Raw genomic sequence first — 57,671 nt, forward strand, 5'->3', positions numbered from 1 at the left:
TCAGACCTGCCCCACTCCAGACGCAGCGACGCCGGACGCATGAAGTCGGCCGTACTGACCACGGCCGCCGCTCGACCACCGGTCTGCAGACCGTCGACGATCTCGCCCGCGAACACGTCGGGCGAACTGGCCGTCGCGCCGTCGACGCCCACCACTGCGATTGCGGGCAGCTCAGCGCAGCGTTGCACACACTCCTGCACCAACAGGCGCGGGGTGATCGGGTCGAATCGCGTCATCGACTCCACTTCTACGCGATGCGTCCGGCACTTCGGTCGGCACCGCCTTCGTGCCGTGTCGGTCCCGCGCTCTGTCGGAGCGAATCGGTAACATCTCGAACAACTGTTCGCTGTGATGGGAGTGTTTGTGCGAGTGATGGGCGTCGACCCCGGGCTGACCCGGTGTGGCATCGCACTGGTCGAGTCGGGTGCTGGCCGTCAGGTGACAGCTCTCGATGTCGACGTGGTGCGCACACCGACCGACATGGAGTTGGCCCAGCGACTGCTCGCGGTCTACACGGCGGCATCGCACTGGCTCGATACGCACAAGCCCGACGTCGTCGCGATCGAGCGGGTCTTCGCGCAGAACCAGGTCTCCACGGCGATGGGCACAGCCCAGGCGGGTGGCGTCATCGCGCTGGCGGCAGGTCAGCGCGAGATCCCGGTGCGTTTCCACACGCCCTCCGAGGTCAAGGCTGCGGTCACCGGTAGCGGGCGAGCCGACAAAGCTCAGGTCACCGCGATGGTCACCCGGATACTCGGTATGCAGACCAAACCACGCCCCGCCGACGCCGCAGACGCGCTGGCTCTGGCCATCTGCCACTGTTGGCGCGGCCCCATGGCCGAACGGATGATGCGGGCGCAACGGCAGGCGGAGGCGGCAGCCGCGCGCCACCGCGAGAAGATCGACGCCGCGCGTGCGCGCACCAGCGCCGACACTGCGCGAACCGGTGTCGACACCGCACGGCAGAGGAGGGGTGCATGATCGCCTCGGTGCGCGGGCCCGTGGTCGATGTCGCGCTCGACCACGTCGTGATCGACTGCGCGGGCGTCGGTTATCGCGTTCTCGCGACACCGTCGACCTTGTCCCTGATGCGTCGCGGCGAGGAGTCGACGCTGCTCACCTCGATGATCGTGCGCGAGGACTCCATGACGCTCTACGGCTTCACCGAGCCGGATGCGCGCGCGTTGTTCTCGTTGCTGCAGACAGTCACCGGCGTCGGGCCACGACTGGCGATGGCGACGCTCGCAGTTCTCGAGCCCGAGTCGTTGCGGCGTGCGCTCGCCGACTCCGACGTGAAGGCGCTCACTACCGTGCCCGGCATCGGCAAGAGGGTGGCCGAGCGGCTCGTCGTCGAACTTCGTGACAAGGTCGAGCGTCCGACGGTCGACGGTCCGGCCGCAGTCGGTGTCGCAGGTGGGGGAGTGCGCGATCAGGTCACCGAGGCGCTCGTCGGTCTCGGCTTCACCGCGGCGCCCGCGGAGAAGGCGGTGATCGCCGTGCTGTCGGAGACGCCTGACGCCGACGCGTCCACCGCTTTGCGGAAATCGCTTGCGCTGCTGGGGAAGTCGTGATGAATTCTGACGAACCGATCGAGCGCGAGGTCAACGCGACCCCGGTGCGCTCCGATGGCGACCTCGACGCAGGTCTGCGCCCGCGGTCGCTGGCCGACTTCATCGGACAGCCGCGCGTGTGCGAACAGCTCGAACTCGTGCTGCACGGTGCCCGGGGCCGTGGCGGCACGCCCGATCACATATTGCTGTCGGGTCCGCCAGGTCTGGGTAAGACGTCGCTGGCCATGATCATCGCCGCCGAGATGGGGGCTGCCATCAGGGTGACCTCGGGTCCGGCGCTCGAGCGCGCCGGCGACCTCGCGGCGATGCTCTCGAATCTTGTCGAGGGCGACGTGTTGTTCATCGACGAGATCCACCGCATCGCGCGACCCGCGGAAGAGATGCTCTATCTGGCCATGGAGGACTTCCGTGTTGACGTCGTCGTAGGCAAGGGGCCGGGCGCGACGTCGATCCCACTCGACGTCGCACCGTTCACACTCGTCGGGGCGACGACGCGCTCGGGCTCGCTGACCGGTCCGCTGCGAGACAGGTTCGGGTTCACCGCGCACATGGAGTTCTACGAGACGGACGAGCTCGTCCGGGTGCTGCGCCGTTCGGCCGGGATTCTCGGCATCGACCTCGGCGGCGACGCCGCGTCCGAGATCGCGAGTCGTTCGCGAGGTACCCCACGTATCGCGAACCGACTGCTGCGGCGTGTACGGGACTACGCGGAGGTGCGGGGCGACGGCGTCGTCACCGTCGACATCGCCCGGGCAGCGCTCGCCGTGTACGACGTCGACGAACTCGGCTTCGACCGACTCGATCGCGCGGTACTCAACGCGCTGATCAAGGCGTTCGGGGGCGGTCCCGTCGGCGTGTCGACGCTGGCCGTCGCCGTGGGAGAGGAACCGGCCACCGTCGAAGAGGTGTGTGAGCCGTTCCTCGTGCGGGCCGGGATGATCGCCAGAACCCCACGCGGGCGCGTTGCGACAGCGGCCGCGTGGCATCACCTCGGACTCACCCCGCCCGCTGGTGCGCTCAACGCCACTTTCGGCGTTCGTCCGCGTGACACAGACGCCGAAACACTGTTCGACGATCTCTAAGTCGTCCGCCCCGTCGTCCGATGCTGTCGGTTCACGGCGCTGCGCCCGAGCACCGCGCGGGCACGGCCGAGCACAGGCCAAAATGTCCGAATTCCCGGCATGGCACACTAGAAGGAGTGCGCGCTGCGACGCGCGACCTCCACATTCGACCAAGGACTGATCGCTTTCTCATGGAATCTCTGCTCTTCCCGCTTCTGCTCGTGCTCCTCGCCGGCTTCATGTTCTTCTCGATGCGCAAGCAGAAGAAGCGTGCGGCCGAGATGCAGGACATGCAGAACTCGATCCAGACCGGCACCCGTATCCAACTGACGTCCGGTCTGTTCGGCACCGTGATCGACTCGTCGTCGTCGGACTACATCGACGTCGAGATCGCGACGGGCGTGGTGACACGCTGGAACCGCCTCGCCATCATGAAGGTGGTGCATACCGAGGATGCCGCAGCGACCTATCCCGGGTACGTGCCGCCGAGCGCACCGCTCACCGCTGATGGAGACGAGTTCACCACCATCGAGGGCTCCGTCGACTACGACGACGACCTCGGCGGCGGCGATTCGGATGCGACGCTGCGCAAGGACCAGGGCGGCAGCACTCCCGACGCGGAGAAGTAGCCCCGAACGCAGGACGAGTCTGCCGGCTGCAATCACTGCGCCCGGTGACGGCACCGCCCGGCTCTCGGCACCGCCCCGCTCACGGCGCTACCTGATACACCGCACTGCACGTGGCCACGACGTTGCCCGATTCACACGACCCCGGGTGGGGCCGTGTGAATGCGTCGGCGCTGATCAGTAGAGTGGCGTGCGGCCGTCTGGCCGATCAGTACAGTGGCCGGCGGCCATCTGACGCGCGCTGAAGGAGATCGAGAACAACGTGACCACCCCTCGCCGGGCGACAGAGTTGTCGACCAAGAATCGAGGGTCGTCGACCACCAAACGAGGGTCGTCGACCACAAAGCCAGCGAAGAAGCGGCGGTCGCCATCGCGTGAGATCCCACCGTGGCGTCCGTTGACGCTGTTCTTCGTCCTGCTTGCGGTGATCTACGCGCTCATCTTCTTCACCGGCGGCGGTTCACCGGAGCCGAAGCTCGGCATCGATCTCCAGGGCGGCACCCGCGTCACCCTGACCGCGCGCACCGAGTCGGGTAACCCACCCACTCGTGAGCAGCTCGACCAGGCCAAGCAGATCATCGAGCAGCGCGTCAACGGTCTCGGCGTGTCCGGTTCCGAGGTGGTCGTCAACGGCAACAACCTGATCATCACGGTTCCCGGTCAGGACGGCGCACAGGCCAAGACGCTGGGACAGACCGCGCGGCTGTTCGTCCGCCCGGTCGTCGAGGTGCAGGCGGCGACTCCGCAGCCGAAGCAGAACACCGCCCAGGAGCCTACCGACGAGCAGCCTGCTGATCAGGCGGCCAGGGCAATCGAGGAGCAGCGCAAGCTCCGGCAGGTTCCCGCAGGTGCCAACACCGACGGCCTGAAGGCCTACATGTCGAAGATGGACTGTTCGACCGGCGCCAATGATCCGCTGCTGGGCAACGACCGTTCCGACGAATACCTCGTCGCGTGTTCCGAGGACGGCAAGCAGGTCTACCTGCTCGCGCCGCAGATCATCGACGGTCGTGACATCAGTTCTGCAAGTTCGGGATCGGACCAGCAGACCGGTGCGTGGACGGTGTATCTCGACTTCAAACCGAATGCCGCGCAGACCTGGAGCGACTTCACCGCCAAGAACATCGGCAACACCACAGCATTCGTTCTCGACAGCCGGGTGGTGTCCGCAGCGACGATCAATTCGCAGATCTCCGGCGGCAAGACGCAGATCACGGGATCGTTCAACGAGTCCGAGGCCAGTGACCTCGCCAACGTCCTGAAGTACGGTTCACTACCGCTCTCGTTCAAGACGTCCGACGCAGAGACCGTGTCGGCCACCCTCGGCCTCCAGTCGCTGCGCGCAGGTCTGATCGCAGGTCTCATCGGTCTGATCGCCGTGTTCATCTACGCGTTGCTGTACTACCGCGCGCTGGGCTTCCTGACGATCCTCTCGCTGATTCTCGCCGGGGCGGCGGTCTACGGAATCATCGTGCTCCTCGGCCGATGGATCGGATTCACCCTCGACCTCGCGGGCATCGCCGGTTTGATCATCGGTATCGGCATGACCGCCGACTCGTTCGTCGTCTACTTCGAACGCATCAAGGACGAGATGCGTGAGGGACGAAGTTTCCGTTCGGCGGTGCCTCGCGGCTGGGCGAGCGCCCGGCGCACCATCTGGTCGGGCAATGCCGTCAGCTTCATCGCAGCCGCCGTCATCTACATCCTCGCGATCGGCGAGGTGCGCGGCTTCGCCTTCACGCTCGGTCTGACCACCATTCTCGACGTCGTCGTCGTGTTTCTGGTCACCCATCCGCTGGTCGTCCTCGCGAGCAGAAACGACTTCCTCTCACGACCGAAGGTCAACGGACTCGGGGCGGTGAGCGAGGTCGCACGTCAGCGACGCCAGCGGGCCGCCCGGACGGACAGAGCCGCTACCGAGAACAAGCAGGCCGTCGGACAAGGATCGTCCGCAGACGGATCGTCTGCAGAAGGATCGTCGAAATGACAACCACCAACGACACGCGCGACGCTTCGGCCCCGACTCCGGCCACCGGCAGCGACGCCGACTTCGTCGCCGACACCAACAGGTCGTTCCTGTCCCGGCTCTACACGGGCACGGGCGCCTTTGAGATCGTCGGACGCAGACGCATGTGGTACCTCGTGAGTCTGGTGATCGTCATCATCTGCGTTGCGTCGATCGCGATCCGCGGATTCTCCTTCGGCATCGAGTTCGAGGGCGGAACACAGATCTCCATCCCAGTGACGCAGGGCGTGACCAGTCAGTCCGTCGAAGACGTCACCACCAAGGCGCTCGGCAGCGCTCCGGAAGCGGTGCAAACCGCGGGCTCGGGAGCCAGCCAGACCGTTCAGGTGCGGACTGACACGTTGACGCCGCAGCAGGCATCGGCAGTCACCGCGGCACTCACCGATCGTTTCGGCCCTGAACTCACCAACCAGGATGTGAGCATCTCGGAGGTGAGCTCGACCTGGGGCAAAGAGATCACCGAGAAGATGCTGATCGCCTTGGCGGTGTTCCTGGTGATCGTGTTCGTCTACATCGCCATCCGCTTCGACAGGGAGATGTCTGTCGCGGCACTCGCGTCGCTGCTGTTCGACATCGTCTGCACCGCGGGTATCTACTCCCTTGTCGGCTTCGAGGTCACCCCCGCAACCGTCATCGGCTTGCTCACCATCCTGGGCTTCTCCCTGTATGACACGGTCGTGGTGTTCGACAAGGTCGGCGAGAACACGCGGTCGGTGCTGCAGACGACGCGCCGCACGTACGCCGAGCAGGCCAATCTCGCGATCAACCAGACCCTGATGCGTTCGATCAACACCACTGTCATCTCGGTACTGCCGATCATCGCCCTCATGGTCATCGCCGTGTGGCTCCTCGGCGTCGGCACGCTGAAGGACCTCGGTCTCATCCAGCTGGTCGGCGTCGTCGTCGGTACCTACTCGTCGATCTTCCTCGCTGCTCCGCTTCTGGTGACGCTCAAGGAGCGCCGCTCGGAGATCAAGCGGCACACTGCGCGCGTGCTGCAGCGTCGCGAGGCGGTCGACTCCGGTGAGGACGTCGCGTCGACCGAGCGTTCTGTCCGCGGACGGCCGAGCGCGCGTCACGGCCGAAGCGAGTTGGAGGCGGGGGAGCAGCCGCAGACTCCCACCGGCAAGCGCCGACGTTCCCGATAGGCGCGGGAGTGATTTCCCGACGCGGCACGCGAGTGCTCGCGATAGTGCTGGCGGGACTCGCCATGGTCGGCGTGGTGAGCGCCTGTGGCGACGACCCGCCACCGACCCTCGACTACCTCACCGATGCGCGTCTGAGCACTGCCAACGCGAACACCGCAGACGGCAACGCCGATGGTGCGCTGATGCTGACCAGCAGGGTGTTACCGGGCTTCAGCTTTCTCGGCGCGTCGGGCCAGGTGACGCCCGATCGCGACATCGGCACCGTCACCGCCCAGCCGGGAGCCGTGCAGACGCTGACGTATCAATTCACACCCGACGCCGCGTTCTCCGACGGGACCCCGCTCGATTGTGACGACCTCGTACTGGCATGGACCGCGATGAACGGGCGCTATCCCGAATTCGGAGCGGCCACCACTGCCGGCTACCGCGACATCGACAAGATCGATTGCGACGCCGGGAGCAAGCGGGCGACCGTCTCCTTCGAACGTGGCCGTGACTATCGTGACTGGCGATCGCTGTTCGGGGCGGGCACCCTGATGCCTGCTCAGGTCGTTGCCCGCAGCGCGGGCGTCGGCGATGTGCTGGCACCGATCCGGTCGGGAAATCGCCCGACGATCAGAAGGATCGCGAAGGCGTGGAGGTCGGCATTCGAGCTTCGTGTCGGAGCCGTCGACGTCGACGCGATGCCGTCGTCGGGACCGTACGAGATCTCCGACGTCACCGACTCCGGCGTGCTCCTCGTGCCCAACTCCAAGTGGTGGGGCGACGCGCCGAAGGTCTCGCGCATCCTGGTGCACGGCAGATCGGACTCGGCTCGGCTCATCACCGGCAACTCCTACGACGTCGCCGATGTCACAGCCGGCCTCACCGACGGCGACGCCGCGCGTAGCGACCAGAACTCCGCAGGCCAGGTGCAGGCACGCGATGCCCCCGGGCGTGCGCTCGGCGTTGAAGAGCTGGTGCTGTCGCGGCGTGGTGTCTTCGCCGACGCCGCTGTCCGACAGGCGTTCGCCAGCTGCGTGCCACGCGATGTGCTGACGCGGAAGTTCGGTCAGGGCGCCCAGTTGTGGAATCTGCGTACGCTCGCGCCCGCTGATCGACTGGCCTCGAGCATCAACAGTGAATTCGGGCAGGGTTATCTGCGCGCCAACGCCGCCAAGTCGCGGGAGCTTCTCGCCGGTGCCGGTAAGAACTCGGGGATTCGTGTGCGGATCGGGTACCTCGCGCCGGGCGACCGGCAGCGGCAGATGGTCTCGGCCGTCGCCGACTCGTGCGGTGCTGCCGGGATCTCGGTCACCGATGTGTCGTCCCCGCAGTTCGGGATCGGCGACCTCGGCAAGACGGCCGATGCGGCGATCGTCGTCGGCGGAACGTCGTTCGCAGCGGCAGGAGCGGCAGATCCCAGCAGGGACGCCTATCAGTTGTTCGGTGGAGATCCGTTGGACATCAACGGATTCGACGATCAGCAGGTGTCGGATGCAATCGCCGCACGCAGCGTCGGCAGCCTCGGCAGCGACCAGTTGGGGCTCGTCAGGACGATCGAGGCCGCGGCCTGGGCGGACGTACCGTCGATCCCGCTGTTCGCTGCCCCACGCGTGCGGCGATGGAATGATCGAGTCCACAATGTCGTGGCCGGACTGGGCCGCAACGGGACGGGATGGAACATGGATCGGTGGGTCAGCGGTGAGTGAGCTGTGAGTAGCGGGCACGCGAACGCGGCATCAGACGACATCACGCGCGATGCGATTCGACGGGCACGCGCTGCCATCGCGGAGCATGAACGTACGGTCCCGGATTTCCCGAAGCCGGGCATTCTGTTCCGTGATCTGACGCCCGTGCTCGCCGACACCGTGGGGTTCTCGTCGATCGTGACCGCGCTGACCCACGGGTGCTCCGGCATCGACCTCGTCGCGGGGATCGACGCCCGCGGGTTTCTCGTCGGCGGCGCTGTCGCCCAGGAACTGGGTGTGGGAATCCTTGCGGTCCGCAAGGGCGGCAAGCTGCCCCCGCCGGTCTACGGCGTCGACTACGACCTCGAGTACGGGCAGGGGCGGCTGGAGATTCCTGCCAGCGGGATCGACATCAGTGGCAGCCGAATCCTCGTCGTCGACGACGTGCTGGCGACCGGCGGCACCGCGGTCGCGGCGTCGAAGCTCATGGATCTGGCGGGAGCGTCCGTCGTCGGGGTTGCCGTCATCATGGAACTCGCCGATCTCGGCGGACGTGCGAAGATCGCCGGCGAACTCGGGCCGGACGTGAGCCTGCACGCGATCACCGACGATCGCTGACGGTTCCACCATGCGTACAGCTCGTGCGGCCGTCCCCGGTGCCGGGCGTCGAGCGCGGATTAGACTCGGTGACTACGGTGTTGTTTCCCAGCGATGGACAACGGTATCGACATTCCAGATGTCCGTGAGAATCACGCGCCGCGACAAGGAGGCAGCATGGCGAACGAGACCGAGGCAGCCATCGCTCGTGAGCGGGTAGCGCCGACCGGCCCCGTCGAACAGACGCCCGCCGACTCCGGCCCCGCGGCGTCGAACCGGGTGCCGGCCGACACCCCTGCTCGCCCCTCCAACGCGGGATCGCCCGCCGACGCCGCCACCACCGCCGACACCACCCACGCCTCGGCGTCGCGACGGGTGCGCGCTCGGCTCGCACGACGAATGACCGCGACCCGTAGCTCGGTACGTCCGGTCCTGGAGCCGCTGGTCACGCTCCATCGTGAGATCTATCCCAAAGCCGACATCGCGCTGTTGCAGCACGCCTACGACGTGGCCGACGAACGTCATCGTGGCCAGAAGCGGAAGTCGGGGGACCCGTACATCACCCATCCGCTCGCGGTCGCGACGATTCTCGCCGATCTCGGGATGGACACCACGACACTCGTCGCCGCGCTGCTGCACGACACCGTCGAGGACACCGGCTACACGCTCGAGGCGCTCGAGAGCGAGTTCGGGGCCGAGGTAGCCCACCTCGTCGACGGGGTGACGAAACTCGACAAGGTCGCCCTCGGGAGCGCTGCCGAGGCCGAGACGATTCGCAAGATGATCATCGCGATGGCGCGCGATCCGCGGGTGCTGGTCATCAAGGTCGCCGACCGCTTGCACAACATGCGCACCATGCGCTTCCTGCCTCCGGAGAAGCAGGCGCGCAAGGCGCGCGAGACGCTCGAAGTGATTGCGCCACTTGCCCATCGACTCGGCATGGCGACGGTGAAGTGGGAGCTCGAGGACCTCTCGTTCGCGATTCTGCACCCCAAACGCTACGAGGAGATCGTCCGGCTCGTCGCCGACCGCGCACCGTCACGCGACACCTATCTCGCACGCGTGCGCGCCGATATCAACAATGCGCTGTCGTCGGCGAAGATCACCGCGACGGTCGAGGGCCGACCCAAGCACTACTGGTCCATCTACCAGAAGATGATCGTCAAGGGCCGCGACTTCGACGACATCCACGACCTCGTCGGCATGCGCATCCTGTGCGACGACGTGCGCGACTGCTACGCGGCGGTCGGCGTGGTGCACTCGCTGTGGCAGCCCATGGCCGGACGGTTCAAGGACTACATCGCGCAGCCGCGGTTCGGTGTGTACCAGTCGTTGCACACCACCGTCATCGGGCCGGAGGGCAAGCCTCTCGAGGTGCAGATCCGCACCAACGACATGCACCGCACCGCCGAGTTCGGAATCGCGGCGCACTGGCGCTACAAGGAGAGCGGTTATCGAGATCGCAAGGGACGCAAGTCCGATGCGGCCGAGATCGACGACATGGCGTGGATGCGTCAGCTTCTCGACTGGCAGCGGGAGGCTGCAGACCCGGGAGAATTCCTCGAGTCGCTGCGCTATGACCTCGCGGTCAAGGAGATCTTCGTCTTCACCCCGAAGGGCGACGTCATCACGCTTCCGGCGGGATCGACGCCGGTCGACTTCGCCTACGCCGTGCACACCGAGGTCGGACATCGATGTATCGGCGCACGCGTCAACGGACGCCTCGTCGCGCTCGAACGCCAGCTCGAGAACGGCGAGGTCGTCGAGGTGTTCACCTCCAAGGCGCCCAACGCAGGCCCGAGCAAGGACTGGCAGAACTTCGTGGTCTCGCCACGCGCGAAGGCCAAGATCCGCCAGTGGTTCGCGAAGGAACGTCGAGAAGAGGCTCTCGAGACAGGTAAGGACGCGATTGCGAAGGAGGTCCGCCGAGGCGGATTGCCGCTGCAACGGCTCATGAGTGCTGAGTCGATGGCTGCGATCGCCAAGGAACTCCGGTACGCAGACGTCACCGCGCTGTACACCGCGGTCGGCGAGAATCACGTGTCCGCGCGGCACGTCGTCAATCGGCTCGTCTCGTCACTGGGCGGAATCGACGACGCCGCCGAGGAGATCGCCGAGCGGTCGACGCTGTCGACGATGCCGTCGCGGACGCGTGCGGGCGGGGATGCCGGTGTCGTCGTCGAGGGGATCGACAACATCCTCATCAAGCTCGCCAAGTGCTGCACGCCCGTGCCCGGCGACGACATCCTCGGCTTCATCACCCGAGGCGGGGGAGTCAGCGTACACCGCACCGACTGCACCAACGCCGGTGAGCTGCGTCGACAGGACGAGCGCATCATCCCGGTGACCTGGGCGCCCTCACCGGAGTCTGTGTTCCTCGTCGCGATCCAGGTGGAGGCCCTCGACCGTCATCGACTGCTGTCCGACGTCACCAAGGTGCTCGCCGACGAGAAGGTGAACATCCTCTCGGCGTCGGTGACGACCAGCCGAGACCGCGTCGCAGTCAGCAAGTTCACCTTCGAGATGGGTGATCCGAAACACCTTGGCCACGTGCTCAACGTGGTGCGCAACGTCGAGGGCGTTTACGACGTCTACCGGGTGACGTCTGCCGCTTAGCCGCGCCCGTTCGGGGGCGTCCCGGGCGCACAGTCGACCGCAGGAGGCGCCCGCTCGACCGCAGGAGGCGCACACTCGGCTGCAGGAGGTGCCCGCTTGGCTGCAGGAGGTGCCCGCTTGGCTGCAGGAGGTGCCCGCTCGACCGCAGGAGGTGCCCGCTCGGCTGCAGGCGGTGCCCGCTCGACCGCAGGAGGCGCACAGTCGCGGGGTGTCCCGCCGACTGTGCGCCTCCTGTCGTCGACTGTGCGCTGAGCCGGGCCTAGCCCAGGTCTCCGCCGGTGATCTTCGCGGTGTTGATCTGCACCGGGAGCTTGGGTTTGCCGTCGCTGGCCTCGCCGGACGGTCCCGGGGTGACCCCACCCGCGGCGACCTTGTCGAGGACTTTCAGGCCCTCGGGGTCGACCTTGCCGACGACCGAGTAGTCGGCTGGGAGCTGGCTGTCGGAGATGACCAGGAAGAACTGGCTCGAACCGGTATTGCTGCTCTGACCACCCTGATTGCTGTTGGCGATCGCGATCGTGCCACGCGGATAGGTCACCGACTGCTGGCCGCTCATCGGATTCGGCTGACCGGCCGGCTTGAGGTTGGTCGGCGGCTCGTCGGGGCTGCTCCAACCGGGCCCGCCGGCGCCGGTGCCCGTCGGATCGCCGCACTGCAGCACCTTCAGTGCGTCGCTCGTTGTCATCCGGTGGCACGGGGTGTCGTTGTAGTAGTCGTGCCGGATGAGCGAGATCACGGCACCGGTGTTGCACGGAGCCGAGTCACGGGTCAGCGTGATCGGGATGGCTCCCTGCGAGGTGTCGAATGTTGCAGAGACGTCGCCGGACTTGAGCTGACGATCGCCGGGCTTGGGGGCGGTCCGCTTCTTGGGGATGCCCTCGTTGATCATCTTGTTCATCTCCGCCGCGTACTTGCGGTACTCGTCGTGCTGCTCCGCGGGCACGCCCTGCGGCGGATCCGTGGGGATCGGCTTCAGGCGGTCCGGCTGATCCTGATACTCGCAGGACGTCCACCGTGCGGCTTCGCGATCGTCGAGCACCTTCTTGACGATCAACGTGGTCGCCGTTGCGACGACAGCCACCACCAGCACCGTCGAGACCGATGCGATGATGATCCGCCGACGCTTGCGATCCTGACGCTCGCGTTCGAGCCTCTCCTCGAGCTTCCGCTTGGCGGCTTCGCGGCGTTCCTCGTTGGTGGTCACGCTGGTGAACCCTCCTGAGACGTCTGTCGGTGCGTATGAGGCGACACGGCTGTATCGACACGCAAGTGTGCCAGGACACCCTGAGAGTTCCCCAGGCAGGTGTGCCGGACGGGCGTCGGGCACCACGGCCGGATAGTCCAGAATGGAGGGTCAGGAGTGGTGCGTCGCCGCGCCACACCCGCCGTCCAGCCCAGGAGCGCACATGCTGATCACCGGATTCCCCGCGGGGATGTTCCAGACCAACTGCTACATCGTCGCGCCCGAGCCCGGCGCGGAGGCGATCGTCATCGACCCGGGGCAGGAGGCGGCCGACAAGGTCACCGAACTCCTCCGCGAGAACGATCTCACGCCGGTCGCCGTGCTGCTCACCCATGGACACCTCGACCACACCTGGAACGCCGCCGACGTCTGCGATGCCTACGGCATCCCGGCCTACATCCACCCCGCCGACCGACCGATGCTCGCCGACCCCGCGGTGGGTCTCGGCAGCGCACTCGGCGCCATGATCGGCCCGCTGACCTTCCGTGAGCCTGAGAAGGTCGTCGACTTCGTCGACGGCGAGCCGATCGAGGTCGCAGGCATCAGATTCAGTGTCGATCTGGCGCCGGGGCACACCCAGGGGTCGGTGCTACTCGGCACCGACGTCGAGATCGCCGACGATGCGGGACAGACGGCCAGCGTGCCGGTCTGCTTCTCCGGTGACGTACTGTTTGCGGGGTCGATCGGACGCACCGACCTGCCCGGCGGCAATCATCAGCAGTTGCTCGACTCGATCGCGTCGAAGCTCCTCCCGCTGTCGGACGACACCCAGGTGCTGCCCGGTCACGGACCGCAGACATCGATCGGGCAGGAGCGTGCGACCAACCCGTTTCTCACGGATCTGGGCACGTCGAGCCGACAGAAGGGAAGCAGGAGACTGTGAGCGCCGACTTCGTCGCACCGAAGGGCATCCCCGACTACTACCCGCCGGCGTCGGCTGACTTCCGTCGTGTGCGCGACACCTTCACCGACGCCGCTCGTCGCGCCGGTTACGGTCACATCGAGTTGCCGATCTTCGAGGACACCGGGCTCTTCGCACGCGGCGTCGGCGAGTCCACCGACGTGGTCAGCAAAGAGATGTACACCTTCGAAGACCGCGGCGGACGCTCGGTCACACTTCGCCCCGAAGGAACTGCGGGTGTGGTTCGTGCCGTCATCGAGCACGGGCTCGACAGAGGGCAGCTTCCGGTCAAGCTCTGCTACGCCGGACCGTTCTTCCGCTACGAACGCCCGCAGGCCGGGCGCTATCGCCAACTCCAGCAGGTCGGCGTCGAGGCGATCGGGGTCGACGACCCCGCGCTCGACGCCGAGGTCATCGCGATCGCCGACGAGGGATACCGCAGACTCGGCCTCTCCGGTTTCCGGCTCGAGATCACCTCGCTCGGCGACGATTCGTGCCGTCCCGCGTACCGGGCTGCGCTGCAGGAGTTCCTCGGCGGGCTCGATCTCGACGAGGCGACTCGCCAACGCGCACAGCTCAATCCGCTCCGCGTGCTCGACGACAAGCGGCCCGACATCCGGGAGGCGACCGCCGACGCGCCGTTGATGCTCGACTACCTGTCCGACGACGCGCGCGGTCACTTCGAAAGCGTGCTCTCGCACCTGCGTCAACTCGGCGTGCCCTACGTGATCAACCCCCGCCTGGTGCGCGGACTCGACTACTACACGAAGACCACGTTCGAATTCGTCCACGACGGTCTCGGTGCGCAGTCGGGCATCGGCGGTGGCGGTCGCTACGACGGTCTGATGCGGCAGCTCGGCAGCAAGCAGGATCTGTCCGGGATCGGATACGGACTTGGCGTCGACCGCACCATGCTCGCGCTCGAGGCCGAGGGCATCGCGCACGTCGACGCCGCGCGCTGCCAGGTCTTCGGTGTTCCGCTGGGAACCGACGCCAAGGCCGAATTGGTCAGCGTCGCAGGACAATTGCGTGCCGCAGGCGTCAGTGTCGACCTCGCCTACGGCGACCGTGGTCTGAAAGGCGCGATGAAGGCTGCGGATCGGTCCGGCGCCGCGCTCGCGCTGGTACTCGGCGACCGTGAGCTGGCCGAGGGGACGATCGAGATCAAGAACCTGGGCAACGGCGAACAACACAAGACGTCGCTGGAGGGCGTCGTCGACGAGGTCCGCGGGCTGCTGACCTGACCGGACCGAGGTGGGGTGCAACCGGAACAACCGGGCAATGCTCGGGTATCGGACACGAAATCTCTTGTGCGCGTTGACTATCCGTTCGGACAGTGCGGCCCGTCCAGACGACGGGTTTTGATCTGAGCAGGTGTTCAGATGGCCGCGCCACGGCCTATCGTCGCCCCATGAGTTCGTCTGTCACACAGGGTTCGCCCGCGCGATTGTCGTCGAGGCTGTCGAGGCCCGAATGGGCCAGCGTCGGCGGTATGGTCGCCGTCGTCGCGGCGCTGCATCTCATCGGCTGGGGGACGCTCGTCTTCCTCGTCGCGCCCGAGCACTTCACCGTCGGGCAGAAGACGCTCGGTGTGGGCATCGGACTGACCGCGTACACCCTCGGCATGCGACACGCGTTCGACGCCGACCACATCTCGGCCATCGACAACACCACACGCAAGCTCATGGGCGAGGGCAAACGGCCGATGACGGTGGGATTCTGGTTCTCACTCGGCCACTCGACCGTCGTCTTCGGCCTCGCGGTGCTGCTGTCGTTCGGGATCAAGGCACTCGCCGGATCGGTGGAGGACGACTCCTCGACACTGCACCAGGTCACCGGGCTGATCGGCACCAGCGTCTCCGGCGGCTTCCTCTATCTGATCGCGGCGATCAACATCGTGATCCTCCTCGGCATCGTCCGCGTGTTCCGGGACATGCGTCGCGGGATCTACGACGAGGCACAACTCGAGGAACACCTCGCCAACCGCGGCTTCATGAACCGCATCCTCGGGCGCGTCATGCGGCTGGTCACCAAGCCGTGGCAGATGTACCCGATCGGCGTGCTGTTCGGACTCGGCTTCGACACCGCGACCGAGGTCGCGCTACTCGTGCTCGCAGGCTCGACGGCTGCCGCGGGACTACCCTGGTACGCGATCCTGTGTCTTCCCGTGATCTTCGCCGCGGGTATGAGTCTGTTCGACAGCATCGACGGGTCGTTCATGAACTTCGCCTACGGGTGGGCGTTGGCCAATCCGGTGCGCAAGGTCTACTACAACCTGATCATCACCGGACTGTCGATCGCGGTCGCACTCGTCATCGGCACCATCGAACTACTCGGCCTGCTTGCCGATCAGTTCGGCTGGACGGGTCGCTTCTGGGACGACGTGTCGGGAATCGACCTGAACATGCTCGGATTCGTGATCGTCGGACTGTTCGTGGCGACGTGGGTCATCTCGCTGGCGGTGTGGCGCTTCGCCGACATCGAGAAGCGTTGGGGTGCAACGCTTGCGCCGCAGGAAGTGGCAGACCTGCCGAAGTGACCCCGGCGCGTCCGACACGACTGGTCAACGGGTCATCTCGTCGCGCAGGACGTCAAGGCTGACCCCGCCGAGCGCGAGCGCGTTCGTGTGGAAGTCCTTGAGCGTCCACTCCCGGTGATGTGCCAGCGCCTGACCCCGGCACTGCTCCCACACCCGTTGTCCGAGCGCGTAACTCGGTGCCTGGCCTGCCCAGCCGAGATAGCGGTCGAGTTCGAAGCGGAGCACCGCCCGGTCCATTGCCACCGAGTCGGTCAGGAACTGCCACGCCTTCTCGGCATTCCAGATGCCGCCGCCCACGGACGGGGGAGCGGACTTGCGGCAGTGGACCCCGATGTCGACGACGACGCGCGCGGCGCGCAGTCGCTGTGAATCGAGCATGCCCATCCGGTCGCCCGGGTCGTCGAGCCACCCCAGCTCGCCCATCAACCGCTCGGCATACAGCGCCCAGCCCTCACCGTGACCTGACGTGAAAGACGCGAGCTTGCGCCAGGAGTTGAGGTCCGGGTCGACGATGGCGGCGCCGAGTTGCAGATGATGGCCGGGCACGCCCTCGTGATAGACGGTGGTCTTCTCCTGCCACGTGTGGAAGACCGTCTGCGACGGCGGTACCGCCCACCACATGCGGCCCGGGCGCGAGAGGTCGGCGCTGGGTTGTGTGTAGTAGATGATCCCGGTCGACGACGGCGCCAGTCGGCATTCGAGTCGGGTGAGACGCCCGGGAATGTCGAAGTGGGTGCCGGCGAGTCCGTCGACCGCCTCGTCGGAGGTCTGCTGCATCCACGCGAGGAACGACGCGCGATCGTGGAGCTGATACTGCGGCGCGGCGTCGAGCAATTCGAGTGTCTCCGTCACGCTCGCGCCCGGCGCGATCTCGGCGGCGATCGCTTGCTGTTCGGCCGTGATCGCGGCGAGGCGCTCGAGCGCCCAGTCATAGGCCTCGTCGGGATCGACATCGGTGCCGAGATAGTAGGGAAGCCGGAGCAGGTACCGATCGCGGCCGATCGCGTCATCCGCGTCGGCGCCCTCGAGTACCTCGGTCCGCAGGTGGGCGGCGAGCCGGTCGAACGCGGCGCCCGCACCGTCGAGCGCCGTGGCCAGATCGGTGGCGAGCGCGTCGTCGGACGCGATGGCCGTGGTGTTCTGTGCGATTGCCGCGCGCGCCCCATCGGCCTGCGCCGCAACGAGGTCGACCTGCCGACGCGCGAGAGCGGGCCCGACATCCCGGCGGTGCCCGAGGCCGACGATCACGCTGTCTATCGCCGTCGGGATCGCAGCGATCCGCGCCACCATGTCGGCCCGCTGTTCGGTCGTGTCGGTGGGCATGAGGTCGAAGACATCGCGGATCGCCTGTAACGGTGAGGCGATCACATTGCACTCGCCGGTCAGTTCGCCGGCGTCGGCAAGTGCACGTTCCCGGTTGAGAGCTGCGCGCATCGTGGCGATCGTGACCCGGTCGACGTGATCGACCGGCGTCGCGGCGTCGAGTCGCAGCAGCGTCGAACGTGCCTGCGCCGCACGCTCGTCGACAGCGTCGGGGGAGAAGTCGGTGAGCAGGCGGTCGTGACCGCCGATGCCGTATTCGGTGGCGAGGATCGGATCGAGTTCGACGCTGCGGGCGAGATGATCGTCGGCGATCGCGTCGACCGCACTGGCGACGTGATCGCGATCCTCAGAGGTCATTCGTGGAGAAGGTGTCGCACTGGCGCGGGTCGCCGTTCTTGTAGCCCGTCGAGAACCAACGCACCCGCTGATCCGCCGAACCGTGTGTCCAGCCCTCGGGATTGGAGTTCGATCCCTGGATGGTGTCGTCGCCGATCGCCTTCGCGGTCTGGATGACCGAGTTGATCTGATCGGTCGTGAGCGGTTCGAGCATGGCGTCGCTGCCCTTGTCTGCGTGATACGCCCAGACGCCCGCGTAACAATCGGCCTGCAACTCGACGCGAACCGAACCCGACTTGGGGCCGTGGGAGCCGAGCTGCTGGCCCTTCTGCAGCGCGCCGGTCAGGTTCTGTACGTGGTGGCCGTACTCGTGAGCGACGACGTACTCCTGGGCGAGCGGACCGTCGCTGCCGCCCATGTTCTTCAGCTCGGCGAAGAACGAGGGGTCGAAGTAGGCGGTCTTGTCGACCGGGCAGTAGAACGGGCCGGTCGCTGATGTCGCCGCGCCGCAACCGGTGTCGACGGAATTGCTGAAGATGACGGTCTTCGGCGGCGTGTAGCCCTTCATCAGGTCCGACCACACCCGGTTGACGCTGATGGTCGTCGCCTTGATACGGCAGATGTCGTCGGTGTTGGCCATCTCCACCGTGCACTGGGCAAGGTGTTCGTCGATCTGGTTCGCCGAACTGCTCGCCGAACCCTGGCCCGTCGACGACGATCCGAGGATCTGCCCCGGATTGATGCCGAGGAAGAGCGCGACCAGCGTGACGATCAGGCCGGCACCACCGCCCAGCGCGATCCGTCCACCGCCGCCACCGAAGCCGCCGCCACCCCCGCCGCCGGACACGTTGCTGTTGTCCAGCGACCCGCTGCCTTGGAACGTCATGCAGGTCAGGCTACCGGCGAGGAGGTCGCGATACGGGTGAACCACGCCCAACCGACACGAGCTGCGACGTCGCCGGGACACCCGCGGCGGTCGGCGGCCGCCCCCTCCGTAGGATTGAGCCCGAGATTCGCAAGACCCGTACGTCCACCAGGGAAGGACTCCAGTGCTCCGCACGCATTTCGCCGGTTCGCTGCGGCGCGCCGATGCATCGCAGACCGTCACCGTCGCCGGCTGGGTTGCGCGTCGCCGCGATCATGGCGGCGTCGTGTTCATCGACCTGCGTGACAGCTCCGGGCTGGTACAGGTCGTGTTCCGCGACGAGTCGGTCGCCGAGAAGGCTCACCGTCTGCGCGCCGAGTACGTCGTCAAGGTCACCGGCGTCGTCGAGGAGCGGCCCGAGGGCAGCGAGAACCTCAACCTGCTGTCGGGTGATATCGAGATCAATGCGACCGACCTGGAGGTCCTCAACGAGTCGGCGCCGCTGCCGTTCCAGCTCGACGAGAGCCCCGGTGAGGAAGCGCGCCTGCGTTACCGCTACATCGACCTGCGACGCGAGGGTCCCGCCGCGGCGATCCGACTGCGCTCCAAGGCGAACGCGGCTGCACGTGGTGTGCTGGCCGCTCACGACTTCGTCGAGATCGAGACGCCGACGCTGACCAGGTCGACGCCCGAGGGCGCCCGCGACTTCCTCGTCCCGGCGCGTCTGCAACCGGGAACGTTCTACGCCCTCCCGCAGAGCCCGCAGCTGTTCAAACAGCTCCTCATGGTGGCCGGCATGGAGCGCTACTACCAGATCGCACGGGCCTACCGCGACGAGGACTTCCGCGCCGACCGCCAGCCCGAGTTCACCCAGCTCGACATCGAGATGAGCTTCGTCGACGAGGACGACGTCATCGCGCTCTCCGAGGAGATCCTCGTGGCGCTGTGGCGTCTGATCGGCGTCGAGATCTCCACGCCGATCCCGCGGATGACCTACGCCGACGCGATGCGGCGCTTCGGTTCCGACAAGCCGGACCTGCGGTTCGGGATCGAACTCGTCGAATGCACCGAGTTCTTCGCCGACACGCCCTTCCGCGTCTTCCAGGCGCCGTACGTGGGCGCAGTGGTCATGGAGGGCGGTGCGTCGCAGCCGCGCCGCACACTCGACGCCTGGCAGGAATGGGCCAAACAGCGCGGAGCCAAGGGCCTTGCCTACGTGCTCGTCGGCGAGGACGGCACCCTCGGCGGTCCGGTCGCCAAGAACCTCTCCGACGCCGAGCGTGAGGGCCTCGCCGCGCATGTCGGCGCGAAGCCCGGCGACTGTGTGTTCTTCGCCGCGGGTCCCGCCAAGGCACAGCGCGCGCTTCTGGGAGCCGCGCGCAGCGAGATCGCGGTGCGACTCGGGCTCATCCCCGCACCGGGCGAGCCGGTCGATCCGGCGACCGCCGACTGGGCGTTCACGTGGATCGTCGACGCCCCACTGTTCGAGCCTGCGGACGACGCCACCGCGTCAGGAGACGTCGCCGTGGGCTCGGGAGCCTGGACCGCGGTGCACCATGCGTTCACCTCGCCCAAGCCCGAGTCGGTCGAGACCCTCGAGTCCGATCCGGGAGCAGCACTGGCCTACGCCTACGACATCGTGTGCAACGGCAACGAGATCGGGGGCGGATCGATCCGCATCCACCGTCGCGACATCCAGGAACGCGTCTTCGCGATCATGGGCATCGATCACGACGAGGCGCAGGAGAAGTTCGGCTTCCTGCTCGATGCCTTCGCGTACGGCGCACCGCCACACGGCGGCATCGCGTTCGGCTGGGACCGGATCACGGCACTGCTGGCGGGGGAGAGTTCCATCCGTGAGGTCATCGCGTTCCCCAAGTCGGGCGGTGGCGTCGACCCGCTCACCGACGCGCCCGCCCCGATCACCGCGGCGCAGCGCAAGGAGTCGGGCATCGACGCCAAGCCCAAGCCGAAGGGGGAACCCGTCCAGGGATCGGCGAAGCCCGCAAGCTGACCGCATAAGTGTCGGCCGGTGCGTGAGACGCGTCGCAGGCAGTGGCGTCGGTGACCTCACACCGGGCACACGGGCGTCATCTGTGCTGAGATTTCTACCCATGGGGACGTATCTGCTCGACGACCTCCGGGAGGACGACCGGTGACAATCAAAGTGGCGCTCGAACATCGCACGGCATACGCGTTCGATCGACCGGTCAAGATCTACCCGCACGTGGTGCGCTTGCGTCCGGCCCCGCATTCGCGCACTCCGATCGAGGCGTATTCGCTCAAGGTAGAGCCCGAGGGACACTTCCTGAACTGGCAGCAGGACGCGTTCAGCAATTATCAGGCGCGCCTTGTGTTTCCGGAGCCGTCGTCGTCGCTGTCGATCACCGTGAGTCTCGTCGCCGACCTCACGGCGATCAACCCGTTCGACTTCTTCATCGAGGACTGGGCCGAGGACTACGGATTCACCTATCCCGACGAACTCCGCGAGGATCTCGAGGTCTACCTGCGGCCTGTCGGGGTCACCGAGGGTGAATTCTCGGGCGCTCCGGTGCATCCCGCTGTCGCGGAGTTCGCCGCAGCCAACAAGCCCACGTCGACCACGCGCATCATCGACTTTCTCGTGTCGCTGAACCAGGCCGTGCGCGACGCCGTCGGCTACACGGTCCGGCTCGAACAGGGCGTGCAGACGCCGGAGTTCACGCTCTCGAGCGCCATCGGCTCGTGCCGCGACTCGGCGTGGCTGCTGGTGGCCCTGCTGCGTGAACTCGGTCTCGCCGCGCGTTTCGTGTCCGGCTACCTGGTGCAGCTGACCTCCGACGTGAAGTCACTCGACGGCCCATCGGGCCCCGCCGCCGACTTCACCGATCTGCACGCGTGGACCGAGGTCTATCTTCCCGGCGCGGGTTGGGTCGGCATGGACCCGACGTCAGGTCTGTTCGCGGGCGAGGGGCACATCCCGCTCGCCGCGACGCCGACGCCCGGCGGCGCCGCTCCGATCACCGGTGCCACGGGACCGTGCCACGCGACGCTCGACTTCTCCAACACCGTCACCCGTTTCCACGAGGACCCTCGGGTTACGTTGCCCTACACCGAATCCCAGTGGGATCGGGTCGTCGAACTCGGTGCGGCGGTCGACGCGAAGATGGCCGAGAACGACGTCCGGCTCACGATGGGTGGTGAGCCGACGTTCGTCTCACTCGACAACCAGAGCGACCCGGAGTGGACCACCGCCGCCGACGGGCCGCACAAGCGGGAGCTGGCGTCGAAGCTTGCCGGCCGCCTCGCCGACGACTACGCGCCCACGGGCCTGGTGCAGCGCAGTCAGGGCAAGTGGTATCCGGGAGAACCGTTGCCGCGCTGGCAGATCGCTGTCATGTGGCGGACCGACGGTCAGCCGATCTGGCGTCGACGTGACCTACTCGCCGACCCGTGGCAGACCAGGGCCAAGGCAGCCGAGGCGATGTCGCTCGAAGCGTCTGGACCGAAACCGGGTTCCGGTGCCGACCCGTCGGCCGAGAAACTGCTGTCGGCGTTCGCCTCCGCGCTGGGGCTGCCCGGCTCGCAGGTGATGCCCGCATTCGAGGATCCGTTGGTGCGGATGCGCGAGTTGTCGGCACTCCCGCCGGGCGACCCGGGTTCGGACCCCACACTCCCCGCGGCGCGTGCGGCGGCGTGGGCGAGTGCCGCGGCAGCGGCGGTCGACGCCGATTCCGACATCGAGCCGGCCGACGATTCCACCGAGGCGCGTCGTGAACTGCTCGCCTCGCTGGATGCGTCGGTCACCGACCCCACGGCATTCGTCCTGCCGCTGAGCCGTTCCGAGGACGGCACGGCGTGGCAGAGCGCACGCTGGACGACGCGGCGCGGACGCCTGGTGCTCACGCCCGGCACCTCGCCCGCTGGGCTGCGACTCCCGCTCAACTCGTTGTCGTGGGGTCCGGCGCCCGTCCTCTACGAAGCCGACCCCTCCGTACGCGCGGATCCGCTGCCCGACGATGTGGTAGAAGCACTGGGCCGCACCGTCACCGACGTCAGTCCCGCCGCCTTCGTGCCGCGCACCGCGCTGGTCGCCGAGAAGCGTGGAGACGTGTTGTACGTGTTCCTGCCGCCGACCGCCGAACTCGAGGAGTATCTGGCGATCGTCGAGATGATCGAGAATGCGGCTGCAGCGATCGACACCCCGGTCGTCGTCGAGGGCTACGGCCCGCCGGCCGACGCCCGGCTCACGACGCTGACGGTGACCCCTGACCCGGGCGTCATCGAGGTCAACGTCCAGCCGACGAGCAGTTTCGCCGAGCAGGCCGAGCTGCTCGATTCGCTGTACGACCACGCGCGGCACGCCCGTCTGGGCACCGAGACGTTCGATCTCGATGGTAGCCACGGGGGCACCGGCGGCGGAAACCACATCACGCTCGGCGGTTCGACCCCCGCGGATTCGCCGCTGCTGCGCCGCCCGGACCTGTTGGTCTCGATGCTGACGTACTGGCAGCGCCACCCGTCGTTGTCCTACCTGTTCAGTGGCAAGTTCATCGGGACGACGTCGCAGGCGCCGCGCGCGGACGAGGGGCGCGAGTCGTCGCTCTACGAGATGGAGATCGCGTTCGCCGAGATCGACCGGCTCGCAGTGAAGGGAGAGCCTGCGCGCGGAGCTGACGCCCCGCCCAACCCGTGGGTCACCGACCGCGCGTTGCGGCATCTGCTCACCGACATCACCGGCAACACCCACCGGGCCGAGTTCTGCATCGACAAGCTCTACAGTCCCGACTCGGCACGCGGCAGGCTCGGGCTGCTCGAACTGCGCGGATTCGAGATGCCCCCGCATCACCGCATGGCGATGGTGCAGTCGCTGCTCGTCCGTTCGCTGGTCTCGTGGTTCTGGGAGAAGCCCTACCGCAGCAGGCTCATCCGCCACGGCGCAGACCTGCACGGCAAGCATCTGCTGCCGCACTACGTCATCGCCGACATCGCACAGGTGGCAGAGGAACTCCGCGAGGCCGGCTATCCGTTCGACACCGCTTGGCTCGACCCCTTCACGGAATTCCGCTTCCCACGGCTCGGCACGGTCGCGATCCGCGAGTACGAGGTCGAGCTGCGCGGCGCCATCGAACCGTGGAACACGCTCGGTGAGGAGTCGACCGGCACCGGTACGGCGCGGTACGTCGACTCGTCGATCGAGCGCGTGCAGGTGCGTGTGCAGGGCGCCGAGGACGAGCGTTTCGTGTTGACGTGCAACGGCTATCCCATCCCGCTGACCAGCACGGGCAGACCGGGCGAACGGGTCGCGGGAATCCGCTTCCGTGCCTGACAGCCGCCGAGTGCCCTGCACCCGACCATCAGCATCGACACACCACTGACCTTCGATCTGGTCGACACCCTGGCGGGTCGGTCCGTCGGTGGTGCGACCTACCACGTCGTGCATCCGGGTGGGCGCGCCTACGACCGCCCGCCGGTCAACGCCGTGGAGGCCGAGTCCCGGCGAAACGGCCGATTCGAGGCCGCCGGGCACACCAGCGGCTCCGTCGACGTCGGTCTCCTGCGTGAGCGGGTCGCCCGCATGGCCACCGACAGTGGGGTCCCGACGATCCTGGATCTGCGCCGGGCACGTACAGTTCTTCGGTGACTGTTTCAGCGGGTGGCGGTGTGCCCGCGGTGTTCGACAGATACCGGTCCGACGGTTACACGCTGTTCGATCTCGGGCAGCTGCGGGACGGTGTCGCACCGGCTGCCGCGCGCAATCATTACGACGAGGTACTCGACGCCACGGGCGTGACCCGGCCGGCATGGGAAGACCTCGTCGCGGGCTATGAGCTGCGGGGCGACGCCCGACTGCGCGCCTCGGCCGCCCGCCTGGCGTCGGCGGTCTCCGACGAGGGCGTGGTCTACAACCAGGTCGAGGGCACCACGACCGTCCCGCGTCCGTGGCTGCTCGACGCCGTGCCGCTGATCGTCGACGGCGTCGAATGGGCAGAACTGGAAAAGGCGATCACCCAGCGTTCGACGCTGCTCGATCTGATCCTGCGCGACATCTACCGCGACCAGAAGACCATCAACGCTGGCCTGATCCCGCCCGAGATGGTCTTCGGCCACCCGGGCTACATTCGCAAGGCCGCTCGGCTGGAGGTCGCGGGCCCGCATGCACTGTTCCTGCACGCCCTCGACCTCGGACGGCTCTCGGATGGGACCTTCGCCGTCTACGGCGACCGCACGCAGGCGCCGTCGGGAGTCGGGTTCGCCATCGCCGACAGGCGACTGATCTCACGCACGTTCCCGCAACTGTTCCAACGCTGCGCACCCCGCCCGATGTCCACCTTCGCGGGCACGCTGCGGCTCGCGCTGACCGACTACGCCCCGCCTGGCGTCGACGACCCGACAGTCGCGGTGTTCAGTCCCGGCAGCATGTCCGAGACCTTCTTCGACCAGGCGTATCTGGCGTCGGTCCTCGGTTTCCCGCTGGTCGAGGGCGCCGACCTCACCGTCCGCGACGGTGCGCTCTACATGCGGTCTCTCGGCAAGTACAAGCGGGTCGACGTCCTGCTGCGCCGCGTCGACGCCGCCTACTGCGATCCACTCGATCTACGAACCAACTCACGGCTCGGCGTCGCCGGCCTCGTCGAGGCCATCTCGCGCGGAAACGTCACCGTCGTCAACACACTTGGCAGCGGGGTGCTCGAGAATCCGGCTTTGAACACCGTGCTGGCCAAGGTCGCACCGATGCTCATCGACGAGGAACTCGCACTCGGGGCCGTACCCACGTACTGGGCGGGGGATGCGTCCGACCGTTCGAAGATGCTTGCGTCTCTCGACTCGCTCGTCCTGACGAACTTCCGCACGGGAGAGGAATTCGTGGGTCCTGCGACCGATTCGGCCACCAAGGACACGCTGCGCGCGCGGATCAGCGCGGACACGTGGCAGTGGGTGGGCCGGGAGGTCGAGGCCTACTCGGTCGCGCCGAGTCTGACCGAGGCTGCGCTGCCGACACAGGGCCGTGGGACCCTTCGCGCCGCGCCGGTGTCGGTGCGTGCGTTCTCGGTCACGCAGGGTCCCACCTACGCGGTGATGCCCGGCGGGTTGGGATCGGTTCTCGCCGACGGCGTGATAGGCGCATCGCTGGCCTCCATCGCAGCCAAGGACATCTGGGTCACCAATCCGGATGTGGGAGGCCATGTCTCGCGGCGCACGGAACTACGCGGAGGCGAACCCGACGACGTGGTCACCATCGCCGCACGGCCCACCTCGACCAGCTACTCAGACATCGCCGCGGCGGCGAGCCCCCGTGTGCTAGCCGACATGTTCTGGTTCGGCCGATACGGGGAGCGCACCGAGTCGGTCACCCGGTTGGCCAAGGTCGCGCGCGAGCGCTACCAGGACTTCCAGTACCGACCGTGGATGTCGGGGACCGCCGCCGTGCCGTTGTTCCTGCACGCGGTCGCCGAAGTGACCGGTACCGCAGGTCTCCTCGGTACCCGCGAGTCGCTGCTCGACGACGACTCGGCCCTGTCGTCGCTCGAACAGGTCAACGAGGCGATAGTCAAGATCGCCGAACTGACCGTCAACCGCTACACGCCCGGCACCATCGCACATTCGACGGAACGACTCGTCGCCACCGCTCGAGCCGTCCGCGATCAGATGTCGACGAGCACCTGGATGGTGCTCACACCCATGGAGCGGGCACTCGAGTCGATGACCCGCCAGATCGAACGTGCGCGCGACGACGTCGGAGCGGGCACAGGGGTCTTCGGCGACGCAGCACTCGATCTCGGACCCGACCTCGCCCGCACCCACGAGAACATCCTGCACGGCGCTCTCGCGCTGTCGGGCCTGCAGGCCGAGTCGATGGTCCACGACGCCGCATGGCTGCTCATGGACCTCGGCAGGCGCATCGAGCGGGTCATCACCCTCGCGGACCTCACCAGATCGCTGTTCGCCCAGGAACATCCCCTCGACATGGAGCAGACCCTGCTGGAATCGTTCCTCAGTGCCACTGAATCGTCGGTGATCTACCGACGACGCAACCGTGGTCTCTACCGCGCGGAAGCCGTCGCAGAACTGCTCATGTTCGACGAGACGAACCCGCGCGCGATGATCTACCAGCTCAGCAGGATGCGCGATGATCTCACCGCGCTACCCGAAGCGATACGCTCGGCGGCGGCCGAACGTGCCGTCGAGGAGATGGCAGCAGAGCTACGACGGTGTGATCCCGCCGATCTCAGCCACGTCGGCGCGGACGGAACGCGCGCCGACCTCGTCGAACTGACGCGTGCGCTCCGCGACCACGCCCGCGAGCTCTCCGATCTGCTCAACCGCACACGATTCGCGCCACCCCGTACCGCGCAACCGATCTGGGGAGGGGGCGGTCCGCTGTGACCACACCATCGAATGCGCCGCAGACCGACGGTTCTGCCGCGCCTGTGGCAAATGGGGCGCCCGGTACCAGGAGGTACCGCGTCTTCCACCGCACGTGTTACACCTACGACGACGAGGTGTCGTCGTCGTACGGCCGTTGCTACCTGACGCCCCGCGACCTTCCGTACCAGCGTGTCCACGAGACGGAGACGGTGATCGACCCGGAGCCCGCGGACCGATCGGTCGGCGTCGACGTGTACGGCAACATCGACGCATACTTCCATGTGCGCGCCGCTCACCGCGTTCTCGAGGTCACCGCGACGTCGATCGTCGAGGTCGACCCGATCGACCAGGGACTGGTGCACAGCGTCGCGGCCCGCGCGCCGTGGGAGGACGCACGACCAGCCGCGGTCGGTGCGGTGCTCGTCGACGAGTTCGTACTCGACCTCGACCCTCCGGAGATCACCCAGGCCGTGCGCGACTACGCCGCGGCGGTGTTCACACCGGGACGACCGCTCATCGACGCGATCACCGATCTGACCTCGCGGATCTTCTCGGACTTCACCTACCGGTCGGGGTCGACGGCCATCAGCACCCGCGTCGACACGGTTCTCGAACGCCGCATGGGCGTGTGTCAGGACTTCGCGCGCGTCGCGATCGCCTGCCTGCGCTCGGTCGGGCTGGCGGCGAGGTACGAATCCGGTTACCTCGCGACAGATCCACCACCGGGTACCGAGCGCATCTTCGGGGCCGACGCCAGCCATGCGTGGGCGGCGGTCTGGCTCCCGGGGGACCGATGGCTCGCGTTTGATCCGACCAACAACAAGCTCGTCGACGAACGTCACGTCACGGTCGCGTGGGGCCGCGACTACGACGACGTCCCACCCCTTCGCGGCGTGATCTACACCGATGCGAGCAAGAGCGAGATCGAGGTCTCCGTCGATGTCAGCCCACTGTCCGAGACCGGATGGTGACACCACGCCACCACCGTCGATCACGCACGGTCCGCGACCGATGTCGGTCGAATACACGTCGTCGAACCGAGTCGTCGTCGTTTGCGCCTAAAAAGAAAGTGTTATGACAAAGCTGCAGGTCAAGCGCGTGTTAGTCGTGAGAGGGCGCGTATGTGTGGAGAAAGTCGATGACGCGTGTCGGCGCCTGCGAGTAAGTTGGTGGCTGCCATGACGGTCATCACAGAGAGCCGCGTCACCAGCGTGGTGCGTGCCGCAGAAGCAATGCTGTCCCGCCGCGCGGGAGCCCCCGTGGTTCTCGCGGATCCCGAAGACCTCGGAGGGAGCGGCCGAACCACGGTCGTGCGGGTACGTGTGGCGCAGAATCCGCTGTCGATGGATCGCACCCTGGTCATCAAGGCACTCCCGAGCCATGAGGATCCCCAGGCGTTTCACCGCGAGATCGCCTCGTACAAATACGCGACTGCACTGCCGACCGAGTCACGTCCCGGCCCCCAACTGATCGCATCCGACCCCGACAACAGGCTGATGGTGCTCTCCGACCTCGGCCGGGGACATCCGCTGACCGCCCTGCTCGCCGATGCCGACGTCGTCGAGATGACCCGCGCGGTCAGCGCCTGGGGCCAGGCGCTTGGCCGGATGCATGCGGCCACAGTCGGCGGCGAGAGCGATTTCGATGCGCTCGTGCGTCACGGAGCCGCGGGTACGGCGGGCAGGGACATCCTCCGGGACGAAGCCATCCGTGCTGTGTCGGCGGCCCCGGCACGTGTCGCCGACCTCGGCCTGACGCTCCCCGACGCCGTGGCAGAGGCACTGACCTCGGCATGCTCGCTCTTCGACGACGGAGAGCACCGCGCGTTCAGCCCGTCGGACGTGGGGCCGGAGAACATCCTGCTCAACGACGACGGCGTGCAGTTCATGGATTACGAGTGGGGCGGGTTCCGTGACGCCACTCTCGACATCGCGTACGCGCTGGTCACCTTCGCACCCCAACTCGGGCCGACAGGTGTCGCACATCGACTCGACCTCGAGGTCTCGATGGTCGACGCATGGCGCTCGGAGGTTGTGCCGATCTGGCCGGCGCTCGAGCGCGACCGCGTGATGCAGCGTCAGCTGCTGACCGCCCGGCTGCTGTGGGTCTGGCTGTCGACGGTGTGGATGCTTCCGGACTCGGCGACCGACATCGCTCCGATGACCCATTACGCCCACGACTGGGCGCTGCACACCAACGACCCCCGCGCGCTCGTCGCTCGGTGGTCCGATCTCGCCGCAGCGGCGACGAGCAATGCCGAGGTCTCCGAATTCGCCACCGACGTGGGTCTCGCGCTGCAGCGTTCGTGGCTGGATTGACCGCGGTGGGGGGATTGTTCGACCCGCCGCCACCAGCGAGCGCGTCGAGCGGCGCCACGTCGCTCAACTCGTCGCCGTCGCCGAACGCGCCGCTGCCGGTGCGGATGCGACCACAAACTCTCGACGACATCGTCGGTCAGCAGCATCTGCTCGGCGCGGGGTCGCCGCTACGGCGCCTGATCAACGGTTCCGGGGCGGCGTCCGTCCTGCTGTACGGACCGCCGGGGACCGGCAAGACCACGATGGCCTCGTTGATATCGAGCGCGGCGGGTGGTCGCTTCGAAGCGCTCTCCGCCTTGTCCGCTGGCGTCAAGGAGGTCCGCGCGGTCATCGAGGTCGCGCGCAGGCGACTCGCAGCGGGCGAACAGACCGTCTTGTTCATCGATGAGGTCCACCGGTTCTCCAAGACCCAGCAGGATGCGCTGCTCGACGCCGTCGAGAACAGGATCGTTCTGCTCGTCGCCGCGACGACCGAGAACCCGTCGTTCTCGGTGGTGTCGCCGCTTCTGTCCAGATCACTTGTCCTGCAGTTGCGTTCACTCACCGACGACGACATCCGCACGGTGCTGCAGCGTGCTGTCGCCGACGACCGCGGGCTGGCCGGCGCGGTCACCGTGACCGAACGGGCCTACGACCACCTCGTGGCAGTTGCGGGCGGTGACGCGCGCAGGGCACTGACCGCCCTCGAGGCGAGCGCCGACGCCGTGCTCCGCGACCCGGTGCCCGACTCCGACGGCGACGACCCGACCCCCGACGAAACCCGGCCCCCGAGTATCGACGTGGCCGACGTGGAGGCGGCCATCGACCGTGCCGCGGTGCGCTACGACCGCGACGGCGACCAGCACTACGACGTGACCAGCGCGTTCATCAAGTCCATCCGCGGATCCGACGTCGACGCCGCGCTGCACTACCTCGCCCGGATGATCGCCGCCGGTGAAGATCCCCGGTTCATCGCCCGACGCCTGATGATCCATGCAAGCGAGGACATCGGGATGGCCGATCCGATGGCTCTGCAGACCGCGGTCGCCGCCGCGCAGGTCGTGGCGCTCGTCGGGATGCCCGAGGCGAAACTGGCGCTCGCGCAGGCGACGATCCACCTCGCCACCGCCCCGAAATCGGCGGGTGTCGTCAGCGCCATCGGGGCTGCGCTCGCCGACGTCGAGGCGGGTAAGGCAGGAGCAGTACCTCCGGGGCTGCGCGATGCTCACTACAGCGGGGCCAAGAAGCTCGGCAGTGGGGTCGGATACCAGTACCCACACAACGATCCCGACGGTGTTGTGCCGCAACAGTATCCGCCGGACGAACTCGTCGGCGTCGACTACTACGAGCCCACCGACCACGGTTTCGAACGCGAGATCGGCCCGCGCGTCGCCAAGTTGCGGTCCATCGTGCGGCGCGCCACGCGGCGATCGCGACAAGGGTGACGCGGCCCGATCCGAAGTCCGGACGAGACGTCGGCAGGCTCACCCGCCATGCCGGCTACTTCACGACGAAGACGTCGGAGCAACTCGGCGCAGGCAGGGTCAGCAGTGGACCGCGGTTCACCGGACGCAGCTCGATGCGGACGCGTCCTGCGCCGGTGCGGACGTCGCGGAAGTCGTACATCGACCCGCCGGTCGCCGCGGTGGTGTGCTGGATACCCCGCAGCGTGCCCGAACGATGCGTGTTCAGGTTCGTCCAGACGACGGTCATGATGTTGTCATAACCCCAGATACTGAGGCTCGCCGAGATCGAGACGTCGACGGCTCCGCGCTGTCCGTTACGCAACCACTGCATCGTGCTGATCGCGCCGGAGTAGGTGTTGTCGACGATGTTGGGGCTGAGTGCATTGCACCGGTGTAGAGACGTCTGGTTGATCACGCCGTCGTATTCGTTGTAGTCGGCGGCGGATGCGACGCCGACTCCCACCGCACTGAGGGTGAGGGCGATGAACAGGGCGAGCGCGGAGCGTGCTGCTGTGATTCGGGTCATGTCGCTGTGATCGGGCGTCGCCTTGTGATCGTTAGCCATGTGACCGTTTCGTGCTGCTGACGACGCCGTTCGGGTGTCTCCGTCGGGCGGCGGTAGGCTGGTATGTCGCAGATCGTCGGATTGGTGCACGCCCGATTCACCCCGACGCCGACCACAGACGCACCACGACCACCGAGGACGAGAACCCAGTGCAGACGCATGAGATCCGGCAGCGATTCCTGGATCACTTCATCAAGGCCGGACACACCGAGGTGCCGAGTGCCTCGCTGATCCTCGACGATCCCAACCTGCTGTTCGTCAACGCGGGCATGGTGCCGTTCAAGCCGTACTTCCTCGGTGAGCAGACACCCCCGTTCGACCGGGCGACCAGCGTGCAGAAGTGTGTGCGCACCCTCGACATCGAGGAGGTGGGTATCACGACCCGCCACAACACCTTCTTCCAGATGGCGGGCAACTTCTCCTTCGGCGACTACTTCAAGCGTGAGGCCATCAGATTCGCGTGGGATCTGCTCACCTCGTCGGTCGAAGACGGCGGATACGGTATCGATCCGCAGAAGCTGTGGCCCACTGTCTACCTCGACGACGACGAGGCGTTCGGCATCTGGCGCGACGAGATCGGCGTCCCCGCCGAGCGCATCCAACGACGGGGGATGAAAGACAACTACTGGTCGATGGGCGTGCCGGGTCCCTGCGGCCCGTGCTCGGAGATCTTCTACGACCGTGGTCCGGACTACGGGGTCGAGGGCGGACCCGAAGCCGACGAGGACCGCTACATCGAGATCTGGAATCTCGTGTTCATGCAGAACGAGCGCGGTCCCGGCGGCGCGAAGGAGGGCTACGAGATCCTCGGGCCCCTCCCGAAGAAGAACATCGACACCGGAATGGGAGTCGAACGGGTCGCCTGCCTGCTGCAGGGCGTCGACAATGTCTACGAGACGGATCTGCTCAAGCCGCTCATCGACCTGGCATCGCAGCTGACCGGGCGTGGCTACGGAGTGGGCAATCACGACGACGACGTGAAGTTCCGCGTCATCGCCGACCACTCGCGCACCGCGGTGATGCTCATCGGCGACGGCGTGCTGCCCGGTAACGACGGTCGCGGTTACGTGCTGCGGCGACTGCTGCGTCGAGTGGTCCGCTCGATGCGACTGCTCGGCGCAACGGAGCCGACGATGGAGGTCATCGCCAACACGGTGATCGACGTGATGTCGCCGTCGTATCCCGAGCTCGCCGAGCAGCGCGATCACGTCGTTTCCGTCGCGGTCGGGGAGGAGACGTCGTTCTCCAAGACTCTGGAGGCCGGATCGAAGCTCTTCGCCGACGCCGCCCAGGCGACGAAGTCCGCGAACAAGACGACCATCAGCGGCAACGATGCGTTCACCCTGCACGACACCTATGGCTTTCCGATCGACCTGACCCTCGAGATGGCTGCCGAGGCCGGCCTCGACGTCGACCAGCAGGGCTTCACCGAACTGATGGCGGAGCAGAAGCAGCGTGCGAAGGACGACGCCGTCGCCCGCAAGACCGGACACACCGACGCCGCTGTCTACCGCGAGTTCCTCGATCGCGGCCCCACCGAGTTCACCGGCTTCGACGAATTGGTGTCCGAGGCGCGGGTACTCGGTCTCATCACCGATGGTGCACGCGTACGTTCTGCCGGTCCGGGGGAACAGACCACGGTCATCCTCGACCGAACGCCGTTGTACGCCGAGGCCGGCGGTCAGATGGCCGACGTGGGTTCCATCACCACCAGCGACGGGACGCGATTGACCGTCAGCGACGTGCAGAAGGTCGGCAAGTCGGTGTGGCTGCACAAGGCGACCGTCGACGCGGGCGAGATCCACGACGGCGACGAGGTGATCGCCGCGGTCGACAAATCGTGGAGACACGGTGCGACACAGGGACATTCGGGTACCCACATGGTGCACGCGGCCCTGCGCGAGGTGCTCGGCCCGAGCGCCACCCAGGCGGGCTCGCTGAACCGACCCGGATACCTGCGTTTCGACTTCCACTCCGGCTCGGCGCTGACCGAGGACCAGCGGCAGCAGATCGAGGAGATCTCGAACGGCGCGGTCGAGGCGAACTACCCGGTGCACACCTTCGAGACCGGTCTGACCGAGGCCAAGGCGATGGGCGCGATGGCGCTGTTCGGCGAGAACTATGGCGACGTGGTGCGCGTCGTCGAGATCGGCGGACCCTTCTCGATGGAGCTGTGTGGCGGAACCCACGTGGCGTCGTCGGCACAGATCGGCCCGGTCACCCTCATCGGTGAATCCTCCGTCGGGTCAGGGGTGCGACGCGTCGAGGCATACGTCGGCATGGACTCGTTCCGGTACCTGTCCAAGGAGCGCGCGCTGCTCGCGGGGCTCGCCTCGTCGCTCAAGGTGCCCTCCGAAGAGGTTCCGGGACGTGTGGAGCAGCTCGTCACCCGCCTGCGCGACGCGGAGAAGCAACTCGAGAAGGTTCGCGCCGACGCCGCTCGCTCGGCTGCCGCAGGCCTGCTCGATTCCGCCGACACCGTCGGTTCGACGCTGGTGGTCGGCGGACTGGTGCCGGGAGTCGGTGCCAATGACCTCCGTGGTATCGCCACAGATCTGCGCGGACGTGTCGGTGACCGACAGGCGGTGATAGCGCTGTTCTCGACGACGGGTGAGGCCGACGACACCAAGGTCCCGTTCGTCATCGCGACGACCGAGTCGGCGCGCGGGGCGGGGATCAAGGCGGGCGACCTGGTCAAGGAGATCGCACCGCTCGTGGGCGGACGTGGGGGTGGAAAGCCCGACCTCGCACAGGGATCGGGCACCGATCCGTCAGGTATCGACGCCGCACGAACGCGCATCCGGGAGCTCGTCGCCCGATGAGTGTGACGCGTGGGCGTCGTCTCGGAGTGGATGTCGGCAGCGTCCGCATCGGGGTCGCGGTGAGCGACCCCGACAGCATCTTGGCGACGCCGGTCGAGACGGTCCCCGGACGCGACATCGATGGTGCGGTGAGGCGGCTGTGCGCCTTGGTCGAGGAGTACGAGGCGGTCGGGGTGATCGTCGGTTTGCCCAAGACTCTTCGCAACACCGACGGCCCGGCGGTTGAGAAAGCCCGTGACTTCGGCACCCGACTCGCCGACAAACTGGAGGGGATTCCTGTGCTCTATTCCGACGAGCGACTGACCACCGTAGCTGCGCAGCAAGCGCTGCACGCGAGCGGTCGTAACACCAAAACGTCGCGTGGGGTGATTGATCAGGCTGCAGCGGTCGCTATTCTGCAGGGGTGGCTGGATTCGCGACGATGAGTGGATCCGTGCTGTCCACCAACAGTTCTGATGAGGGAGGCGACGCGCGGTGACCGACGAACGGCATCGGAATCGTCATCGCGAACCTTCTGATCACGATACCGAAGGGCTCGATCTCGAGCGACTCCGGTACTTCACTCAGCCGGCAGAGGGCAAACCGCACAACCGGCACCGGCGTCGGCGCACCGGAACCACGGGGCAGATCCCGATCGTTCGAGGCGACGACGGCCAGAACGGTGTGACCCCGTCGGCCTACAACCGCACCGACGCCAACCGCACCGACGGAGTCCGTGACGACACCGCAGGCGCGGGCCGCACACAGGGTCCGTCCTCTGCGAGGCGAGCCGCGCAGCGGCCCGGCCCGCGCTCGGCGACGACACCACAGTCGGCGCCCCCGACTCGACCACAACCGGCGCCGCGACCGCATACCCAGGAACCAACCACCATGCGAGGCCGGGTCGAGGGTGCGGCGAGCACCGATTCCGGGGATGCCGACGCGTTCCACATGGCGACGCCGCGCCGGGCGCGACCGCAACGCATATCGCCCGCCGCCCGCCCGCCCGCATCCCGATCGCGATCAGACAGTGCTCCGTCGGTCGGGGCGCCATCGGCCGGGGCGCCATCGGGTGGGGCGCCATCGGGTGGGGCGCACGGGGACGCGGCCGACGCGCACGGTGGTATCGGAGCAAAGGGGCCCGACACCGGACCGGTCGATACCGTGGCCGCTTCGTCGCCGGCGCCGGTGGCGCGCGCGACGGCGACAGTGACCAAAGAACCACACGACGTCGACCGCGAGCCGAACCAATACGACGCCGCCTACGACTCGATCGATCACGACGAGCCGATCGTCCCGACCCGTCGGGGGAGGGGCCGTCCACGTACCGCGGAGGCACAGCGCAGGCGGCGCAAGCGACGAGGAGTGCTTGCTGCGGTCATCGTCATCATGTTGGTGGCGGTGGGCGGTGTCGGCTACTACGGGCTGCGCGCCGCGGGGCTGCTCGACTCGCGCAAGGACTACACGAACGCCGCCGGAACCGGCGATGTGATCGTCGACATCCCGCAGAACTCGACCCTCAAGGACTTCGGTCGGATCCTCGCCGACGACAACGTCGTCGGCAGCCAGCGAGCGTTCATCAATGCGGCTGACGGACAAGCGATCTCGGGTGGCTTCTACAAGATGCGTACCGAGATACCCGCGTCGACGGCGGTGCAGATGCTCACCGACGGAACCACGCACCGGGTTGGTCGGGTCGTTGTCCCCGAGGGGCTGCAGATCGACACGAAGAAGGGTGTCGACGGAAAGACGACGCCCGGTATCTTCCAGATGATCTCCGACGCCACGGCTGTCACCGTCAACGGACGCACCATCGGCGTCACGGTCGACGATCTGCAGAAGGCGGCCGCCACCACGTCGGCACAGCAACTCGGGGTACCCGACTGGGCTGTGGCCGATGTCGAGAAACTCAACGGCGATCACCGGAGGATCGAGGGTCTGATAGCGCCGGGAACCTGGGAGACCATCGATCCGCACATGTCCGCCACGCAGATCCTGCATGAGCTGATCTCGCAGAGTGCCCAGCGTTTCGCCCAGTGGGGACTGGGCGGGCAGAATGCCAACGAGTCGGGGCTGACGCCGTACCAGACGCTCGTGGCGGCCTCCGTCGTCGAACGCGAGGTCGCCAAGCCGGATGATTACGCGAAGGTCGCGCGAGTGATCCTGAATCGTCTGGACAAGGACCAGCGACTCGAGATGGACTCGACGGCGAACTACACCGCCACGGTGACCAACATCGACCTCGACGGCGAGGCGTACAAGTCCGACAACGCGTGGAACACGTATCAGATGAAGGGCCTGCCCGCGACACCGATCGGTGCCGTCGGTGAACGCGCGCTCGAGGCGACCGAGCACCCCGAGAGCGGGAACTGGCTCTACTTCGTCACGGTCGACCGCAACGGAACGACGCTGTTCGCCGACACCTTCGACGAGCACAAGCGCAACCGCGAGCAGGCGTGCGAGAACAAGCTCCTGACGACCGGGTGCAGTTGACCCGATGGATCTGACACCTCCGCCACGAGGTACGCCGACCGGCGGCACTGTTGGCCGTAAAGCCGCTGTCCTCGGGTCGCCGGTATCGCACTCGCGTTCGCCCGATCTGCACCTCGCGGCCTACCGGGCACTGGGACTCGACGACTGGAGCTACGAGCGCATCGAGTGTGACGAGCGTCGGCTGCCGACGCTGGTGCGGGAACTCACGGACGAGTGGGTGGGACTGTCGGTGACGATGCCCGGCAAGCGGGTTGCACTGGAGGTCGCCGACGAGCGCACCGACCGCGCAGTCCTCGTGGGCTCTGCGAACACCCTGGTCCGCACCGAGAGCGGCTGGCGTGCCGATTGCACCGACATCGACGGCATGACCGGGGCGTTGCGCGAGATCGGAGTGTCCACGTCCGAGCGACCGCGCGCGGTGGTCATCGGTGCGGGCGGGACGGCCCTGCCGAGTGTGGCCGCCCTCGCAGACGCCGGAATCACCGATCTGACCGTCGTCGCCCGCGACGAAACACGCGCGCGCGACGTAGTCGACCTCGCACAGCGACTCGATCTCGGCGTGAGTCTCCTTCCGTTCGCGTCCTCTGGGCAACTCGCGGACACCTGCGCCGAGGCAGGGGTCGTGGTGTCGACCGTGCCCGCGGCCGCCGCCGCTCCGATCGTCGACGCGGTCGCCGAGGCGTCGGCGCTCGTCGACGTCATCTACGACCCGTGGCCCACCCCCCTTGCCGAGGCGGTGTCCGCACGCGGGGGACGCGTGGTCGGCGGTCTGGTGATGTTGCTCAACCAGGCCTACAGCCAGGTGGAGCAGTTCACGGGCCTTCCCACGCCGCGCGACGCGATGGCCCGCGCGCTGAGCTGAGTCACCGCGCCACGGCTGTCCCCAGGCACCCGTCCGTCAACATCTCGAACCCGAACGACACGACGCCGACGTCTGGCCGGCGCGGCAGCGCCCAGACTGTCCCACATGGGAGTGGTGGGCTGTGTGGTCGCGCTCTGGCTGGCCGCGCTCGCCGAGATCGACCGGCAGACGTACCGCCTGCCCACCGCGCTTTTGTGGCCGGGGTGCGTGGCGGTGGGGCTGTCGGCGAGTACACACGCGTCGGTGGGGCTCGCCGCGGTGGCCGCCACGGGTCCGTACCTCGTGGGCTGGTTGTGTGGACTGTGCGGTGGTGGAGACGTCAAACTGGCCTTCGTGCTGGGCGGCATGCTCGCCGATCCGGCGGCAGCGCTCGTGATGGTGGTCGCCGCGCAGGCGCTCGGCCTGCTGACTCGCGGACGGCGTCGGCGCTGGCCGCACGGGCCCGCGATGATCGTGTCGGGTGCGCTGCTGCTCGTCGTCGTGGCCGGGGGTTGACGTGCTTGGGGTGTCGTCGCCGTCACATGGAACAATTGATCATTGTGTTGCGCTGGATAACCGCCGGAGAGTCCCATGGCCCGGCTCTTGTTGCCATTGTCGAGGGCATGGTCGCCGGGGTGGAGATCACCTCGACCGACATCGCCGAACAACTCGCACGTCGCCGCCTCGGCTACGGCCGCGGCGCGCGCATGAAGTTCGAGGCCGACAAGGTCAGCGTGCTCGGCGGTGTCCGACACGGCCGGACGTTGGGCGGGCCGGTCGCCATCGAGATCGCCAACAGCGAGTGGCCCAAGTGGGAAACCGTGATGGCCGCGGATCCCGTCGACCCTGCCGAACTCGAGGGCAGCGCACGCAACGCCCCGCTGACGCGTCCCCGACCGGGCCACGCCGACTACTCCGGCATGCTCAAGTACGGCTTCGACGATGCGCGCCCCGTCCTCGAACGCGCGAGCGCACGGGAGACCGCCGCACGCGTCGCGGCGGGCACCGTTGCGCGGAACTTCCTGCGTCAGGTGTTCGGGATCGAGGTGGTCTCCCACGTGATCTCGATCGGCGGCAGCGCACCCTATGTCGGTGTGACCCCGACCATCTCCGACATCGAGGCGATCGACGCGAGTCCTGTGCGCGCTTTCGACAAGGCGGCCGAGGAGTCGATGATCGCCGAGATCGAGACCGCGAAGAAGGAGGGCGACACCCTAGGAGGCGTCGTCGAGATCGTGGCGACGGGTGTACCCGTCGGCCTCGGCTCACACGTCAGCGGTGAGACTCGTCTCGATGCACGCCTCGCCGGCGCGCTGATGGGTATCCAGGCGATCAAGGGTGTCGAGGTCGGCGACGGGTTCGAGACCGCACGTCGCCGTGGCAGCGCCGCGCACGACGAGATGGTTCCCGGACCCGACGGCGCACTCCGTTCCACCAATCGTGCGGGCGGTCTCGAAGGCGGCATGACCAACGGTGAGGACATCAGGGTCCGCGTCGCCATGAAGCCGATCTCCACCGTCCCGCGTGCGTTGTCGACCATCGACATGGCGACCGGTGAGCAGGCGCAGGCCATCCACCAGCGCTCCGACGTCGTCGCCGTACCGGCTGCCGGTGTCGTGGCCGAGTCCATGGTCGCGCTCGTCGTCGCGCAAGCCGCACTCGAGAAGTTCGGTGGCGACTCGGCGACCGAGACCGCCGACAATCTCGCCGGTTATCTCAAGCGGACCGCCGCGCGCGGGGCACGGTCATGAGCAGCACGGGAGTAGACGTCGACACGCCTGCGGGTCGCTCGGTCGAGCCGACCGCCAGCAGGCCCGCCGCGGTGCTCGTCGGGTTCATGGGGGCAGGCAAGTCGACCGTCGGTCGGCTGCTGGCCGACAGACTCGGCGTCGACTTCATCGACACCGACCACGAGATCGTCCGCCGCACCGGACGGAGCATCCCCGACATCTTCGTCACCGACGGCGCCGACAGGTTCCGCGAACTCGAGGCCGAGGTGGTCGCCGACGTGCTGTCGACACACACCGGCATCGTGGCGCTCGGAGGGGGCGCGGTGACCACACGCACGGTGCGCGACGCCCTCGACTCCCACCGCGTCTTCTATCTGAAGGTCAGTGCGGAGTCGGGGTTCGAGCGCGTACGCGAATCCGATCGTCCGCTGCTCGCCTCCGACGATCCGGCACAGCGCTACCGAGCGCTGCTCGCCGAACGCGAAGAGACCTATTCTGCGGTCGCAGGCGTCGACATCGATGCGCACGGCGATCCCGACGCCGTGGCCGATCTCGTCATCCTGGCACTGGCCGAGGAACTCACCGCCGGGAGGCCCTCATGACCGAGCCGATCTCGATTCGCGTCGACGGAGCGTCGCCGTACGACGTCACCATCGGTCGTGGTCTTCTGAACGAGGTCGCCGAGGCCGCGACCGGCGCCGACCGCGTCGCCGTGCTCTATCAGCCGACTCTCGCGCAGACGGCCGAGCAGGTTCGGGAGTTCTTGGCGGACAAGGGATTCGATGCGCACCGCGTGGAGATCCCGGACGCAGAAGCCGGTAAGGACCTTTCGGTTGCTGCGTTCTGTTGGGACGTGTTCGGCCGCATCGGCCTCAAGCGCAACGACAAGGTGATCGCGCTCGGCGGGGGAGCGGCTACTGATCTCGCAGGCTTCGTCGCTGCGACCTGGATGCGCGGCATCGGCGTCATCCACATCCCGACCACGCTGCTCGCGATGGTCGACGCCGCTGTCGGCGGAAAGACCGGCATCAACACCGATGCGGGTAAGAACCTCGTCGGGTCGTTCCACGAACCCGATGCGGTGCTCATCGACATCGCCACTCTCGAGACCGTCCCCCGTAACGAGATCATCGCGGGCCTCGCCGAGGTCATCAAGACGGGGTTCATCGCCGATCCGGCGATCCTCGACAGCATCGAGGCCGATCCCGCCGCGGCCACCGACCCGACCGGTCCTGTGCTCCCGGAGTTGATCCGACGTTCGGTGCAGGTCAAGGCCAACGTCGTGTCGGCCGACCTCAAGGAGTCGTCGCTGCGCGAGATCCTCAACTACGGACACACGATGGGGCACGCGATCGAGCGCCGGGAGCGGTATCGGTGGCGTCACGGCGCCGCCGTCGCCGTCGGACTGGTTTACGCTGCCGAACTGGCGCGGCTTGCCGGCCGCCTCGACGACGAGACCGCCGAGCGTCATCGCAGCATCCTGGAACTCGTCGGACTTCCGACGACCTACGACGCCGACGCATTTCCCGAGCTGCTGGAAGGCATGTCGGGCGACAAGAAGAACCGATCAGGTCTGTTGCGGTTCGTCGTGCTCGACGGACTCGCCAAGCCGGATCGCCTCGAAGGACCCGACCCGGGACTGCTCGTCGCCGCCTACTCGGCCATCGCGTCGGACACTCCGACAGCGGGCACCACACTGCTCTGACCCGATGCAGCGGGGCGACCTTCGCCCCGCCCCGCTCCGGGCGTCAGCTCAGGACGACTCAGCGCCGGATTGCGCGACGGGGCGGTCGTCGATGCGCTCGAAAGCCGTCGTGTCGTCGTCGGCGTTGCGACTGTTGCCCTCGTCGGCGCGACGCTGCTCCTTACGCTGGTCACGTCGCGTGAGCCAGCGGCCGACAGCCGCACCGAAGAATGCGGGGAAGTAGGTGAGCAGCGCGATGAACGAACCACCCGCGATGATCTCGATGAAGAAGCTCGATTCGCTGATGCCCTGCACGCCTACGCGGCCGAGGATCCAGCAGATCAGGCAGGACACCAGGCCCGCGAAGATCCCGGCCTTGAGCCATCGGATGGTCAGGTCGTCGTAGTCGTCGGGATCCGGATGGGCGCGGGCATCGCGGATGCCGTCGAAACCGCCCCAGACCAGCGCGATGAACACGACCGCCGCAACGGCGATGGTCTTCCACGTCGTCGAGTGCAATGGCGACTGCACGACGGCGATGCCGAGCAGGACACGAGCGACGACGTGGACCGCGGTCATGACGACACCGCGCAGCAACCAGGACACCATGGCCGACAGCTTACCCATGGGCGACGTGATCTCGAACACGCGGGAGTGGGGTGGCGTTTCCCGCCACCCCACTCCGGGCTTCGTCGAGCATCAGACCCCGCGGGCCGCCACGTGGGTCAGGCAGCCAACGCCGCCGTGCGGTTCGGCGACACATGCACCGGCGCAGTGCCGAGGTCGTCGGTCGCGACCTCCTTGGTTTCTCTGGCCGTGAGCGCCGCCGCGGTCGCGATCAGGCAGATCGTCGCGGTGAACACGCTGATCACCACCCAACCGCCGTCTCCGACGCCCCCGAGTGCGGTCACGATCGACGGAGCGAAGCCCGCCATGAGGAAGCCGAGTTGGGTACCGATGGCCAGACCGGAGAAACGGACGCGGGTGGAGAACATCTCGCCGTAGAAGGCGGGCCAGACGGCGTTGGCCGCCGCGTAACCGAACGAGAACGTGAGTACCGCGAGCACGAAGGTCAGCAGGTGATTGCTCTGGCCCATCGACAACATGTAGAAGGGCATCAGGATCGCTGACGAGAGCGCACCGTAGATGAAGACCGGCTTGCGGCCGATCCTGTCGGCGAGGGCACCGAACAGCGGTTGCGTGATGAGCGCGCCGATGTTGGCCACGACGACGAGCCACAGGGTCAGGCCGGCGTCGAGTCCCACGTGCTTGCCGTAGGCGAGTGCGAGGTTGGCGAACACGGTCGACACCGCGGCGATGAACGCGCACAGCACTACTCGGACGACCGAACGCCACTGGTCGCGCATCAGAGGAACGAGGGGCATCCGTGCGATCTCGCCGGATTCGCGGGCCTCGGTGAACTGGGGCGTCTCGTGCAGGCGACGGCGGATGAAGTACGCGACGAGGACCACGACGGCCGAGAGCCAGAACGGAACCCGCCAACCCCATGAGTACTTCGCGTCGTCGGGGAGGGCCATGAACGGGATCAGCACCAGCGAGGCCAGGATCAATCCGCCCTGCGTTCCGGTCAACGTCCACGAGGTGAAGAACGCACGCCGGTGGTCCGGAGCGTGTTCGAGAGCCAACGAACTCGCGCCCGCCTGTTCACCGGCGGCCGAAAAGCCCTGCAGCAGACGGCAGATCACGAGCAGGATGGGAGCAAGCCAGCCGATCTGACTGAACGTCGGTAGGCAGCCGATGACGAACGTCGACACTCCCATCAGCACGAGCGTGAACATCAACACCCTCTGGCGGCCGATGCGATCGCCGAAGTGGGCCGAGGATGAGCGCTCCGATCGGGCGCGCGATGTAGGCGACACCGAACGTCGCGAACGACATCACCAGCGCCGCATTGTCGTCGGACGGGAAGAAGATGTGCGGGAAGATCAGGGCTGCGGCGGAGCCGAACAGGAAGAAGTCGTAGTACTCGACGGCGCTGCCCATGAACCCCGCGAGTGCGGCATGTCGTGGTGTGCGTTTCCCGACGGCTCCGGTGCCGTCGGCCTGGGTGGTGGTCATGGGGTACTCCTCTGGTGCGATTGTGCCTGGTGGCGCGGCGGTCAGGACGGGTTTGCGACGAGTTGGCGGAAGTGGCGGGTCATCCGATCGGCGTCTGGGCGCAGCCCGGTGATCAGCGCGAAGGCGTCGACGGCCTGATAGACGGCCATGTGGCCTCCGTCGAGGGTTGCTGCACCCGCCGCGCGTGCGGCCTGCAACAGTGCGGTGTCGAGGGGCCGGTAGACGATGTCGGCCACCCACAGGTCGGGACGTAGCAGCGACGCGTCGAAGGCGATGCCGGGGTGCTCGGCCATGCCGGTCGGCGTCGCGTGCACCACGCCGGTGCTCTCGGGTAGGAGCGCGGGCAATTTGTCGAACGACGCGGCGTCGACCCGTGGGATCGGGTGTCGGGACGTGAGGTCACGTGCGAGGTCACCCGCCCGGTCGACGTCGAGGTCGACGACGGTGAGGTGGGCGGTGCCCAGTCGCAGCAGCGCGTCGGCGACAGCGGTGCCCGCGCCCCCGGCACCGACCAGCACGACGTCGGCGAGGTCGGCGTCGGGGAGACCCTCGACAAACCCGTGGGCGAAACCTGTTGTGTCGGTGTTGTATCCGACATCGCCGTCGGCGGTGAACAGCACGGTGTTGACCGCCCCGAGTGTGGCGGCGACAGGATCGACACGATCGAGGTGCTCGATGACCGACTGCTTGCACGGGTGGGTGACGTTGACAGCGTCGAATCCGAGGGCGCGTGCCCAGGTGAGCACTTCTCCGATCCTGTCGGGGGAGATGCCTGCCGCGGTCAGGTCGATCGGCCGGTACAGGTAGTCGACGCCGAGCGCGCGGCCTTCGGCCATGTGCATGGCGGGGGTCAGCGAGGGGCCGACCCCGGTGCCGACGAGCCCAACCAAATGGCTGGTTGCGGAATGTCCCATGTGCGTCTCCGTAATGTACGAACTAGTACGTTCGCAATTGAGTACAGCATTGTGCGCGGCGTCTCGTCAACAGTTTCGTGTGATCGACATCGCAGCAGTCGGGCGACAGTGGGTATCGAGCGGGGGCGCAAAGGATCTGTCGATTGCGGCGTGCCGCGAGGTCACCGGGTGGAGATCAGGGGGTGGAGGTCAGCCATCCGACAACGACGTCGCCGATCATTCTGCGCAGGTGGGCGCGGTTGGACGTCTCGGCCAGATCGAGATCGAAGAGGTAGCCGAAGGTGTACTGGTTGGCCACCTGGAACACGCAGTACGAGCTGATCACGAGATGGACGTCGAGGGCGCTGACGTCGGGACGGAACAGCCCGGCGGCCCGACCGTCGTCGAGGATCTCGTCGAGCAGTGACGTCGCCGGCCTGCTCAGTTGCGGGAGGTCGGTCAGTCGCCGGATGAAGTCGCCCCGATGAATGTTCTCGATGGACACCAGGCGGATGAAGTCGTCGTGCTCGATGTGATGGTCGAAAGTCACTTCCGCGAGTCGTCGGATCGCCTCGATGGGATCGGCGTGGTCGACTCGCAGCTTTTGTTCGGCCTGACGGATCCCGCGGTAGGCCCTGTCGAGAACGGCAAGGTAGAGACCTTCTTTGCCGCCGAAGTAGTAGTAGATCATCCGCTTGGTGGTGCGGGTGCGCTCGGCGATCTCGTCCACTCGCGCACCCGAATAGCCGGATTCGGCGAAGACCTCGGTGGCGACGGCGAGCAGTTCGGCTCGGGTGCGCTCCGGGTCGCGCTGGAGTTCGGCTTTCGGCTTTGCGGCCACGGTGGGAGCTTACTTGTGGCCGCTCGGGACGGCGGTGAACCGTTGCCTTCGCTTTGTACCGGTTGGTACATTGGTGTGATGAAGACCTCGATCGCAACAGTCTCCGTGTCTGGCTCACTCGTCGAGAAGCTCCACGCGTGTGCCGACGCCGGGTTCGACGGTGTCGAGATCTTCGAACCCGACCTCATCGCCGCGGTGGAGTCGCCGGAAGAGATTCGGGCGCTCGCGCACCGACTGGGTCTCGAGTTGTGCCTGTATCAGCCTCTTCGCGACATCGAGGGCGTGAGCGAAGCCCTGTTCGCCGACAACCTGCGGCGTGCCGACGCCACGTTCGCGACGGCTGCGCGCCTGGGGATCGACACGGTGCTGGTGTGCAGCAACGTTGCGACGGCGACCGTCGACGACGACGAGGTCTCCGCCGACCAGCTCCGCCGCCTCGGTGAGCTCGCGACGGGGTATGGGCTGCGCATCGCGTTCGAGGCGCTGGCGTGGGGGAAGTTCGTCGACGACTACCGACGCTCGTGGCGGATCGTCGAAATCGCCGACCACCCGGCTGTCGGACTGTGTCTGGACAGCTTCCACGTCCTCTCCCGCGGTCATGACCCGTCGGCGATCAGAGCCATACCGGGGGAGAAGATCTTCTTCCTCCAACTCGCGGACGCGCCTGCGCTGTCGATGGACGTGTTGTCGTGGAGTCGACACCACCGATTGTTCCCGGGCGAGGGGACATTCGACCTGGAGGGCTTCGTCGAGCACGTTCTCGCGGCCGGATACACCGGGCCGCTGTCCCTCGAGGTGTTCAACGACACGTTCCGTCAGACGGACCCGGTGCCGACGGCCGTGCACGCCGAGCGTTCGTTGCTGTGGTTGCAGGACCGGCTCGACCTCATCGACATCCCGGATCCCACGCCCCCGAGCGGTTTCGACTTCGTCGAGATCAAAGCGGAGGACACCCGCGACGTCGAGGCCATGCTCGGCCAGCTGGGATTCACCGCGGCAGGCAGGCACCGCAGCAAACCCGTCACCTTGTGGACGGCAGGTGACGCGCGCGTCGTCCTCAACGAGCAGCAGGCGCGCGATCAGTCGCCGCATATCGCCGCCATCGGTCTGCAGGAATCCGATCCGCAGGCGTTGAGCGCACGCGCGTCCATCCTGAAGGCGCCCGCGGTGAACAGGCGGACCCATGCCTCGGAGCACGCCTTCGGTACGGCATTGGTGCCCGGCGGCACCGAGATCTTCTGGACGCTCGACGCGCCCGGTGCGCCCGCCTGGGTCGATGAGTTCGACGACGCGCTTCCCGGGGCGAGCACCTCGATCCGCGCGATCGACCACGTCAACCTCACGCAGCAATGGGAGACCGCCGATGACGCGCGGCTGTTCATGGCGAGTGTCTTCGGTCTCGACGCCGACGACCCGGTCGAGGTGCCCGGTCCGCGTGGCCTGATCCGCAGCCAGGTTCTCCGTACATCCGACGGAGCCGTGCGGATTCCCCTGAACGTCGCCCCGCATGCCCTCGACTCCGAGGAGGTAGCGCAGCACGTCGCGTTCGCGTGCGATGACGTCCTGCGCCTCGCGCGCAGCGCACGGGAGGCGGGTCTGGAGTTCCTACGGATCCCGGACAACTACTACGACTACGTGCGCGGGCGGTTCGGCGTCGACGAGGAACTGCTCACCGTGCTGCGCGACCTCGGCGTGCTCTACGACCGCAGCACCGATCCGGCGGGCGGGTACCTGCTGCACTTCTATACCCGGACACTGGGCCGGGTGTTCTTCGAGTTCGTCCAGCGATTCGACGGCTACGACGGCTACGGCGTCGACAACGCGCCGGTCAGGCTGGCCGCGCAGCGCTGAGGCGTCCGACGTTCCGAGTAGCGTGGCAGTCATGCTCTCTGCTCCGCTGTCCGATGAATTCGCGCGTCGCCGTGAGCGACTGCGCACCCTGATCTCGACGGGGCCCGAGCCCCTCGACGTATTCGTGGTCTCCGACCTGACCAACGTCCGGTACCTGAGCGGTTTCACCGGATCGAATGCAGCACTGTCGATCGCCGCCGAGGGCTCTGAGGGCGACCGCATCTGTACCGACGGTCGGTATCTGACCCAGGTCGCCGAGCAGTCAGGCGACCTCGTCGCCGTCATCGCGCGTAACTGCACCGACGAACTCGTCGGCGCGGCCGCGGCGTCCGGCGCGACGCGGATCGGCTTCGAAGCCGACGTGACGACGGTCGCCACCCATGCACGCCTCGTCGACGCGCTCGAGGGTCGGGGTCAGCTCATCGGGCGAACGGGGCTCGTCGCCGAGCTGCGCGAGGTGAAGGACGACGCCGAGATCGAATTGCTGCGCCGCGCATGCGCCATCGGCGATGCCGCGCTGGCCGAGATCATCGCCGACGGTGTCATCCGCGCGGGTGCGACCGAGCGAGAAGTGGCGCGCGCCCTCGAGTCCGCGATGTTCCGACACGGGGCCGACGAGATCTCCTTCGAGACGATCGTCGCCGCGGGCGCCAACTCCGCCATCCCACATCACCGTCCGACACCGACTGCACTGTCGGACGGTGACTTCGTGAAGATCGACTTCGGTGCCGTCGCCGGCGGCTACCACTCGGACATGACGCGCACCTACGTGCTCAGCAGGGCCGCGGACTGGCAGCGCGAGATCTACGATCTCGTCTCGACCGCACAGGCGGCAGGTCGCGCGGCGCTGAAGGCCGGTGCCGACCTCCGCGGCATCGACGCTGCCGCGCGGTCGGTGATCGAGGATGCGGGTTACGGCGACCAGTACGTGCACGGGCTCGGGCACGGCGTCGGCCTCGAAATCCACGAAGCGCCGGGAATCGGCAAACTGGCGACGGGTACACTACCTTCCGGCGCAGCGGTGACCGTGGAGCCCGGTGTCTACCTCCCCGGACGAGGTGGAGTCCGGATCGAGGACACGCTCGTCGTCACCGACGGCGAACCCGAGCTGCTGACCGCCACCGACAAGACCTTCACCGTCATCTGACGGCCCGCGCACTCGATGCGCAGGCAATGCACACACCGACCTGGAAGATTGAGGGACGATTTATGGCGACCACCGCCGATTTCAAGAACGGTCTCGTTCTCCGTATGGACGACCAGCTCTGGCAGATCCTGGAGTTCCAGCACGTCAAGCCCGGCAAGGGGCCGGCGTTCGTGCGCACCAAGATCAAGAACGTGCTCAGTGGCAAGACGGTCGACAAGACGTTCAACGCGGGCGTGAAGGTCGAGACCGCGACGGTCGACCGTCGTGACATGCAGTTCCTCTACAACGACGGCACCGACTACGTCTTCATGGACGCGCAGGACTACGAGCAGTACCCGATCGCGCCGGAAACCGTCGGCGACGGGGCACGCTTCCTGCTCGAGAACATGACCGTGCAGGTTTCGCTGAACGAGGGCCAGCCGTTGTTCGTCGAGCTGCCCGTCACCGTCGAGCTCGAGGTCACCCACACCGACCCGGGTCTGCAGGGTGATCGCTCGACCGGTGGCACCAAGCCGGCGACGCTCGAGACCGGCGCGGAGATCGCGGTCCCGCTGTTCATCAACACCGGCGACAAGCTGAAGGTCGATTCGCGCGACGGTAGCTACCTCGGCCGCGTCAACAGCTGATCTGCAGGCACGGTCAGTGAGGTTGAGTCAGTGAAGCAATCCGGAACGCGGCACAAGGCCCGTCGGCGTGCGGTGGATCTGCTGTTCGAAGCGGAGGCCAAGCAGGTCAGTCCCGCGCAGCTCGTTGCCGAACGTCGTCAGTTCGTGCGCGACGACGAGAGCGTGGGCGAGATCCACGAGTACACCGCGACGGTCATCGAAGGCCTTGCCGACGACCAGTCGCAGATCGACGCCGTGGTGTCGTCGCATCTGCGCGGCTGGACACTCGAGCGGCTGCCCGCCGTCGACCGTGCGATCCTGCGTCTGGCGACGTGGGAGCTGTTCAACTCGACCGACGTCGACCCGATAGTCATCGTCGACGAGGCCGTCGAACTCGCGAAGGAACTCTCGACCGACGATTCACCCGCCTTCGTCAACGGCGTGCTGGCGAAGATCGCCGAACTGGCGCCGCAGGTACGGGCTGCGCAGGCCGCAGGCTCCGATTCGGGTGGCAAAGCTACCGACGTGTAAAGTGTCGCGGTGACAGACATCCTTTAACGATCCGTCCCGTGAGGCGGAGAAGGAGGTCCATACATGGGCGAACGTGTACTGCTCGACGCCGCGGATGTGTCCCGCACCATCGCGCGCGTCGCGCACCAGGTCATCGAGAAGACAGCTCTCGACGCACCGGACGCACCCCGCGTTGTGATCATCGGAATACCAACGCGCGGAACAACTCTCGCAGATCGACTGGCAGTCAAGATCAGGGAGTTCTCCGGCGTCGACGTTCCTGTCGGCTATCTCGACATCACGCTTTACCGCGACGATCTGCGCGCGAAGCCCCACCGTCCCCTGGAGCGGACGATGGTGCCCGCGGGAGGCGTCGACAACGCGATCGTCGTACTCGTCGACGACGTCCTCTACTCGGGACGCACGGTGCGCGCCGCGCTCGACGCCCTCCGGGATCTCGGTCGTCCGGCTGCGGTGCAACTGGCGGTCCTCGTCGACCGCGGACACCGTGAGCTGCCGCTGCGCGCCGATTACGTCGGCAAGAACATCCCGACCTCACGCGAGGAAACCGTGTCGGTCCACCTGACCGAACACGACGGCGTCGACGAGGTCGTCCTCGGCTCGCCGGAGCCTGCCCACAAGGAGGCCGGCCCGCAGGATTCGGCTGCGAAGCAGGCGGATCAGTGATGCGTCATCTGCTCTCGACCGCCGATCTGTCCCGCGACGACGCCACGGAGATCCTCGACGAGGCCGAGCGTTTCGAGCAGGCGCTCACCGGACGTGAGATCCGTAAGCTGCCGACGCTGCGCGGCCGCACCGTCATGACCGTCTTCTACGAGAACTCGACCCGCACCAGGGTTTCGTTCGAGGTCGCGGGCAAATGGATGAGCGCAGACGTCATCAACGTCAGCGCCTCGAGTTCGTCGGTCAACAAGGGGGAGTCGCTGCGCGACACCGCGAAGACATTGCGTGCTGCGGGTGCCGACGCACTGATCGTGCGCCACCCCGCCTCGGGTGCCGCCCATCAGATCGCGGCATGGACGTCCGGTGGCTATGGCCCGGACGGACCCGACGCTGCGGGAGTCGGACCGGCGGTGATCAATGCGGGTGACGGCACCCACGAACACCCCACTCAGGCGCTACTCGACGCGCTGACACTGCGCCAGCGACTCGGTGACATCGAGGGCCGTCGCATCGCCATCGTGGGCGACGTCCTGCACTCGCGGGTGGCCAGATCCAACGCACATCTGCTCTCGACACTCGGCGCGGACGTCGTGCTGGTGGCTCCGCCGACGTTGCTGCCGGTGGGCGTCGAGCAGTGGCCGGTGCAGACATCCGGCAACCTCGACGCAGAACTCCCCGCGGCCGACGCCGTGATGATGCTGCGGGTGCAGGCCGAGCGCATGAACGGCGGCTTCTTCCCCTCCGCCCGGGAGTACTCGGTGCGGTACGGCCTCAACGAGCGGCGGATGGGCTTGCTCTCCGACGACGCCGTCGTCCTGCATCCGGGTCCCATGCTGCGCGGTATGGAGATCGGCTACTCGGTGGCCGACTCTCCGCGCGCGACCATTCTCGAGCAAGTCCGCAACGGTGTGCACGTCCGCATGGCGGTGCTGTTCCGCCTCCTCGCGGGCACGGAATCAGGAGGTGCGCTGTGACCGGCGCCAGCCAATCAGTCGGATCGGTGGCGCACGGGTCCGTGCTGATTCGTTCGGTCCGGCCGTACGGTGAGGGCGATCCGGTCGACGTCCTCGTCACCGATGGTGAGATCGCCGCACTCGGTGCCGACGTCGATGCTCCCGACGGGATCGATGTGATCGACGGCGATGGTGCGGTGTTGTTGCCCGGCCTCGTCGACCTCCACACCCACCTGCGCGAGCCGGGTCGCGAAGACACCGAGACGATCCGAAGTGGTTCTGCGGCAGCGGCTCTCGGGGGCTACACCGCAGTGTTCGCAATGGCCAACACCGCGCCCGTCGCCGACAACTCGACCGTCACCGACAACGTGTGGCGCACGGGCAGGGAAGTCGGGCTCGTCGACGTCTATCCGGTCGGTGCCGTCACGGTCGGGCTCGAGGGCAAACAACTCGCCGAGATGGGCATGATGGCGGCGGGCGCCGCCGGTGTCCGCATGTTCAGCGACGACGGCAAATGCGTCTCCGACCCGCTACTCATGCGTCGCGCGCTCGAATACGCGAAGGGCCTCGGTGTACTCATCGCGCAGCACGCGGAGGAACCTCGCCTGACCGTCGGTGCCGTCGCGCACGAGGGGCCGACGGCTGCGCGACTCGGACTCGCCGGCTGGCCGCGCGCGGCCGAGGAGTCGATCGTGGTGCGTGACGCCCTGCTGGCGCGGGACGCCGGGGCACGCGTCCACATCTGCCACGCCTCCACCGAGGGCACCGTGTCACTGCTGCGGTGGGCCAAGGAGCAGGGAATCAACGTGACCGCGGAGGTCACCCCGCACCACCTGCTGCTCGACGATTCTCGGCTACAGACCTACGACGCGATCAACAAGGTCAATCCGCCGTTGCGCGAGGAGCGCGACAAGATCGCGCTGCGCCAGGCGTTGGCCGACGGAATCGTCGACTGCGTGGCGACCGACCATGCGCCGCACGCGGCGCAGGAGAAGTGCTGTGAGTTCTCGCAGGCCAAACCGGGGATGCTCGGACTGCAGACCGCGCTGCCCATCGTCGCCGACACGATGGTCGCCCCCGGCCTGCTCGACTGGCGCGGCGTGGCCCGTGTGATGAGTGAACGCCCGGCGGAGATCGTCGGGCTCACCGATCAGGGGCGTCCGATCGCCGTCGGCGAGCCGGCGAACCTGACGCTGATCGACCCCGAGACGTCGTGGGTGGTCCGGGGCCGCGACCTGGCGAGCCTGTCCGCCAACACCCCGTATGAGGCGATGTCGATGCCGGCGACCGTGGTCGCGACCGTGCTGCGTGGCGTCGTCACAGCACGCGACGGCCAGGTGACCCGATGAGCGTCACCGAGATCATCATCGTGGTCGTCGTCGTGTTGGTATGGCTCGGCCTGGTGTCCCTCGTCCTACGCGGATGGCGCAATCGAGGGCGTCGGCAGGCCGACATGATCGGTGAGATGCCCGTCGCGCCAGACGATCTCGGCGACGCGATACTCGGTCCCGACAGCGGGCTCTACGTCGGTTCGACGATCGCACCCAGCTGGCAGGACCGCGTGGCCGTCGGCGACGTGGGCGACCGCGCGTCCGCGACGATGACGGCGTATCCCGACGGCGTCCTGCTCGAGCGGCGGGGAGCCAGTGAGATCTGGATTCCGGGTTCGTCGATCACCGCGGTCCGTACCGAACGTGGCCTGGCGGGCAAGGTGATGACCGCCGACGGCCTGCTGGTGATCCGCTGGATACTGCCGAGCGGCACGGAGATCGATTCCGGAGTGCGCGCCGACGACAAGTCCGTGTACCCACGGTGGGTTGCCGCATTCGACACACAGACCGATACAGAACAGAGGAATGATCAATGACCGCAGCGGTTCTGGTGCTCGAGAACGGCCAGGTGTTCCGCGGCCGTGAATACGGCGCCGTCGGGGAGACGCTCGGCGAAGCGGTGTTCTGCACTGCGATGACCGGTTACCAGGAAACCCTGACCGACCCCAGTTACCACCGACAGATCGTCGTCGCCACGGCCCCACAGATCGGCAACACCGGGTGGAATCCCGAGGACGGCGAATCGACGGGCAGTGCAGGCAGTGAGGGCGAGGTCGGAGACTCGGGCAAGATCTGGGTCGCCGGTTACGCGGTGCGCAATCCCACTCGCCGGGTGTCCAATTGGCGGGCGACCACGTCGCTGGAGGACGAGCTCGAACGCCAGGGCATCGTCGGCATCGCGGGAATCGACACGAGGACCGTCGTGCGTGTCCTCCGTGACCACGGGTCGATGCGGGCGGGTGTCTTCTCCGGCACCGCACTCGCGAGCGACGACGAACTGCTCGCCCGGGTGCGCAGCCAACCATCGATGAAGGGTGCGAACCTCGCGGGGGAGGTGAGCACCGACCGCGGCTACCTCGTCGAACCGAGCGGTGATCCGCGCTTCACCGTGGTCGCGATCGATCTCGGCATCAAGACCAACACCCCACGCATGTTCGCCGAGCGCGGCGTGGCCGTGCACGTGCTGCCCGCCGACGCCGGTTTCGACGCCATCGCCGAACTGAAACCCGACGGCGTGTTCTTGTCGAACGGTCCGGGCGACCCGGCGACCGCCGACGACGCCGTAGCGCTGACCCGCGAGGTGCTCGCCGCCGACATACCGCTGTTCGGCATCTGCTTCGGCAATCAGATCCTTGGCCGCGCGTTCGGGCGCGGAACCTACAAGATGAAGTTCGGCCACCGGGGGATCAACATCCCGGTGATCGACGTCGCCACAGGCAAGGTGTCGATCACGGCGCAAAATCACGGATTCGCGCTCGAGGGCGAAGCGGGCGAGGAGTTCGACACCGACTTCGGGCGCGCCCGGGTGAGTCACGTCTGTGCCAACGACGGCACCGTCGAAGGCGTCGAATTGCTTTCCGGCCGAGCGTTTTCGGTCCAGTACCACCCAGAAGCCGCGGCCGGTCCGCACGACGCGGCGTATCTCTTCGACAGGTTCGTCTCCGTGCTGGAGGCAGATCGCGCACACGGAACGAGGTCCTAATGCCGCGCCGCGACGACATCAATCACGTCCTGGTGATCGGCTCCGGCCCGATCGTCATCGGACAGGCCTGCGAGTTCGACTACTCGGGTACACAGGCATGCCGGGTACTCAAGGCCGAGGGCCTGCGGGTGAGCCTGGTCAACTCCAACCCGGCGACCATCATGACCGACCCGGAGTTCGCCGACGCCACGTACATCGAGCCGATCACCGCCGAGTATGTCGAGAAGGTGATCGAGGCCGAGCGTGACGCCGGGCACCCGATCGACGCCGTGCTGGCCACCCTCGGAGGTCAGACCGCACTGAACACCGCTGTGGCACTGCATGATCGGGGATCGCTCGAGAAGTACGACATCGAGCTCATCGGCGCCGACTTCGACGCCATCCAGCGCGGTGAGGACCGCCAGATGTTCAAGGACATCGTTGCCAAGGTCGGTGGCGAGAGCGCGCGTTCGCGCGTGTGTCACACGATGGAGGAGGTGCGCGAGACCGTCGCCGAACTCGGTTATCCGGTCGTCGTTCGACCGTCCTTCACCATGGGTGGCCTCGGCTCGGGTATGGCCTACGACTCCGACGATCTCGACCGCATCGCCGGTGGGGGACTCGCGGCGTCACCGACGGCCAACGTGCTCATCGAGGAGTCGATCCTCGGGTGGAAGGAGTACGAGCTCGAGCTCATGCGCGACAACCGCGACAACGTGGTCGTCGTGTGTTCGATCGAGAACCTCGACCCGGTGGGTGTGCACACCGGTGACTCCATCACCGTCGCGCCGGCCATGACACTGACCGACCGCGAGTACCAGAAGATGCGCGACCTCTCTATCGCGATCCTGCGGGAGGTCGGCGTCGACACGGGTGGCTGCAACATCCAGTTCGCCCAGGACCCGCGCGATGGCCGTCTGATCGTGATCGAGATGAACCCGCGTGTCTCCCGTTCGTCGGCGTTGGCATCGAAGGCGACAGGTTTCCCGATCGCCAAGATGGCAGCCAAGTTGGCCATCGGCTACAGCCTCGACGAGATCACCAACGACATCACCAAGGAGACCCCAGCCTGTTTCGAGCCGACGCTCGACTACGTGGTGGTGAAGGCTCCGCGCTTCGCGTTCGAGAAGTTCCCCGGCGCCGATGACACGTTGACCACGACGATGAAGTCGGTGGGCGAGGCGATGAGCCTCGGCAGGAGTTTTGCCGAGGCGCTCGGCAAGGTGATGCGGTCGCTGGAGACCAAGGCGGCGGGCTTCTGGACCGAACCGAACCGTCCCGACCCCGCGACCGTGGATCTCGACGCGTTGCTCCACGAGATCGCAACGCCGAAGGACGGCCGCATCTACAAGGTGATGCTGGCCTTCGACGCGGGCGCCACCATCGAGCAGGTCTACGAGGCCACTGCGATCGACCCGTGGTTCCTCGCGGAGATCGCGGCGATCGGTGCGCTCGGCGCCGAGATCCGCGACGCGGACGCGCTCGACGAGGATCTGTTGCGCGAGGCGAAGTCGTCCGGCTTCTCCGACCGCCAGATCGCCGCACTCCGCGACGATTTCGCCGACCAGGATGCCGTACGCGCGTATCGTCACGGGCTCGGCGTGCGACCTGTCTTCAAGACCGTCGACACATGTGCCGCCGAGTTCGAGGCGAAGACGCCGTACCACTACTCGTCCTACGAACTCGATCCGGCAGCGACGAGTGAGATCGCGCCGCAGACCGAACGGCCCAAGGTGCTCATCCTCGGTTCCGGGCCCAACCGCATCGGTCAGGGCATCGAGTTCGATTACTCGTGCGTGCATGCGGCACTGACCCTGTCCGAAGCCGGGTACGAGACCGTGATGGTCAACTGCAACCCGGAGACGGTGTCGACCGACTATGACACCGCAGATCGCCTGTACTTCGAACCGCTCACCTTCGAGGACGTGCTCGAGGTCTACCACGCCGAATCGCAGTCGGGGACCGTGGCGGGGGTGATCGTGCAACTCGGTGGACAGACTCCGCTCGGCCTGGCCCACAAGCTGGAATCGGCCGGTGTGCCGATCGTCGGAACGTCACCGGCCGCGATCGATCTCGCCGAGGACCGCGGTGAGTTCGGCAAGGTGCTCACCGCTGCCGGGTTGCCCGCGCCGGCGTTCGGTACCGCGACGTCGTTCGACGAAGCGCGCGACACGGCTGCGCGCATCGGCTATCCGGTGCTCGTGCGCCCGTCGTACGTGCTCGGTGGGCGCGGGATGGAGATCGTCTACGACGAAGCGTCGCTGGCCGACTACATCTCGCGCGCGACCGAACTGACCCCTGATCACCCGGTCCTCGTCGACCGCTTTCTCGAGGACGCTGTCGAGATCGACGTGGACGCGCTCTGCGACGGCACCGAGGTCTACATCGGTGGGGTCATGGAACACATCGAGGAGGCCGGAATCCACTCCGGCGATTCCGCCTGCGCGCTCCCTCCCGTGACGCTCGGCCGGTCGGACCTCGAGATGGTGCGGCGCTCGACCGAGGCCCTGGCGAAGGGCATCGGGGTACGTGGACTGATGAACGTCCAGTACGCACTCAAGGACGACATCCTCTACGTGCTGGAGGCCAACCCGCGCGCGAGCCGGACCGTGCCGTTCGTGTCGAAGGCGACGTCGGTGCCGCTCGCCAAGGCCTGCGCCCGCGTGATGATGGGGGAGACGATCGCCGAACTGCGGGAGCAGGAACTGCTGCCCGCAACCGGCGACGGCGGGATCGCGCCGATCGACGCCCCGATCGCCGTGAAGGAAGCGGTGCTGCCGTTCAACCGGTTCCGCCGCTTCGACGGCACCGGCGTCGACGCGCTGTTGAGCCCGGAGATGAAGTCGACCGGTGAGGTCATGGGGATCGACGCCGACTTCGGTCGCGCCTTCGCGAAGTCGCAGACCGCGGCCTACGGGTCACTTCCGACCTCGGGTGCGGTCTTCGTGTCGGTGGCCAACAAGGACAAGCGCGCCCTGCTGTTCCCGGTGAAACACCTCGCCGACCTGGGGTTCACGATCCTCGCCACCGAGGGCACGGCAGAGGTGCTGCGGCGCAACGGGATCGTGGCGACCACGGTGCCCAAGCACTTCGAGGCGCAGCCCGGCGAACGCACGATCGTCGACGCGATCGTCGCGGGCGAGGTGGCGATGGTCATCAACACGCCCTACGGACAGTCGGGCCCGCGCGTCGACGGTTACGAGATCCGCAGTGCCGCCGTCACCGCTGGTATTCCGTGCATCACGACGGTCCAGGGCGCGAGCGCGGCAGTGCAGGGTATCGAGGCCGCATTGCACGAACAGATGGACGTCGAGTCTCTGCAGCGTCGACACGCGACGTTGGTCAACGAAGGGTGAGAAGCGTGACGCGTTCGGAGACAGCAGGTTTCGCGAGTCGGTATCGATCTGCTGTTGCCGATCGCGGACGGCTGTGTGCCGGAATCGACCCACACGTGGGGTTGCTCGAACAGTGGGGGCTTCCCGTCGACGCCGGCGGACTGCGGCAATTCGCCGACATCTGCGTCGAGGCGCTCGGTCCGGTGGCAGCCGTGATCAAACCGCAGGTCGCCTTCTTCGAGGCCTTCGGAGCGGCGGGTTTCGCTGTCCTCGAGGACGTGATCTCGGGCTGTCGCGCCGCGGGTGCGGTGGTGCTCGCCGACGCCAAGCGCGGCGACATCGGCTCGACGATGGAGGCCTACGCACACGCCTGGCTCGACGAGCGGTCACCGCTGTGCTCCGATGCGGTCACGGTGTCGCCCTACCTCGGGTTCGGGTCGTTGTCGCCCGCGATCACGTCGGCACGCGCCGGGGGACGGGGTGTCTTCGTGCTGGCGCGGACGTCGAACCCGGAAGGCGCAGGCGTCCAGCTGGCCTCGACGGCCGACCGGACCGTCGGACAGTCGATCGTCGACGCTGCCGCGGAACAGAACGCAGACGGGGCGGCGACGGTCGGGCTGGTCGTCGGGGCGACTCGCGCTCACGGGCTCGATCTGAGCGGTCTGAACGGCCCGATCCTGGCTCCAGGGCTCGGAGCACAGGGGGCCACGGCCGCGGATCTGCCGGAGGTCTTCGACGGCGCCGACCCCGCCTGGGTGCTTCCGGCTAGTTCCCGCGGGGTGTTGCGCGCGGGTCCCGACGTTGCGGCGCTGCAGGCGGCGTTCACAGTTGCTCGGGACGAGGTAGAGGCCGCCCTGTCCTGATCGTCGGGTTCTCGACGATCAGGACGCCCGCCCGACACATTCGTCCCGGACGGGCCTCCTGCTGGTTCGTGTCACCGCTGAGGTCTCACCACAGGTCATACACGGCGTTCGCGTTGGGGAATCCACTCGCAACCGAGGCATTGACGAAGT

The 57,671-nt window shown here is 67.2% G+C and carries 44 protein-coding genes and 3 pseudogenes (1 of these 47 running past the window's edge); 37 read left to right on the plus strand and 10 right to left on the minus strand.

The genetic code is table 11. The features are described from left to right. Positions 1 to 236, minus strand: a pseudogene (locus GOOTI_RS14485) (hypothetical protein); the annotation flags it as partial. A 127-nt stretch (positions 237 to 363) separates the two neighbouring features. Between GOOTI_RS14485 and ruvC the strand changes: the two are divergent. From ruvC to GOOTI_RS14530, 9 genes are all read left to right on the plus strand, one after another. Continuing rightward, positions 364 to 981, plus strand: a complete 618-nt coding sequence (gene ruvC, locus GOOTI_RS14490) for a crossover junction endodeoxyribonuclease RuvC (protein WP_039994153.1) — start codon at positions 364 to 366, stop codon at positions 979 to 981. Further along, positions 978 to 1,571, plus strand: a complete 594-nt coding sequence (ruvA, locus tag GOOTI_RS14495; RefSeq protein ID WP_007239355.1) for a Holliday junction branch migration protein RuvA — start codon at positions 978 to 980, stop codon at positions 1,569 to 1,571. Before ruvC ends, ruvA begins: the two co-directional genes overlap by 4 nt. After that, positions 1,571 to 2,653, plus strand: coding sequence for a Holliday junction branch migration DNA helicase RuvB (ruvB, locus tag GOOTI_RS14500; RefSeq protein WP_007239356.1), 1,083 nt, complete (start codon positions 1,571 to 1,573; stop codon positions 2,651 to 2,653). Before ruvA ends, ruvB begins: the two co-directional genes overlap by 1 nt. Before the next feature lie 170 nt (positions 2,654 to 2,823). Then, positions 2,824 to 3,261 carry a preprotein translocase subunit YajC gene (gene yajC, locus GOOTI_RS14505; RefSeq protein ID WP_007239357.1) on the plus strand — a complete coding sequence of 146 codons (438 nt, stop codon included), beginning with the start codon at positions 2,824 to 2,826 and terminating at the stop codon, positions 3,259 to 3,261. 259 nt (positions 3,262 to 3,520) lie between these two features. Beyond that, positions 3,521 to 5,245, plus strand: a complete 1,725-nt coding sequence (secD, locus tag GOOTI_RS14510) for a protein translocase subunit SecD (protein WP_007239358.1) — start codon at positions 3,521 to 3,523, stop codon at positions 5,243 to 5,245. Continuing rightward, positions 5,242 to 6,432: a protein translocase subunit SecF gene (gene secF, locus GOOTI_RS14515; RefSeq protein ID WP_007239359.1), complete on the plus strand. Its 1,191-nt coding sequence runs from the start codon at positions 5,242 to 5,244 to the stop codon at positions 6,430 to 6,432. Before secD ends, secF begins: the two co-directional genes overlap by 4 nt. A gap of 8 nt (positions 6,433 to 6,440) precedes the next feature. After that, positions 6,441 to 8,123: an ABC transporter substrate-binding protein gene (locus GOOTI_RS14520; protein ID WP_007239360.1), complete on the plus strand. Its 1,683-nt coding sequence runs from the start codon at positions 6,441 to 6,443 to the stop codon at positions 8,121 to 8,123. 3 nt (positions 8,124 to 8,126) lie between these two features. Further along, positions 8,127 to 8,720, plus strand: a complete 594-nt coding sequence (locus tag GOOTI_RS14525) for an adenine phosphoribosyltransferase (protein ID WP_007239361.1) — start codon at positions 8,127 to 8,129, stop codon at positions 8,718 to 8,720. 156 nt (positions 8,721 to 8,876) lie between these two features. Then, positions 8,877 to 11,315 (plus strand): RelA/SpoT family protein, encoded by a 2,439-nt coding sequence (locus GOOTI_RS14530; protein ID WP_007239362.1) that lies wholly within the window; start codon positions 8,877 to 8,879, stop codon positions 11,313 to 11,315. 259 nt (positions 11,316 to 11,574) lie between these two features. Here the strand turns inward: GOOTI_RS14530 and GOOTI_RS14535 are convergent, their stop codons facing one another. Next, complete coding sequence (locus GOOTI_RS14535; protein WP_007239363.1) at positions 11,575 to 12,519, minus strand: peptidylprolyl isomerase; 945 nt, start codon at positions 12,517 to 12,519, stop codon at positions 11,575 to 11,577. A 202-nt stretch (positions 12,520 to 12,721) separates the two neighbouring features. On the opposite strand from GOOTI_RS14535, the gene GOOTI_RS14540 reads away from it, so the two are divergent. The 3 genes from GOOTI_RS14540 to nicT all read left to right on the plus strand — a co-directional run bounded on the left by GOOTI_RS14540 (position 12,722) and on the right by nicT (position 15,998). Further along, on the plus strand, positions 12,722 to 13,441 hold the full coding sequence (locus tag GOOTI_RS14540; RefSeq protein ID WP_007239364.1) for an MBL fold metallo-hydrolase: 720 nt from the start codon (positions 12,722 to 12,724) through the stop codon (positions 13,439 to 13,441). After that, positions 13,438 to 14,703 carry a histidine--tRNA ligase gene (hisS, locus tag GOOTI_RS14545; protein ID WP_007239365.1) on the plus strand — a complete coding sequence of 422 codons (1,266 nt, stop codon included), beginning with the start codon at positions 13,438 to 13,440 and terminating at the stop codon, positions 14,701 to 14,703. Before GOOTI_RS14540 ends, hisS begins: the two co-directional genes overlap by 4 nt. Positions 14,704 to 14,870: 167 nt before the next feature. After that, entirely contained in the window at positions 14,871 to 15,998 is a 1,128-nt protein-coding gene (gene nicT / locus GOOTI_RS14550; RefSeq protein ID WP_007239366.1) for a Nickel transporter NicT, read from the plus strand. A gap of 24 nt (positions 15,999 to 16,022) precedes the next feature. On the opposite strand, the gene GOOTI_RS14555 is transcribed toward nicT, so the two are convergent. Together GOOTI_RS14555 and ypfJ are read right to left on the minus strand one after the other, a co-directional pair. After that, a complete protein-coding gene (locus GOOTI_RS14555) occupies positions 16,023 to 17,678 on the minus strand; it encodes a DUF885 domain-containing protein (protein ID WP_007239367.1) in 1,656 nt (551 codons plus the stop codon). Next, complete coding sequence (gene ypfJ, locus GOOTI_RS14560) at positions 17,668 to 18,543, minus strand: KPN_02809 family neutral zinc metallopeptidase (protein ID WP_039994154.1); 876 nt, start codon at positions 18,541 to 18,543, stop codon at positions 17,668 to 17,670. The genes GOOTI_RS14555 and ypfJ overlap by 11 nt, the downstream gene beginning before the upstream one ends. A gap of 163 nt (positions 18,544 to 18,706) precedes the next feature. Between ypfJ and aspS the strand changes: the two genes are divergently transcribed. The 6 genes and pseudogenes from aspS to GOOTI_RS14590 all read left to right on the plus strand — a co-directional run bounded on the left by aspS (position 18,707) and on the right by GOOTI_RS14590 (position 30,613). Next, positions 18,707 to 20,536 carry an aspartate--tRNA ligase gene (gene aspS, locus GOOTI_RS14565; protein ID WP_007239369.1) on the plus strand — a complete coding sequence of 610 codons (1,830 nt, stop codon included), beginning with the start codon at positions 18,707 to 18,709 and terminating at the stop codon, positions 20,534 to 20,536. Positions 20,537 to 20,677: 141 nt separating this feature from the next. Then, positions 20,678 to 24,145: pseudogene (locus GOOTI_RS14570) on the plus strand (transglutaminase family protein). Continuing rightward, positions 24,142 to 26,889, plus strand: a complete 2,748-nt coding sequence (locus GOOTI_RS14575; RefSeq protein WP_039994150.1) for a circularly permuted type 2 ATP-grasp protein — start codon at positions 24,142 to 24,144, stop codon at positions 26,887 to 26,889. Before GOOTI_RS14570 ends, GOOTI_RS14575 begins: the two are co-directional and overlap by 4 nt. Before the next feature lie 44 nt (positions 26,890 to 26,933). Continuing rightward, positions 26,934 to 27,842, plus strand: a complete 909-nt coding sequence (locus tag GOOTI_RS14580) for a transglutaminase family protein (RefSeq protein ID WP_039994155.1) — start codon at positions 26,934 to 26,936, stop codon at positions 27,840 to 27,842. Between the two features lie 207 nt (positions 27,843 to 28,049). Next, positions 28,050 to 29,189, plus strand: a complete 1,140-nt coding sequence (locus tag GOOTI_RS14585) for a protein kinase family protein (RefSeq protein WP_007239374.1) — start codon at positions 28,050 to 28,052, stop codon at positions 29,187 to 29,189. 5 nt (positions 29,190 to 29,194) lie between these two features. Beyond that, a complete protein-coding gene (locus GOOTI_RS14590) occupies positions 29,195 to 30,613 on the plus strand; it encodes a replication-associated recombination protein A (RefSeq protein WP_039994156.1) in 1,419 nt (472 codons plus the stop codon). Positions 30,614 to 30,668: 55 nt separating this feature from the next. On the opposite strand, the gene GOOTI_RS14595 is transcribed toward GOOTI_RS14590, so the two are convergent. Then, the gene (locus GOOTI_RS14595; RefSeq protein WP_007239376.1) at positions 30,669 to 31,199 is read right to left on the minus strand and encodes a hypothetical protein; all 531 of its coding nucleotides are present in this window, start codon (positions 31,197 to 31,199) and stop codon (positions 30,669 to 30,671) included. A gap of 149 nt (positions 31,200 to 31,348) precedes the next feature. On the opposite strand from GOOTI_RS14595, the gene alaS reads away from it, so the two are divergent. The 8 genes from alaS (at position 31,349) to aroB (ending at position 40,769) form a co-directional block, all read left to right on the plus strand. Beyond that, complete coding sequence (alaS, locus tag GOOTI_RS14600; RefSeq protein ID WP_007239377.1) at positions 31,349 to 34,021, plus strand: alanine--tRNA ligase; 2,673 nt, start codon at positions 31,349 to 31,351, stop codon at positions 34,019 to 34,021. Continuing rightward, complete coding sequence (ruvX, locus tag GOOTI_RS14605) at positions 34,018 to 34,446, plus strand: Holliday junction resolvase RuvX (protein ID WP_007239378.1); 429 nt, start codon at positions 34,018 to 34,020, stop codon at positions 34,444 to 34,446. Before alaS ends, ruvX begins: the two co-directional genes overlap by 4 nt. Before the next feature lie 49 nt (positions 34,447 to 34,495). Then, positions 34,496 to 36,493 (plus strand): endolytic transglycosylase MltG, encoded by a 1,998-nt coding sequence (gene mltG / locus GOOTI_RS14610; protein WP_007239379.1) that lies wholly within the window; start codon positions 34,496 to 34,498, stop codon positions 36,491 to 36,493. Positions 36,494 to 36,497: 4 nt separating this feature from the next. After that, positions 36,498 to 37,355: a shikimate dehydrogenase gene (locus GOOTI_RS14615; protein ID WP_007239380.1), complete on the plus strand. Its 858-nt coding sequence runs from the start codon at positions 36,498 to 36,500 to the stop codon at positions 37,353 to 37,355. A gap of 105 nt (positions 37,356 to 37,460) precedes the next feature. Then, positions 37,461 to 37,850, plus strand: a complete 390-nt coding sequence (locus tag GOOTI_RS14620) for a prepilin peptidase (RefSeq protein WP_007239381.1) — start codon at positions 37,461 to 37,463, stop codon at positions 37,848 to 37,850. Positions 37,851 to 37,876: 26 nt separating this feature from the next. Next, positions 37,877 to 39,085: a chorismate synthase gene (gene aroC / locus GOOTI_RS14625; RefSeq protein ID WP_007239382.1), complete on the plus strand. Its 1,209-nt coding sequence runs from the start codon at positions 37,877 to 37,879 to the stop codon at positions 39,083 to 39,085. Then, positions 39,082 to 39,666 (plus strand): shikimate kinase, encoded by a 585-nt coding sequence (locus GOOTI_RS14630; protein ID WP_007239383.1) that lies wholly within the window; start codon positions 39,082 to 39,084, stop codon positions 39,664 to 39,666. The genes aroC and GOOTI_RS14630 overlap by 4 nt, the downstream gene beginning before the upstream one ends. After that, entirely contained in the window at positions 39,663 to 40,769 is a 1,107-nt protein-coding gene (gene aroB, locus GOOTI_RS14635) for a 3-dehydroquinate synthase (protein WP_007239384.1), read from the plus strand. Before GOOTI_RS14630 ends, aroB begins: the two co-directional genes overlap by 4 nt. 48 nt (positions 40,770 to 40,817) lie before the next feature. Here the strand turns inward: aroB and GOOTI_RS14640 are convergent, their stop codons facing one another. The 4 genes and pseudogenes from GOOTI_RS14640 to GOOTI_RS14655 form a co-directional block, all read right to left on the minus strand. After that, positions 40,818 to 41,357 (minus strand): B-4DMT family transporter, encoded by a 540-nt coding sequence (locus GOOTI_RS14640; protein WP_039994158.1) that lies wholly within the window; start codon positions 41,355 to 41,357, stop codon positions 40,818 to 40,820. A gap of 116 nt (positions 41,358 to 41,473) precedes the next feature. Then, positions 41,474 to 42,827: pseudogene (locus GOOTI_RS14645) on the minus strand (MFS transporter). Between the two features lie 41 nt (positions 42,828 to 42,868). Continuing rightward, positions 42,869 to 43,741 carry a shikimate dehydrogenase gene (locus GOOTI_RS14650; RefSeq protein WP_007239388.1) on the minus strand — a complete coding sequence of 291 codons (873 nt, stop codon included), beginning with the start codon at positions 43,739 to 43,741 and terminating at the stop codon, positions 42,869 to 42,871. 175 nt (positions 43,742 to 43,916) lie between these two features. Beyond that, positions 43,917 to 44,561: a TetR/AcrR family transcriptional regulator gene (locus tag GOOTI_RS14655; RefSeq protein WP_007239389.1), complete on the minus strand. Its 645-nt coding sequence runs from the start codon at positions 44,559 to 44,561 to the stop codon at positions 43,917 to 43,919. Between the two features lie 78 nt (positions 44,562 to 44,639). Here GOOTI_RS14655 and GOOTI_RS14660 point away from each other — a divergent pair, with 78 nt between their 5' ends. The 11 genes from GOOTI_RS14660 to pyrF all read left to right on the plus strand — a co-directional run bounded on the left by GOOTI_RS14660 (position 44,640) and on the right by pyrF (position 57,521). Further along, complete coding sequence (locus GOOTI_RS14660; protein WP_007239390.1) at positions 44,640 to 46,412, plus strand: bifunctional sugar phosphate isomerase/epimerase/4-hydroxyphenylpyruvate dioxygenase family protein; 1,773 nt, start codon at positions 44,640 to 44,642, stop codon at positions 46,410 to 46,412. A 31-nt stretch (positions 46,413 to 46,443) separates the two neighbouring features. Beyond that, positions 46,444 to 47,559, plus strand: a complete 1,116-nt coding sequence (locus tag GOOTI_RS14665; protein WP_007239391.1) for a M24 family metallopeptidase — start codon at positions 46,444 to 46,446, stop codon at positions 47,557 to 47,559. A gap of 62 nt (positions 47,560 to 47,621) precedes the next feature. Then, positions 47,622 to 48,185: an elongation factor P gene (gene efp, locus GOOTI_RS14670; RefSeq protein WP_007239392.1), complete on the plus strand. Its 564-nt coding sequence runs from the start codon at positions 47,622 to 47,624 to the stop codon at positions 48,183 to 48,185. A gap of 30 nt (positions 48,186 to 48,215) precedes the next feature. Further along, complete coding sequence (nusB, locus tag GOOTI_RS14675; RefSeq protein WP_007239393.1) at positions 48,216 to 48,695, plus strand: transcription antitermination factor NusB; 480 nt, start codon at positions 48,216 to 48,218, stop codon at positions 48,693 to 48,695. 63 nt (positions 48,696 to 48,758) lie between these two features. Then, complete coding sequence (gene pyrR, locus GOOTI_RS14680) at positions 48,759 to 49,361, plus strand: bifunctional pyr operon transcriptional regulator/uracil phosphoribosyltransferase PyrR (protein WP_007239394.1); 603 nt, start codon at positions 48,759 to 48,761, stop codon at positions 49,359 to 49,361. Next, positions 49,361 to 50,332 (plus strand): aspartate carbamoyltransferase catalytic subunit, encoded by a 972-nt coding sequence (locus tag GOOTI_RS14685; protein ID WP_007239395.1) that lies wholly within the window; start codon positions 49,361 to 49,363, stop codon positions 50,330 to 50,332. Before pyrR ends, GOOTI_RS14685 begins: the two co-directional genes overlap by 1 nt. Further along, a complete protein-coding gene (locus tag GOOTI_RS14690) occupies positions 50,329 to 51,660 on the plus strand; it encodes a dihydroorotase (protein WP_039994151.1) in 1,332 nt (443 codons plus the stop codon). The genes GOOTI_RS14685 and GOOTI_RS14690 overlap by 4 nt, the downstream gene beginning before the upstream one ends. Next, complete coding sequence (locus GOOTI_RS14695; protein ID WP_007239397.1) at positions 51,657 to 52,178, plus strand: PH-like domain-containing protein; 522 nt, start codon at positions 51,657 to 51,659, stop codon at positions 52,176 to 52,178. The genes GOOTI_RS14690 and GOOTI_RS14695 overlap by 4 nt, the downstream gene beginning before the upstream one ends. Further along, on the plus strand, positions 52,175 to 53,344 hold the full coding sequence (gene carA / locus GOOTI_RS14700; protein ID WP_007239398.1) for a glutamine-hydrolyzing carbamoyl-phosphate synthase small subunit: 1,170 nt from the start codon (positions 52,175 to 52,177) through the stop codon (positions 53,342 to 53,344). Before GOOTI_RS14695 ends, carA begins: the two co-directional genes overlap by 4 nt. Next, positions 53,344 to 56,679, plus strand: a complete 3,336-nt coding sequence (gene carB / locus GOOTI_RS14705) for a carbamoyl-phosphate synthase large subunit (protein WP_007239399.1) — start codon at positions 53,344 to 53,346, stop codon at positions 56,677 to 56,679. The genes carA and carB overlap by 1 nt, the downstream gene beginning before the upstream one ends. 5 nt (positions 56,680 to 56,684) lie before the next feature. After that, the gene (gene pyrF / locus GOOTI_RS14710; RefSeq protein ID WP_007239400.1) at positions 56,685 to 57,521 is read left to right on the plus strand and encodes an orotidine-5'-phosphate decarboxylase; all 837 of its coding nucleotides are present in this window, start codon (positions 56,685 to 56,687) and stop codon (positions 57,519 to 57,521) included. Positions 57,522 to 57,606: 85 nt separating this feature from the next. Here pyrF and GOOTI_RS14715 read toward each other — a convergent pair whose 3' ends face one another. After that, positions 57,607 to 57,671 carry the final stretch of a hypothetical protein gene (locus GOOTI_RS14715; RefSeq protein ID WP_007239401.1) on the minus strand. Its footprint extends 448 nt past the window's final position, so only the last 65 of its 513 coding nucleotides appear in the window; the start codon falls outside the window, past its right edge; it ends in the stop codon at positions 57,607 to 57,609.

The organism is Gordonia otitidis NBRC 100426 (assembly GCF_000248075.1).
GTDB lineage: Bacteria > Actinomycetota > Actinomycetes > Mycobacteriales > Mycobacteriaceae > Gordonia > Gordonia otitidis.

Excerpts from the sequence above, each read along its gene's own strand:
- ruvA (WP_007239355.1), top strand. The coding sequence starts at position 978 with ATGATCGCCTCGGTGCGCGGGCCCGTGGTCGATGTCGCGCTCGACCAC.
- ruvB (WP_007239356.1), top strand. The coding sequence starts at position 1,571 with ATGAATTCTGACGAACCGATCGAGCGCGAGGTCAACGCGACCCCGGTG.
- yajC (WP_007239357.1), top strand. The coding sequence starts at position 2,824 with ATGGAATCTCTGCTCTTCCCGCTTCTGCTCGTGCTCCTCGCCGGCTTC.
- secF (WP_007239359.1), top strand. The coding sequence starts at position 5,242 with ATGACAACCACCAACGACACGCGCGACGCTTCGGCCCCGACTCCGGCC.
- GOOTI_RS14530 (WP_007239362.1), top strand. The coding sequence starts at position 8,877 with ATGGCGAACGAGACCGAGGCAGCCATCGCTCGTGAGCGGGTAGCGCCG.
- GOOTI_RS14540 (WP_007239364.1), top strand. The coding sequence starts at position 12,722 with ATGCTGATCACCGGATTCCCCGCGGGGATGTTCCAGACCAACTGCTAC.
- nicT (WP_007239366.1), top strand. The coding sequence starts at position 14,871 with ATGAGTTCGTCTGTCACACAGGGTTCGCCCGCGCGATTGTCGTCGAGG.
- GOOTI_RS14555 (WP_007239367.1), bottom strand. The coding sequence starts at position 17,678 with ATGACCTCTGAGGATCGCGATCACGTCGCCAGTGCGGTCGACGCGATC.
- ypfJ (WP_039994154.1), bottom strand. The coding sequence starts at position 18,543 with ATGACGTTCCAAGGCAGCGGGTCGCTGGACAACAGCAACGTGTCCGGC.
- GOOTI_RS14585 (WP_007239374.1), top strand. The coding sequence starts at position 28,050 with ATGACGGTCATCACAGAGAGCCGCGTCACCAGCGTGGTGCGTGCCGCA.
- GOOTI_RS14595 (WP_007239376.1), bottom strand. The coding sequence starts at position 31,199 with ATGGCTAACGATCACAAGGCGACGCCCGATCACAGCGACATGACCCGA.
- ruvX (WP_007239378.1), top strand. The coding sequence starts at position 34,018 with ATGAGTGTGACGCGTGGGCGTCGTCTCGGAGTGGATGTCGGCAGCGTC.
- GOOTI_RS14615 (WP_007239380.1), top strand. The coding sequence starts at position 36,498 with ATGGATCTGACACCTCCGCCACGAGGTACGCCGACCGGCGGCACTGTT.
- GOOTI_RS14620 (WP_007239381.1), top strand. The coding sequence starts at position 37,461 with ATGGGAGTGGTGGGCTGTGTGGTCGCGCTCTGGCTGGCCGCGCTCGCC.
- aroC (WP_007239382.1), top strand. The coding sequence starts at position 37,877 with ATGGAACAATTGATCATTGTGTTGCGCTGGATAACCGCCGGAGAGTCC.
- GOOTI_RS14630 (WP_007239383.1), top strand. The coding sequence starts at position 39,082 with ATGAGCAGCACGGGAGTAGACGTCGACACGCCTGCGGGTCGCTCGGTC.
- aroB (WP_007239384.1), top strand. The coding sequence starts at position 39,663 with ATGACCGAGCCGATCTCGATTCGCGTCGACGGAGCGTCGCCGTACGAC.
- GOOTI_RS14640 (WP_039994158.1), bottom strand. The coding sequence starts at position 41,357 with ATGGTGTCCTGGTTGCTGCGCGGTGTCGTCATGACCGCGGTCCACGTC.
- GOOTI_RS14650 (WP_007239388.1), bottom strand. The coding sequence starts at position 43,741 with ATGGGACATTCCGCAACCAGCCATTTGGTTGGGCTCGTCGGCACCGGG.
- GOOTI_RS14660 (WP_007239390.1), top strand. The coding sequence starts at position 44,640 with ATGAAGACCTCGATCGCAACAGTCTCCGTGTCTGGCTCACTCGTCGAG.
- GOOTI_RS14665 (WP_007239391.1), top strand. The coding sequence starts at position 46,444 with ATGCTCTCTGCTCCGCTGTCCGATGAATTCGCGCGTCGCCGTGAGCGA.
- efp (WP_007239392.1), top strand. The coding sequence starts at position 47,622 with ATGGCGACCACCGCCGATTTCAAGAACGGTCTCGTTCTCCGTATGGAC.
- pyrR (WP_007239394.1), top strand. The coding sequence starts at position 48,759 with ATGGGCGAACGTGTACTGCTCGACGCCGCGGATGTGTCCCGCACCATC.
- GOOTI_RS14685 (WP_007239395.1), top strand. The coding sequence starts at position 49,361 with ATGCGTCATCTGCTCTCGACCGCCGATCTGTCCCGCGACGACGCCACG.
- GOOTI_RS14695 (WP_007239397.1), top strand. The coding sequence starts at position 51,657 with ATGAGCGTCACCGAGATCATCATCGTGGTCGTCGTCGTGTTGGTATGG.
- carA (WP_007239398.1), top strand. The coding sequence starts at position 52,175 with ATGACCGCAGCGGTTCTGGTGCTCGAGAACGGCCAGGTGTTCCGCGGC.
- carB (WP_007239399.1), top strand. The coding sequence starts at position 53,344 with ATGCCGCGCCGCGACGACATCAATCACGTCCTGGTGATCGGCTCCGGC.